Source organism: Sphingobacterium sp. UBA7625, assembly GCF_002484085.1.
Lineage (GTDB): Bacteria > Bacteroidota > Bacteroidia > Sphingobacteriales > Sphingobacteriaceae > Sphingobacterium > Sphingobacterium athyrii.
This window is the reverse complement of record NZ_DLJD01000023.1, coordinates 173,014-217,918: the sequence shown is the minus strand read 5'-3', so window position 1 is coordinate 217,918 and position 44,905 is coordinate 173,014. Positions and strand designations below refer to the sequence as shown.

Sequence of the window (44,905 nt, the reverse complement as noted above, 5' to 3'; positions counted from 1 at the left end):
ATTTAAATGCGTTGACCCTGCACGAAACATGCTCTTTTCTTCAACTTCAATATTTTCTTCTATGGCAAGTCTTTCACGGCCCCGGTTGACAAATTCATTGTTATGAGCCATCTCTTCAGTTTGTCTGTTATTTAAAGTTACTTAAAAACTTTGGTTGTCTCGAGATTCTTCATTATAAGGATTTGAAGAATTATAAAAAGACAAGTTTGTTGATACTTACCAGAGAGAAAGTTGAAATTGAGAAGGGAAACTTGAGAAGCAGTTTACCGCAAAAGTAGACCGTTTTATTACATTATTTTGCTTCTACGTCTGTTATTTCTATAAGACTGATGATCCGGTAGGAGACACTGGAAACTTTATAGATCTAACACAGGAAAGGGATAATGCCTTTTAAACCCGACTTATCCTTAATTTTTTATATTAAATAAACAAGTTCTGATGCTTTGCTATCAGAAAATTAGCCTTGTTTTTAATGATAATGTTAAATTTGCGAGCTGGAATTAAGTAAGCTATAGTGGCAATAATAAAATAAAAAGGACAAAAAAGGTGGTGCATGACTGACATATTAATAAATTACCTTTCCTCAACGAGAGCACTCTCAGAAGCGGAAATCAACTTTTCAATACAGTTCTTTAAACCAGCTCATTTAAAAAAGGGAGCGTTTTTTATTCGTGAAAATGAATTCTGCAATCATATTGGATTTATCGCTAGTGGTGCTGTCAAAGCCTACGCTATTGACCAGCAAGGAAAAGAAAATATAACTTGCTTCAAATTTGAAAAAGAATTTACCGGCTCTTTTCCGGAGTTTGTCACGCAGGAAAAATCCAGAAGAAGTATCCGTACTGTTGAAGATAGCTTAATCTATAAAATCAGTTATCCTGATTATCAATATCTACTTGCCCAGGTGACCGCCCTAAATGGAATTTTAAAATCAGTGATTGAACAGGAGTATAAACAAAAGGAACGTTATCTACTAAACTACAATAACAGGTCAGCTTTGGACAAATACCGTCAGGTCCTTTCTTGCGACCCTAAGCTCGTCCAACGTATAGCGGTGCAAGACCTGGCATCATACCTTGGTATCACGCAACGGTCGCTCACAAGAGCGAAAGGACAAATCTCAAAAATCAATGTATTATAGGACAAATGTCCTTTTGCTTTAAGGATCGGTGAGCTAGATTTGTACGCAAAAAACTATGTTACATCAAATAGCTACTGAAGTATTCCATATTCCGCTCATGCCAAGAAACAGTATCAACTGTTATATTATCGAAGGTGTATTGGTAGACTCAGGAATAAGGAGTTCATATTCGACTATAAAGAAAGTGCTTCAGGAAATAAACGTTTATCAACATGTACTCACACATGCACATGCAGACCACCAAGGGTGCAGCGATCAGATATGTGCTGAATTTGAGATACCTTTACTCTGCCATCCCAACGAAGTTTTCAGAACTGAGACGGGGATGGTAACCATGGACTATCCAACGCAGCACCATTGGATAGCAAAACTTCAACAAAGATACTGGGTAGGCCAGGGACATAAAGTTGGACGGACAATCGTTGAAAACGATAAAATTGGAGACTTTCGGGTAATAGAAACTCCCGGACATTCCGCAGGTCATATCTCTTTATTCCGTGAGCGCGATGGTGTACTGATAATTGGAGATACGGCGGTAAATATGAACCTCATCACAACAGCAGTCGGCTTACGGCTTCCACCAAATATGTTCACAACGGATCAGCAGCTTAATATCAAATCGCTCCAGAAGTTAGCACAGCTGACCCCCGCTATGATTTGCTTCGGGCATGGACCGGTTCTGCGAAATAAGGATCGGAAGTTTGAGCAATTTGTGGCTCAATGTAGTTATCATCACTAAAGCGCCTTATTTTTCTTTAGATAAGATCCGTTCGACAGCGGGCTAGTGTTCGTTACTAAGGCTTTATGTCAGCAGGAATTTTTNNAAAAATTCCTGCTGACATAAAGATTTTAGAAATGTCAACTTAATCCGACGCCGACTTTACATGAAAAACCATTAAGGTTCAGTTAGCTGGTGATGCCTTTATGGAGTTCGCACTCGTTGCTGTAATCCATTCTGTTCAATAAGTAGAATCGTTTTTCGACATATTAATATCGTTGAAATTCTAATTTGGTACTCATTTTAAAAAATCTTCTTCTACCAGCGCGTTATTTAAAAATACACCTGTATTATTGCCTGTTGATACAGCATATGATACAGCACGTAGCGGATTAGTGTTGTCTCCACAAGCGAATATGTTATCCACTGTTGTTTTCTGAAATGCATCTACTTTGATAAGTCCCTGTTCTGTCAATTCACAGCCCAATAATTCGGGGATTTTACAATGTTGTTCAAATGGAGGTCTAGCATAGATGACATCTAATTTAAAAATTGAATTGTCTGAAAAAGTTATTTCTTCAACTACGCCATCTGTATGTTTCAACGAGGCTATCTTCTTCTCAACTATTGAAATATTGTGTCTTTTGATTTCATCGGTCTGCTCTTGTGTCAGCTCCGATTTTCCATTGGTAAATATCGTTAAATCCTTTGTCCAGTTATTAATAAGTCGGGACAAGTGAAATGCACCATATCCATTTGCCAAAATCCCTGTTTTTTGATTTTTTACTTCATATCCATGACAATAAGGACAATGAAGTACTGTGATTCCCCAGCATTCAGAAAATCCCTTAATGTTTAGCATTTTATCTTTTAAACCTGTTGCAAAAACAAGTTTTCTAGCTGAAAATATTTTACCTGATTGAGTTGATAGCTCAAAGCCCTTATCAGTTTTCGTTGCACTAACAGCAAGGTCAGTCAAGAATTTTACAGTGTCGTATTTTAACACTTGATCTTTTGCCTTTTCCCCAATAACGCTTGGTTTTTCTCCGTCTTGCGTCAGAAAGTTATGTGAATGAGGTGTTTGTCGGTTACAGGGCAAACCGCTATCAATAATTAAAACATTTCTTAATGCTCGTCCCAGAGCCATCGCTGCCGAAAGTCCTGCATAGCTACCGCCAATTATGATTACGTCAAAATCTTTGTTATCTGTCATTTCATTAAAATTTAAAAATGATGTTAATGGAAGAGGTAAAGCTAAAATGGATAAAGCAAGTCCTCCTTGTTTAATTAATTCTCGTCTTGATATTTTTTTCTGTTTATCCTTTATTTCCAACGGTCTGCTTAGGCCGTTGGTTTCAGGGGTCCCATCGCTTATCTGATCTTCGCAAAGATTAGCTATGATCTCCCTATTATTTTCTGGTCTGTCCGTCTCCATACTTGTAATATTTATTGGTTGCTAAATGTTCAAAACCAATTTATCTATTGTATATTTGTATTAAACAGTGTTCAAATATAATAAAAATCTATTTGTTTTAACAAAATAGATAGATTAAATTTTTAAATAACTCAGGCTGTAATACACAACTTTAAACTAAATAAACAGCTGAATTACTTCAATATATGGCATTTTACAGCAGATATCATATTGAAGTGTAAAAAAAATTGGATAATTGAACAGTGTTTAATAGATTTGCATCATAAAATTAATTTCAACATTTAAGAAATGAAAAAAGCATTAATAACTGGAGCAAGCGGAGGCATAGGTTTGGAAATTGCCAGACGTCTTTCCCAACAGCATTACCAATTGACCCAAGTGGCAAGAAATGAACAGAAATTGAAATCTGTTCAGGAGCAACTTGGGAGGGAAGCACATCAGATTCTTGTAGCAGACCTTACCATAAAAGAGGATATTGAGAAAGTCAGTAGCACCTTACTGAAAATAGTTATGATCTTCTTGTTAATAATGCAGGAAATGGTTCTTATGGAAGGTTTACAGAGATACCTATTGGAGAACAGTTAAATACCATGACATTGAATATGGAGGCATTGGTATCCTTGTCTTATGCATTTTTAAGCAAAGCAGTATCAGGAAATGCGCTGATCAATATTGGGTCACTACTGGCTCATTCATCTTTTCCTGGTGGAGCCGTGTATGCGGGAACAAAAAGCTTTGTTGCCAACTTTTCGGAGTCACTCTGGTATGAATATAAAAATAAAGGTATCTTTGTATCAGGCTTTAATCCCGGTGCTGCCGATTCTGATTTCCATTCGAACTCGGGCAGTGATACAAGTGCATTTCCAAGTTTTGTCGTATCGAGTGTTTCTGAAGTTGCCGACGAATTTATGAAGGCATTGGCAGCAAGAAGAAAGCCAAGAGTAATACAAGGATTTAAAAACAGAATGATGCTATTTGGGTTTAAGTTTCTCAGCAGGAAATCAACCATTAATATAATGGGTAAAATTAGTCCGGGGCTTAAGGCTTAAATTTTAAAGCCAAATAAAAATTAAAATGAGTATAGCAGAAAGAAAACAGGAAGAAAAACAGGAAATGCACCAGCGTATCTTAAATGCGGCACGCAAAATATTTCTTGAAAAAGGATATGNNTATTTTCATTTTAAGGATAAAACCGAAATTTTTCAGGAGCTTCAAAAAGAAGGATTCACGTTGCTTCTAAACCAATTGAAAGTGCTGAACAGCGTAGCAGATCCATTTGAACGACTTAAGGCATCGGGACGTGTGTTTATTCAATTTGCGCAGGAAAATAAGGATTACTACAACCTCATGTTCATGGTTGAGGAGACCGTAAAAAATCCTACCGAAACCAGGTTCACAATTGCACAGGAAGCCATAAATCATATGTGTTCTATGATCCGCGATTGCCAACAACAAGGTAAATTCATAGAGATGGATACAGACTATTTTACATTTATGGTGCTTTCCGCAATGCATGGAATTTGTGCCTTGTTTTGCAAGGACCGTACAACAAGTTTTATAAACAAAACAAATGAAGAGCTGATGGAAAACGGCTACGCATGTTTTGTTGCTTTGCTCGAAAAGAGCTAGGCACTTTTTTTTATTATTTTATTGAACAGTGTTTAAATTTATTACAGTGATTAAATTATATCAAAAACCTAAATTATTATGGTCGATTTTGTTGACCATGGTATTGATCACTGCCCATCAGAGCTGGGCACAGGATAGGCTTGACCTATACATAAAAGAGGGTCTGGAATCAAACCAGAGTATAAAACAGCAAAATTTTATGCTGGAGAAAAATGTTTATGCGCTCTCGGAGGCGAAAAGTATGTTTCTACCAAATATTGCCTTTTCAACAACCTATACCAAAGCCGATGGCGGACGGACAATCGATATTCCTGTGGGCGATATGATGAACGGTGTGTACAGTACACTAAATCAGTTAACAGGAAGCAATTCGTTTCCGCAATTGCAAAACCAGCAGGTATTGATAAACCCCGATAATTTCTATGATGCAAAATTTCGCATCACCCAACCAATTCTGAATGCCGAGCTCAATTATAACAAAAAGATTAAGACAAAGCAGATCGGCCTCCAAAAAGCGGAAGTGCTACTTTATAAAAGAGAATTGGTAAAAGAAATTAAAGTAGCCTATTATAATTATCTGAAAGCGACCAATGCCGTAAAGATCTACCAATCTTATCTAGCATTGGTGCGTGAAGGGGAGAGAGTGAACAGGAAGCTATTGGATAATGGTAAGATTAACCGGACAGCCTTGGTCCGAAGCCAAAATGAGGTTTCCAAAATCGAGGCTTCGATCGTGACTGCTATAAAGACGCAAGAATCGGCCAGGTATTATTTTAATTTCCTTCTTAATCGCCCACAGACGGAAAGTATTTTAATAGATGAAATAACCGCCTTGCCGGATCAGACCGCTCTAATAGGCGAAGATATCGGTAATCGCGAGGAGCTTTCCAAACTTAAAATCGCCAAGGGTATCAATGAAGACCTGACGGGACTTGCAAAATCATACTTCGTTCCAAAGGTGGGAGCCAGTTTGGACCTGGGTTCGCAGGCATTTGACTGGAAATTCAATAATAAGAGCCGCTATTACCTTCTGGGCGTTTCTTTAGAGTGGAACCTTTTCGGATTTGGGAGAAACAGCAGCCGCATCAAGCAGGCCCTTGCCGAGCAGCAGGCAATTTCATCCCAGACCGACTATGTGCAACAACAGCTTCTTACAGAGCTTAAAGTGCGTCAGGCCAGTATGGAAAGTGCTGTTGCTGAATTTCGGGCAGCCCAGAGCCAGTTAAAGACAAGCCAGACCTATTACAATGATATATCAAAACTATATAAGGAAGGAATGGCAATTTATATTGAAGTGCTTGACGCCCAGAATCAATGGGTAGATGCCCAGCTGCGGGCCAACATCGCGCTATTCGATACATGGATAGCATTTACTGCCATTGAACGCGCCAACGCTAGTTTTAACATACAATAATTTTAAAAATGAAAAGGATACAATTTACAGTAATTGCGGCAGCCCTATTGCTGTCATCGTGCAAAGAGCACCCCAAAAATACAAATCCGCTTGGCGAACCAGATATCATTGCCGTAAAGGTATCCCCTGTGTCGTCCTTCCGTGTTCCTACCTCGGTACAGGTAACCGGGTTGGTCAGTACAGAAGACCAGGCAAACTATTCTTTTAAAATAGGCGGTGTCATCAGCCGTATATTGGTCAATGAAGGAGACTTTTTCCGCAAAGGACAATTATTGGCAACGTTGAATACGACCGAAATTTCAGCTGGGCTTTCCCAGTCAAACCTAGGTGTGGACAAAGCCCAACGCGACTATGACCGTGCAATGAACCTTTACAAAGACAGTGTCTTTACGTTGGAACAGCTGCAAAATACAAGAACTGCACTTGATGTTGCCAGAAAAGGAAAAGAAGCCGTGGCGTTCAACGAGCGCTATGCAAAGATCTATGCCACCTCGGACGGCTTTGTCTCAAAGAAGGTCGCAAATGAAGGAGAAGTGATTGGGGGCGGGATGCCGGTGCTACTTACTAATACCATACAGCAGAATGCCAGCTATCTTCTGAAAGCAGGCGTAACAGGCCGTGAATGGTCAAGTATAAAAGCAGGACAGGCTGCGAAAGTTACATTGGATGGTTTCCCTGATCAGCTATTCGAGGCGACGGTATACAGAAAGCTGCAATCGGCAGACCGGGAAATAGGCTCTTTCCAGATAGAACTAAAATTGAAACTCCATAACGTTGCTCCTCCCGTAGGCATGTTTGGGAAGGCCGATATTGAGATAGATCAGGTGGAGAATGCAATCGTGATCCCCTATAATGCATTGGTTGAAGCGGACGGAAAAAAAGGATATGTATTCACTACTGTCGGCGCAGACAAGGTAAAAAAGATTCCTGTAAACATCATGAAGTTTGAAACGGATAAAGTGTATTTAAGTGACAAAATGGACGGGATAAATCAGATTGTCATTTCCAACAGCGCCTACCTGAACGAGCAATCCGTAGTCAAAATTATCAAGTAACCCCACATCATAATGAAAATAACAAATTTTGCTGTTAAGAACTATCAGTTCACCCTGATCATGTTCGTTCTTTTCGCCGTAGTGGGGTTGCTCACGCTGTTCACTATGCCGAGATCGGAGGATCCGACAACGCATCCGCCGCAATATGTAATCACCGTCATTTACCCGGGAACCAGTCCAAAAGACATGGAAGAACAGGTGGTAAAACCGATTGAAAATAAAATATACGGGCTTGAAAATATAGAAAAGATACTTACTTCTGTTGAAGACGGTGTTGCCGTAATACAACCTAAATTCAAATATGGCGTCGATGTCGACAATAAATACCAGGAGATATCTACCGAAATAAATGCGTTAAAGAACAGTGAACTCCCAAAAGACATCTATCTGATCAAAACGGAAAAGATAGCATCCTCCGATGTAAAGATCATCCAAGTGGCTTTGGTTTCCAATGCTGCATCAGCTAAAGAACTTAGGGACAAAGCCGATCTGCTGAAAACAGCACTGGAAAAGATTACCGACCTTAAGGAAGTTAAGTATACCGGAGTTCCTGAGCAGGAGATACGCATAGACATGCAGCTGGATAAGCTAGCCCAGCTAAGGATACCTTTAAATCTTGTTGTCGGGAGCTTGCAAAGCGAAGCTGCCGATATCCCAGGGGGAAGCGTTAACCTTGACACCAAAGTCTTCAACGTGAAGACCAGCGGTAAGTTCAAGAACGTCGAAGACGTCGCCAATACAGTTATATATAATGCCAACGGGAAGATTATTTATTTAAAAGATGTCGCCGAAGTCAGCTATAAGGATGGTACCATCAACCATATTACCCGCCTTAACGGTCACCGCTGTGTGCTCGTGACAGCCGCCATGAAAGACAATGTCAATATTAGCAAGGTCAAGGAAGAGTATATGCCAGTGTTGGAAGCATTCCAGAAAGGACTTCCGGAAAATATAAAAATGATCAAAAACTTTGACCAGGCGGACATGGTTGCCCAACGTTTGGGACATCTGGGATTTGATTTTGCGCTGGCGATCGTGCTGGTCGTTATCACGTTGTTGCCACTGGGATTCAGGGCGTCATTGATTGTTATGATCTCCATTCCTTTATCACTCGCCTTGGGTTTGATAGCGATGAACATGCTAGGCTATTCACTCAACCAATTAAGCATTGTTGGCCTAGTGGTAGCATTGGGGTTGCTGGTAGACGACAGTATTGTTGTCGTCGAAAACATAGAAAGATGGTTAAGAGAGGGGTATTCCATTAAGGATGCCGTCTTAAAAGGGACAAGGCAGATAGGTAATGCAGTTGTAGGATGTACGGCTACTTTGGTCATAGCGTTCCTGCCGCTTGCTTTTTTACCTGATGCGGCAGGCGAATTTCTCCGAAGCTTGCCGATGGCGGTAATGACAAGCGTATTGGCATCCATGCTGGTTGCGCTTACCTTGGTTCCATTTCTTGGCAGCCGTATATTAAAACCACATGCACATAGCGGCGGTAATTACTTCCTGCAGAAGCTACAGCAGTTTTTGAGCTATTCATATCGCAGTATCATGCCAATCGCACTCAAATGGCCAAAAGTAACCGTAGGGATCTCAATCGCGCTGAGTGTTTTTGCGTTCGCACTCTTTCCATTGGCAGGCTTCAAGCTTTTTCCAACATCAGAAAAGCCAATGTTCCTGATCAATATCAAGCTGCCATTGCAGGCAAACATCCCTGAAAGCGACCGCGTCACCAAACTCGTGGAGCAGGAACTGCAGAACCATAAGGAAATCGTGTATTATACCTCCAATGTCGGCAAAGGTAATCCGCAGATTTACTACAATGTACACCAGCAGGACATTAAGCCCGATTTTGGACAAATATTTGTTCAATTGGGCGACGATACCGGCCCAAAAGTCAAACAGGAACTGATTAAGACTCTTAGAAAAAAATTCATTGATTTTCCCCATGCAAGAATTGAGGTAAAGGATTTTGAACAGGGCACACCGATTGAGGCGAACATTGTGGTCAGAGTTTTCGGGGATAATCAGGACACTTTGCGATCCCTATCTTTTAAGGTAGAGGAAATTTTAAGGAAGCACCCCGGTACCTTCTTTGTGAACAACGAGCTAAATTCGTACAAATCAGATGTCAAGGTTTCGATAGACAAGGAAAAAGCGCGCACCCTTGGTGTATTGACCAGTGATGTAGACATGGTTATACGCATGGCAGTAGCCGGCGTAAATGTTGGTGACTACATCGACGACCGCGGCGATTCAAGGAATGTGATCATTACCCTACCACGAGAAAAGTTTTCAGATCTCAATGTACTCAAAGGACTTTATGTCAACAATATCCAGGGAACACCGATACAGGTTGACCAGATTGCTACAATAGGTTTTGAAACATCTCCGACGGCAATCAACCATTTTAACAAATCGAGGTTTGCCAAAGTGACATCATTGACTAAAGACCACGTGTATGCCAATGATATTTTAAAAGACATCGTTCCACAGCTTGATAGATTAAAGCTTCCGCCGGGGTACTATTATAAATTGTCGGGTGAGGCCGAGTCGGAAGGCGATGCCCTGGGAGGCAACTTTCTTTCGGTCATATTATTAAGTGGCTTCCTTTTTATAGGCGTGCTCCTTTTACAGTTTAAGAATTTCAAGGGGATTATTATTGTATTATCCATTATCCCGTTGGGTATATTGGGCGGTGCTATAGCGTTGCTTTTAACCGGCAATCCGATGTCCTTGGTTTCTATCATCGGTTTTATCGGGTTGTCGGGAATACAGGTCAAGAATTCGCTGCTCCTCGTAGATTTTACAAACCAGCTTAGGGTTGAGGGCCACTCCTTGGATGAAGCTATCCATATAGCGGGCGAGACACGGTTTTTACCTGTTGTGCTTACATCTATTACCGCTATCTGCGGATTGATACCTATTGCATTAAATCCCAATCCGCTTATTGCCCCCTTGGCGATTGTACTTATTGGCGGGCTTATAAGTTCAACAATCCTATCAAGGATTGTAACACCCGTAATGTACAGGCTAATCCCACCACAGATAGAAATTGAGGAAGATACAGAAGATAACGAAAAGTAATGAATACACTTTTCAAAGGCAATGCAGGAGGCCAGTCTCTTATTTAGTTTATGTGGGGCTGGCCAAATGTTTCTATCGTACACTTTGTTTTTATTTATACTAGTAATTCTTTGTCGTCAAAAAAATAAGCTGGTTATTATTACTCTATGAAAGTGCAGAAAAATAAAGGCTGTTTCCTCTGCTTTGGTGAAAAAGTATTCAGGGAGATATATTTGCGCTTCGAGTAATCGGAAAATATATGAGATTTATTTTCAAGATGATTTTCCCGAGTCTGTTGTAAATCTGAAAATCCAGATTTGGAGATATCATCATTTACGAATTCCCAACTAGCGGCATTAGTTGATTTTGTAAAGAAGAATTATCTCATCATCGAAAACTGTCTGAAAAGTTTTAAGTGGGGGGCAGTATCTGTGTTCATTTGGTAGACAATAAGTATTTAGAATTGTATTATATTAAACCAGCAATTTTTATCACTTTTAAAAATATAATGAGAAAAGTAGTATTTAAAGACATAGACGGAAAAACAAAGAAAATGATGCTTTGTCAGGCAAAAGGCGGAGTTTATCTTTTTGGATATTACAGCTTAGAGGACGGTTCTGCAGATTGGGATCATTTCTTTTCCACTATGGAAGACGCGAGTGAATGTTGCATTGAAGAGTATGCTATTAATGAAGAGGATTGGATAATAATTGCAGACCAACCTAAAAATTGTCAACAAGACTTTATTATTCCAACAAGGATAAAAGGAAGAAAAGTCGGAAAGCCTGTGTTTGGACATCTACAACGATTTGTTGAAGGACAGTGGATTGACTATGAAATATCAGAGAAATGTATAAGTTTTGATGGACTAACAGATAAAGAGAGATTATCTATTAGTGGACTAGTATTTGAGTATGAGAAGGCTTTAATTGACGATAAAGCAAAAGCGATAAAAATTTTGAAAGCATCGAACTTTGACAAAACTTCGATTGACACAATTATTGGATAAATAAACATAACGCTATCCAGCACCTATGGAATTAAATGAGATAAAAAATATACAAGATTTCCAGCGATTTCTGTTTCAACAAAAGAATGAAAAGTTTGTTCAGTCTGATGATCCCAATTATTCAAGAACAATTTGCGGAACAGATTTCAGATCTGAAATTCTGTATGTTCTACCATCGACTGAAACATTGGAAAATATCAGGTTCTATGACAGTCTGAAGTTTATCACCATCAATAACTATAAGATTGATAGTAAAAATCTTGATGCATTAAAAAAGTATAAGGATAATTTAATTAATGTTAGCCATTTACATATTTGGAACATCAAACAAAATGATCTGGATTTAATTTCATTGTTTCCAAATTTGACACATTTATTAATTTCACATGTCAAAAAAGCTGACTTTTCATTTAACCGCTTAGACGAGCTAACGAATTTGAACACGCTTTGTCTTTTAAGTCTAAACAAAGTAGCAGACTTCAATTTCTTGCCAAACGCTACAAAATCTAGAATTAAAAACCTTTCGTTAACTTATACATCAAATCTTAAAAGTTTGAATGGGATTGATAAGTTCGAAAACCTTGAACACTTATCGCTCTTTGCATCAACAACAGAAAGTAACAAAAAAGTAAGCCTTGACGATTTATCAGGAATTGAAAACCTAGCAAAACTTAAAACATTTGAAATTGCTTATTTTCGGTTTGACAATAGGGAAATGGCCAATAGACTTTCGTTTTTAAAAGAATTAAAGGAGTTTGCAATTGATAATATCAAATATAAAAATAACTAACAAATACGTTTGAATGAAATTATTAGACTTTTTCAAAATATTTAAACGAAAGACAAATTTTTTGCCAAATTCTGCCCTTGATTGATCGGTTTACTGTTATTAAAATACATCCAAAAGAGTGTAATTTACAAATGAAATTTATCCAATTTCGTTAGTTTTATAAGGATGAACATATTTGTGAAAATTGAATTTGGAAATGGGCAAATGATCCGTTCACAAAGGATAAAATACCAGATAAAATGGACAATTCGATGTCTTTTGAAAATAGTAGAGGGAAAATGGAAAACCTTTTTGCAGGATGATTTAGTTCCAATTCTATCCGACAATCAAATTTCAGATTATACTTGCTTCTGCTTTGGATATTATACACGTTATTATTTTTTTGTGAGATAAAATTTCTACTAAAACAACCGTAGATAAGAATTGTATTCAGAAAGTGATAAAATAAAATTTACGCAAACGTTTGTTTTGGGGACTTGACTTTTAATGCGAAAAAAATCCAGTATGTTTGATTGGGAACAGCAATGTTATAGCTAATTAAGCCAGCAATTAAATTATGAAGTCAAAATTGTTGATCAAAGATATTTCAGATTTTGAATTGTTGGTGAATACCCATACCAACAAGCTCACACAGACTGCTTTCCTAAAAATTGGAAATCTGCAGGATGCGGAAGATCTCGTACAGGATCTGTTTATCAATCTCTGGATCAAAAGAGAGTCCATTGTTGTTCATGGCCCAGTCTACAATTACCTCTATGTATCCCTGCGGAATAAAATTATGAATTATTTTGCGAAGGCCAAGCTTCGTCAAGATGTGAAAAATAGGCTTGCGGTAAACCTTGAAGTCGTAGATCTCTCCTTGGTCAATCTTTTGATCGAAAAAGATCTAAACACCTTGTTTTCGGAAATTTTGAACGAGTTACCGGATCACATGCAAAAGATTTTTAAACTACGCAATGAAGATTTTACCCTCAAGGAGATTGCTGTCGCTTTAGGATTGGCTGAGCAGACAGTAAAAGGATACAGTGCAGACATGCATCGTCGTATTAAAGCTATGTTAATAGAGCGTCATCCCGAATTCGCCCGTTCACTGACAGTAATGCTCTCTTTTTTGCTGATCAAATAATTTTTTTAAATTCCTTACATACTTTTGATTGTCACCAGCTGTCTTACTTGAAAGAACACATCTAGAAAGAATTACCAGTGGATCAAAACCAGTTAAAAAAACTAATCAAGAAGTACCAGGAAGGTACGGCGAGTGCTGCAGAGAAATTTGTTGTGGAATATTGGTATGAATCCTTGGGGCAGCAAAAAACCAAAGATTCAGATATAGATTTTATTCCAGACCGCAAAGATCTCAAGCAGCGCATTGTTTGGGCTTCTTCTGTATACGCAGATAAGCGATCTACTAACCGACGACGTTTTATATATGCCGCTGTTGCGAGCGTCGTGTTGTTTATGTTTTCAACCGTTCTATATCATCAATATTTTTCAGAATCGCAGATTGACAGTCTGATCAAGCCAATCAAAATAGTATATCTAGATAGAGGAACCATATCCACTGGTACTGCTGAACGGAAAACGGTCGTTCTGAACGATGGTACGAAAGTGATCCTGAATGCCAATTCAAGTTTAACTGTAGGTGACTATGACCAGCTGCGGGATGTGAATCTCTATGGTGAGGCTTTCTTTGATGTCAAAAAAGATCCATCCAGGCCATTCACTGTGCACGGCGGTGGACTACATATCAGGGTGCTGGGTACCAGTTTTAATGTCAAAGCTTATCCTGATATCCACAATACATCCGTATCCGTGCGCACGGGTAAGGTTCAAGTTGACAACAACGAGAAAAATCTACGCACACTGATGCCAGATGAGAATATAGTCTATGATCGCAAGTCTAGTGGTTATAAATTGACTAATGCTGAGTATGCTTTAGAATCATCCTGGTTATCCGACCATGTTAAGCTAGATCAGGCCAGCTTCGAAGAATTGAACCAAAATTTTAAGAATTTCTATGGATTCTCACTTCGTACGGCCGATGAGAAATTATTGAAGGATCGTTATAATATAAATTTCCGTCAATCCAAAACAATGACCACCGCGTTGGAAGAGATTCAGTTATTGACCGGAAAAAAAATCAGTATTAAAAATAAGCAGGAGGGTAAAGAGATCATTTTATACTAAAAATAAAAAGGGCTCACATAGTGTAAGACCCTTTACAGAAAAATTATGGAATCTATCTGACCCGATTCCATAATCGGTTTCATGGATGTAAAACCTTTAATCAACACAAAATTAACAAATGATTAACAAAAAACTAATAAGAAAAGAAAAAAGAAGCAACAAATACCTTTCTTTAAGTCTTGGTGGAGCGCTGCTGTTATTATCCGGCACTTTTTCCTGGAACAGGACATATGCACAGGAGAATGCCAGGATCTATAACCAGAACTACCAAAAAACAACGCTGCGTGATGTTATCCTTGATCTACAAAAGAGATCTGGCTCAGATATTTCGTTTACAGAGAGCTTGGGTCTAAAAAATATAAGTATCGGCAAATTCGAGACTAAAAATGAGTCCTTGGAGCAGGTCTTACGGAGATTGCTGACACCTTACGGTATTCAGGTGAAAAAAACGGATAGCGGTTTTGTTTTAGTCCGGCAGACACAGCAAGAGGGAAGATCCATTTCTGGCAAAATCGTAGACCCATCTGGTATGCCCGTTTCGGGGGCTACCTTAAATTTAAAACGTGCCAGTACAAAATCCAAAAGTGATGATAAGGGGGAATTTTCGCTGCAATCAATTTTCCCTTCGGACACCTTATCCGTGCATTTTATGGGGTTCAAGGCGGTGGATACCTTGGTGACGAATGAAAAGGCGGAGGATCTCCTGATCCGTTTGGAAACTGGCATGGCACGTGAACTCGATGAGGTGGTGGTGGTCGGGTATGGTGTTCAAAAGAAAGTTAACCTGACGGGATCTGTTGCCGTTGTTGATGGAAAACGTTTACAGGATAGACCGGTAAACAACGTATCCCAATCGCTTTACGGAACGGTAAGTGGCCTGACGATCGCATATGGCAACAATGGTTTTGAACCCGGCGCTGCACCGTCGGTACAGATCAGGGGCCAAGGTAAACCCTATGTCCTGATCGACGGCACCGCCGGAGATATTAATACGATTGATCCGAATACTGTTGAAAGTGTTTCTATCTTAAAAGATGCAGCTGCTTCGGCAATCTATGGTGCCCGCGCACCTTATGGGGTCTTACTAATTACGACCAAATCAGGAAAGGCTAATCAGAAACCACAAGTCGATTTTTCAATGAATGGCGGGCCTACAACCATTATCAATAAACCAAAGATGGTTGATTCCTACACATTTGCCCGTGCCATGAATCAGATGCATGACAACCAAGGGGTTGCCAGATTGTTCTCAGAATCGACGATCGACAGGATCATCGCGTATATCGATGATCCTACATTACCGGAAACTGTGCCTGATGCCAACAATCCGAGGAAGTGGTCCACCTATCAATTCTCAAACGGCAATAATGACTGGATAGATATCCATTATGGCAATGGACGCCGGATGCAGGAAAATTTATCTGTCAAAGGAGGATCTAAAGACATGGCCTACTCTTTGTCGCTGGGACATGCGTCCGAAAAAGGGGTGTTGAGAATTGTGGACGATAAGTACAAACGCTACAATTTTCAAGCTAAACTCGATGCCAATATTACAGATTGGTGGAAGATCAGTTCGAATACAAGGCTCACAAATGCAGTACGTGATAGACCTATATATAACGGTGAGGGTGAATATGGCATGATTATCCATCAGATTTTCAGAACACATCCCGAGGTTTTTCTTAAATCGCCAAATGGATATTACTCGCAACTTTCACGTGTTCCGCAGATGCAAGCCGGTTATCAGAAGTTGACAAATAATACGCTGGTACAACGCTTGGCGACCGAAATCAGTCCGCTCCAAAACTGGAAAATCAATGCCGACTATTCGATAGATTATCAGATTTTTGACTATGCCGGTGTTAATCAGGTGGCTTATGAGGATGAAGTAGATGGTACCCTTGTGCCAATAGCACTTACCGTCCCTCCGTATATCGAAAAGAAAAAATCCAATACCACCTACAAAGCGCTTAATATTTATACAAGCTATAATTTACACTTCGGAACGGATCACCATTTTACGGTACTGGCCGGTTTTCAGAATGAAATCAGTAAGCTGGATTCGATGAATGGGTTAAGAAGGGAAATCATCGTTCCTGATATCCCTTCTTTTACAACAGCAACAGGCGAGATGCAAGTGGGTGATGGTCTGACGCATTGGTCTACCTTAGGCTATTTTGCACGATTAAATTATAATTATGCAGACAAATATTTGGTCGAGGCAAATGTCCGTTATGATGGTACATCCAAATTTGCCCGTGGCAGACGCTGGGGAGCATTTCCTTCCGTATCCGCAGGATGGTTGGTTTCTAAAGAATTGTTTTGGCAGCCTCTACTGGATTATATACCATTTATGAAACTTAGGGCATCATGGGGGAAGCTGGGTAATCAGAATGTTGCCGCCTATCAGGACCTTGCATTATTGGGCGTCAAAAGTAATTTAGGTTGGCTTATTGATGGCATGCGGCCCGCTTACACAACAGCACCAAACCTGGTAAACCGCTATCTTACCTGGGAGTCATCACGTTCCATGAACACAGCCATTGAAATGGGATTTTTTCAAAACCGCTTGCATGCTGAATTTGAATATTATCAAAGGCTGACTTATGATCGTCTCGGACCGGCACAGGCATTGCCAGCAGTGTTGGGTGCTACTATTCCGAGGGAAAATAATTCGGAGCTCAAGACCAAAGGCTGGGATTTTAGTTTGCGCTGGAATGGAAAAATAGGCTCGGATTTTAATTATTCCGTAGCGGCCAATGTTTTTGATTACAAAAATATAATTACAAAGTATACAAACCCAACGGGTATCCTGACAACGGATTATGTCGGCAAAGATCCTGGTGAAATATGGGGTTATGAAACTGCGGGATTAATCAAAACCAAGGAACGTGCCGACGAGATCAATGCATCAGGCTATCAAAAATTTATCAACGGCCAGACCTGGCAGACGGGGGACGTTGAATACCGGGATCTCAATGGGGATGGGGTAATAAATAACGGCAAAAACACCATAAATGACCATGGAGACCTTAAAATCATTGGTAATTCGACACGCCGTTACCAGTTTGGACTTAATTTAACCGCCAACTATAAAAATGTTGATATCGCGGTGTTTATCCAAGGTACCGGAAAGCGTGATCTATGGTTGGATGGCAATGTATTCTGGGGTTTTAGGGCCTGGAATCAATCCTCCCTGTTCCCTCACCACATGGATTACTATCGGGATGTCGAAGGGGACCGCTATTCGGGGCTTGGTATAAACACTGAAGCTTATTTTCCGCGGCCTTACAGTAATACCACCCAAGATAGCAAGAATAAGCAAATGCAGACACGCTACCTGCAGAATGGTGCTTATGCACGGCTTAAAAATCTACAGATAGGCTATACCATTCCTGCATTGATGCTCCAGAAAATCGGATTAAAACGCGCCCGTATTTATTTCTCCGGTGAGAATATCTACACCTTATCCAAACTTCCTAGTGCATTTGATCCTGAAACAGCAATATTGGGAGATTTTGGGAATGGCAAAGGCATGTTTTCGCAGGCAATTTGGGCATTCGGGATGAATATTTCGCTTTAACAGCATTTGATTTGAATATAAAGGTAGCTACTTAGGTAGCAAAGGAAAATATATCTAGCAATTAATAACCAATGAAAAAAAACATAATCTTATTATATACGACAGTCATTTTACTGTTGGTCGGTTCCTGCTCCGAGGATTTTTTGGATAGGCCGCCATTGACACAGATTGAAAACGAAAGCTATTGGAAAACAGCCAAAGATCTAGAGAATTATACGATTCAATTCTATACGGTATTCCCTGCTTTTAATACGGTAGGTAGTTTCCTTGGTGTGATCGGTTGGGATGGTTCCCGTGGATCCGACGTGCAGATTTCCAGTTCACCGAGCACAGTCTGGAATGGTACCGAATCGCCGGTTGCATCGGGCGGAAACTGGAGCTGGAGTAATATCCGTAGTGTCAATATCTTTTTTAAGAACTATAGCAAATGCAAAGATCCTTTTGAAAAATATAAGCAGTTTTTGGGGGAAGCACATTTCTTTAAGGCCTGGTTTTATTTTGAAAAAGTCAGGCTCTACGGTGATGTTCCCTGGTATACGGATCCATTGGAGATGGACTCTGAAGAATTATTCAAAGCACGTGATTCACGTACGACTGTAGTGGACTCAATTTTGGCACACCTGGATAAAGCGATTGAATATCTGGAACCTGTGGCTACATTAAAAGGTAAAAACAATCGGCTTTCTAAACAGGCTGCCCTGCTCTTCAAATCCAGGGTCGCGCTATTTGAGGGCAGCTGGCAGAAATACCACAAAGGTACAGCATTTGGTACAGCGGGCGCTGATCCCAGTAAGTACTTCCGACAAACTGCTACCGCTGCCGAAACGTTGATGGATGCAAAATATGGCATGTCCCTGTATAGCAATAATGATCCCGAAAACGATTACTGCAAACTATTTTCTCTGAAAGATCAGCTTGCCAATAAAGAGGTGATTCTCTGGAAAGCCTATTCCGTCAACCGTGATCTGTCACACTCTTTTCAGATCTATGTATCTGACCGTACTGCGGGGATATCCATGACTTTTGAACAGATACAGCATTACCTGGGCCGGGATGGTCAGCCATATGATTATTTCTCCCTTGGTAAGACGGTGAAAGGCAATGCTTTTTTAGAAAAAATACGGTCCGATTGTGATCCACGGCTGTCCCAGACGATCTGGACACCAGGAGCCTTGATGTGGGACAATACCTTTGGGAAAGCCACCTTTAAAAAGCCGTTTCTGGATAAATCCGGTGAGGCCTTGAATAATACCGGTTTTCAGATTCGAAAAGGGAATGATCCAAAATCGGCTCTCGCGGGTGGTGGTGTTTCCTGGAGCTCAAGTGATGAAACAGGTGCCATTATCTTCCGTTATGCCGAAGCGCTATTGAATTATGCCGAAGCAAAGGCCGAACTTGGCGAAACAGTCGACCATGCCAAATCAATCAATCTGCTCCGCAAGAGATCAGGTATGCCTGAATTTGCTGTCGTAAGTGATCCCACTAGCAGTCGGTATGCGGATTATGGCTATAGTCTATCAGACCAGTTAAAAGAAATCCGTCGCGAGCGTACCGTCGAACTGGGGGCCGAGGGATTTCGCTATGACGATATCCGGAGATGGGCCGCGCATAAACTGTTGAAAGGGAAACGTCCCAAAGGTTATCCATTTGCGGCCTCTGACTGGACCGGTACCAAAATCAACTATAAGGTTGATGCCGACGGTCTATTGGACCCCTTTGTAACGCAGTTGCCGAATGGCTATGGATTTAAGGGAAACCGCGATTACCTCGAATGCATACCATTGAATGAAATCACCTTGAATAATAACCTAAAACAAAATCCAGGATGGGAGTAAACTTATTTTTATCATTGCTATTTACACTGTTTTATAGCATAGGCGAGGGACAATCCCTTGTCAGGATCGGTCTGATTGCAGATCCACAGTACGCGGACAAAGATACCCACGGCAGCCGTTTTTACCGAAACTCACTTGGTAAATTAGATTCTGCCGTGCTGGCTATCAATCGGGAAGGTGTAGATTTTACAGTTACACTCGGCGATTTGGTCGATGTCGGACCGAAAGATCTGCAACCTGTACTCCAGCGACTTGAGAAGCTCAAAAGACCGGTCTACAATATTTTGGGAAACCACGATTATGTAAATGTTGAAAATGGAGCCGATTTATATAAGGCTTATAAAATGCCGCACCCATATTATATCGTAGAGAAGGGGCAATGGCTGCTTATTATGCTCAATACCAATGAGCTGGCGGAGTATGCTACTCCAGCGGGGTCGGATCAGCGCCTTGCCTGGCAGACGCTCAACGATGGATTGAAGGCTGCAAAAAGAAAGAATGATCAGCCCTGGAACGGCGGGATAAGCGTAACGCAGCTCAGCTGGATGGAAAAGCAACTTCAAAAGGCGAAGTCATCCAACAAAAAGGTGATCGTTTTCACACATCATCCCTTGTATCCCGAGAATGGCCTTGAAGCACTGAATAACCGGGAGATATTGGCCCTTATCGAAAAATATCCGGTTGTAAAGGCGGTGATCTCAGGCCATCATCATCCCGGTAATTTTGCAACCTATAAAGGTATTCCGATGATTACACTGGAGGGTATGATCGAAACCGCCGACCAGAATGCTTTTGGTGTTTTGGAGCTCAATGATCATCAGCTGGATCTTCATGGAGAAGGACGGATGACAGCCCGGAAAATTGACTTTTAACGATAAACTTACTATTTAAACAATAAAAATTATGAGAAAAGAAATATCCATGTTTGGCAAAGCAGTCTGTATGTTTGCCTGTATGACTTATCTATCTGTGGGTTGTCAGAAAGATATTACGCAAATTCAGGAAAATGCGCCAAAAAAAACAGGTAAAGTCAATACGACATTGGCTGGACCCACTTTTGTAAGTGCACATCGGGCAAACGATCTGATTAAGGTTGATGAGATTATCAACGAGGGAATCAATAGCCTAGAGGTAGATATCTATGTTGCCAATAAAGACGGTCAACCAACCTGCCTGATTGGACATGAAGCTGGAACAGCGACCGGACAGACTTTAGAGCAATATTTTGCTAATTTAAACCAGAAGCTTCCAGGTTATACTTCGCTTTGGCTGGATTGTAAAGATTTGAACAGTAGTGCAAATGAACAATTGTTTTTAAAGACGCTTAAAAAAATGGATAGTTTGTATTCCATTAAAAATAAAGTATTGATAGAAAGCATGTATCCACAGCATTTGACGGGCTTCAAACAGCTTGGCTGGACGGTCAGTTATTATTGTAACTGGTCGGATTTGAGCGGCAAGACAGCTGCACAGCAACAGGTTGTCATGGACGCGATTTACAGCAAGCTGAATACCTATGGTGTGGATGGAATTAGTTACGATGCTTCTGTCGATAATGCGATGAAATCTTACTTCCCGACTAAAACTGTTGGCGGTGAACGTGTAAAGATGTACGCCTGGGCATTATCACGCTATTATGGTGAAACTGATCTGGCAAGTAAACTGGCAACCTATTCGCATCTCGATATTTTATTGATTACCTTTTATTCGCCACAGGGTATGCTGATCAACGGAGCCAATTACAAGATCGCGTCTGCTTTGACAAAAGAACCGAGCAAACTTGTTGATGTTAATGGTAATCCACCAATCAATGGTGAAGATGTGACGCTATGGACGTATAACTATCCGACATCATCCAATCAGGTATGGAAGTTAAGAAATGTTGGCAGCGGATATTATGCCTTGAAAAGCGTCGCAGATACGACTAAAGCACTGGAAGTGCGGGGTGGGGGATCGGCGAATAGCACACCTGTACAGGTAGCTACTTTTGCTAATACCTCGGCACAACGCTGGAAGATCACCTATGTGGGAAGCGGTAATTATAATCTAGAGCCAGCATCTGCACCAGGGAAGAACTTGGATGTCAATGGATCAAGCACAACAGATGATACGCAGATACAGATCTATTCTGCGCATACAGGCAATGCGCAGAAATTCAGATTGGTTAAACAATAAGAAACTGCTATCATGATACAAATTGAAATGGTAAAAATCAAATATTTATATATTTATATCACGGTTTTAAGTTTTGCAGATTTTCTGCTCCAGAGTTGGGAACATGAAAATATATTGCCAGCTTTAAGGGACCGGCTATTTCGACCTACATAAAAGGTGCTTACTACCCTAATATAGATCTTAGTAATTTGCTCATAAATTAAAGAAATTGGTAGTTAGTTGGGTGTTCAATTGGCGCAATGTAGAGATTATTTCACGACGTTGCGCTTTTTTGTTGGAACGCTTGAGGATAAGGTAAAGATTTTTCAATAGTAATCAGTACAGATGAGGTGTGTCATTTTCGCTAGTTCGAAAATAAATTTAGACCCATTATGGAAGCTACTAGTGGTATAAGAAAGAAGACTCTCCAAAAACCGATAAATTTCAAATTAATTATTACCTTAGTATGTTATGATTTTCTCTCTGGACATATATAGTGTCGTGGTGCGCCACAGCGTAAAATAACTGCAAACAAATAGAACTCCCGTTATAATGCTTAACTGCTTACGTGAGGAGGTACTTTGGTATAAACAGATCATTATGGATACAAAAGAGCGGAAATAACATGAAAGTAAAAGGTTTTTATACAGATACCAAAGAAAGCATTGAGAGGCATTTTAGTTTCCTCAAAGCTTTCGGTTTTTCAGCATTTGAAGAAAAACAATTGGCCTATGAATATCATTTTGAAACGAAAAACGATGTTGCTTTAATTGATATTTGGTTTGAAGCTAATTCTTCTACGCCAATTTGGATGACTGTAAATGGCTATTATGTGGATCACCTAGAACTTGAAAACTCAAAATTAAAGGCTTATAAAGTTGCACTAACAGAAAATTATAACAAACCATTTGAGCAATATCTGGAAACCAATCAAGCTATTTTCTTAAACCAAATTGCCGAGCAATACGCCATGAATGGGAAAGAAATCAACGATAGCTATTTAAACGAACTCAGTGAAATCATCAAAAGGCACATTACGGTATTAAGCGGAAATCTTGAAGTTTTAAAAGCGAATACCGAAATTGTACAAAAAGCATTTGAGGCAGAAAAAGCGACAGAACGAATAAAAAAAGGAATCTACACGCTTGAATATCAGTTTTTCAATACTAATGATTATGATGCTTACGAAGAATTTGATGATCTCAAGCAGCTTGAAATGTATTTGTCGGATCGGAAGGAAATTGAGAAATACAGAATTCTGGATTGTAATATGAACGAAATTAGCTTAAAGTAATGAACAACAATCTTCACCTTCTAAAAAATATTACTTAAGCTATTTCTGAAAATGATAGATAAAAGAGGTTAGAAGTTTTGAAAATTCTTGACAGGTATACATGCTACCTTGCAATATTCCGCAACAGCACAATATCTAAGTCAGTCAATAGTTGACAAATTTTACCGGCACTGTCCCTTCGTTTTTCTAAAAAAAAGAAGATTTTTATAGATACTACGATGTTCTTGAGCGACCATATCTTCCTTATGTTTATTTCGTTTGTCAGTTTGTATTTAGTAGATTGTATACATTGCGGGATTATGATTGAAACGGTCCTACGAACCGTTAGAAATGGAAAGAGATAAAAAGATAAACATTCCAAAATCCAAAAATTTTACCTTCAAAAAAAGAATTGCCAATCTTTTTCAATTCGGCAGTTGTTCTAAAACAAATAATTAAACGGCTTAATTTTTGTATTCTTTTTTACCAAAATATTAATCCTTTTTAAACATTAGATCATGGCAGATAGCAAATTCAAAAAAGTCAAATCCGACAGAAACTAAGTCAGCGGATCAGAAAATTTCGAAATCCACGATGCTTCACATTTACATTATGACTTTTGCCTCGAAATGGATAGTGTTATAAAAAGCCAGGCTTTGCCGAAAGGTCTTTTCCATGGACTCAAAAGTTAAAAGACTAACGGTGATGGTGGAAGATACTTTATATGATAAATCTAGTTTGCATCGAAATGAATCTCTGGAACAGTCCGGTCAAGAAGCCCGAACATCCTACATTTTGCATAATAGGCAATTGATAGATTTTCGAAATAATATTTTAAAAACGAGCAAGATGCTCCAATAACAACAAATAATTTTAGCGCATTTTACTAATGGATTTTACTGTAGAAATTAAGGATATGATCGCGATGGTTGTCTCAATATTATGTGGTGGGGCAATCGGTTTTGAGCGTGAATACAAAAATAAGTCTGCTGGTTTTCGTACAATAATTTTAATTTCACTCGGGTCGACCATTTTTACGATAGTCTCTCAGCATGGCGCACAGACAGACGACCGAATTTCGGCAAATATCATAACAGGGATTGGTTTTATTGGTGCGGGTGTCATTTTTAAAGATAAAATTTCAGTACATGGTTTGACAACTGCTGCGGTAATCTGGACTTCGGCGGCAATTGGAATGACAGCTGGGATAGGTTACCATGCCTTAGCACTTTGTCTGACACTTATTACACTTGGAGTTTTGTTAGTGGTTACCAGGGTAGAGCGAATAATTGCGCAGTTACAAAAGGAGCAGTTCTTGAGTGTAACTTTTCGTGATCCCAACTTCCATCAAATTGAAAATCTTGAAAGTGTTTTACAGGCAAAGGGGCTTATTTTAGAACGTATAGAAATTGCGAAAGACGACGATCATTTGATAGTAATATTTAAAGTATCTGGTAAAAAAGAGCTACTGGTAAAGATGAGTGAAACACTTGCCACGCGACCGGAAATCATCAGTTTTTCTTAAATGCTCTTAGTCTGGGTATACTGAAGCGTATTGACCCTTCAAAATTGAATTAGATTTAGGTTGATGGCTGGAAAACCAAAACGAATGAGTCAGATAATACAATTAATCAGATTGTACCAATGACGTTAACAGAATAAAAACCAGCGCGATTCCATACCGAAGAACTTCTTAAACAGGAAGATCCTCTGTTGGAAAAATCGTTCCATGCAGGGATTCCTGCTTACAAAGCAGACAAGTTTGAGTTCCTAAAAAGTCGTCTTGACTCTTAGGTGTAAACGCAAAAAGCTGAGGTTTATACTTCAGCTTAAACTAATTAGTACATCGCAGCTAAGTAGTTATTTTCAGGTACTTAATTTGGCCGTTAGACAACTTGAAATGATATTTTAAAGCAACGGGACTACCGGGAAATGTACCTGAAATCTCCGCTGATAAGATGTTTTCGCTTTCATTAAAATCTAATGGCGTCATAGTTGTCCTGTATTCTTTGTTGGCTATATTAATCCAGTTTTCAATTTCAATTTTTCCATTGTGTGTTTTTCCCTCATCAAATACTTTTGCATCTTCAGTAAAACAATTTGCGTAAGCCACACTGTCAAATTCGTTTTGCGCCTTCACTAGTTCGCGGATAACGATTGGTAAATTCATGTTTTCCATTATTTAGATGATTATTAAATGGTCGGTACTGTTCCACCGTCAATTACATATTCTGTTCCTGTGAGATAACTTGCTCTCGGGGAAACAAGGAAGCCAACAAGTTCAGCTACTTCTGCAGGTTCAGCAGGTCTACCGAAAGGAATTCCTCCCAATGCATCCATTACACCCTGTTGCGCTTCTTCTACGGTACTATTGGAGTTTCTTGCAATATCGCCCAACCAGGCCTCTGATGCAGTGGTATTTATCCAGCCGGGCGAAACCGTCAGTACACGAATGCCTTTAGGAGTAACTTCGTTTGATAAGCTTTTGCTATAGTTTCTCAATCCTGCTTTTGCCGCTGCGTAAGGTAACGTTGAATCATACAAAGGTAGTTTGCCCTGAATAGAAGCAATGTGGATGATCACTCCGTTTTCGCGTTCTATCATTTGCGGTAAAAAGCCCCTGTCCAGACGAATTGGAGCCAAAAGGTTAGCCTGTAGTGTAGATTCCCAATCCTCATCGCTGAGCACAGCGAACCCGCCTACAGGCGTAGAAGATCCACCAAGGTTGTTTATCAGGATATCTAGTCTGCCATAGCTCGAAAGCACTTCGCTCACCACTTTTTTTGCTCCCTCTGCTGTACTCAGATCGGAGGCAATGAAATGCAGATTGCTGTTTTCTAGTTCGGGTGCATTTCTGGCGGTAATGACAACTATTGCACCAGCCTGTAGCAGCCTTTCCGCAATAGCTCTTCCAGTACCTTTTGTACCTCCTGTTACCAAGGCAATCTTGTCTGATAACTCATTGTTGAAATTAAATTGTTCCATTTTTATGAATTGTTTATAGGACAAAATTGGGGTATAAAAACAGCCTGTACAAGTACGGAGTTACGATTCATATAGGGATAAATTTATCCCCTATTGTACAAATCGGAACATAACTTTAATTTTGAAATATGTATGAGAGAAAAATAACTCCGAATCTGAACTGCGGTCTTGACTTGATAGGTGAAGTGCTTTACGGCAAATGGAAAATACGACTGCTCTGGTTTATTGAACAAGGTCACAAAAGACCCAGTGAATTGCAGCGTAAAATACCGGATGCCTCTCGACGGGTACTGAACATCCAACTGAAAGAACTGGAGGATCATGAGCTTGTCATGAAGAAAATATATCCAGTCGTGCCACCAAAAGTAGAATATTCGCTCACAGATTTTGGGAAGAGTTTGATTCCGATAATTTCCGCATTGGGACACTGGGGTGATCAACACGAAGATAGACTGAGGAGAGTAATCTTAAAAAGAATTCCAAGATAAGTGGAAGGAAATATCGCCACAGCCATTTCACGAATGTACCCATTATGATGATGCGTCATTAGACTTAGTTCCTCAAAACCCGTCCATAACGATATAAAATTTAATCAAAAATTGGTGGCGGTCAGATAGCCCGACGATCGCAATGTTTCCAAGATGTGGTTTGCCTCAATTTTCTAAACAACTCTTTCTTTATGTGAATCCGTGTGGGAGTATTAAGGTTGAGATAAGAAGCAGCGGCTCTCTGGACCGGAAATTATTGCTGCCATGAGTTGCATATCAAAATACGAAGATCTAAAATTCTTTTTTGTATTTTGTTATTGCATAACCGTCAAATCTTATTAGTTCTAATTCTTCTTTTCCTTTTGGCACATTGTAATAAAAATTATAAAATTGAATAACCTTACCTCTAGGTGAATTCTTGGTTGTAAATTTCGAAGTTATCGCAGATTGTTTGATAATTTCCAAATTCTTTTTCACAAGAGTTGCCATTTTCCCGTTTCCATAAATTTTGACTTCACAACTATCTTTTGGTAACAATGAGAAAGTATTTGATAAAAGCGCTTTTCTTTCGTCCAACATCCATTCTTTTTTCATTCCTCGTAATTGTGCTACTTCAAATTCAGCATTTTGGATAATTTTCAAAACATTTTTACTGTTTTTATCGTTTAAATCCTCCTTAAGTTTAGCAAGAGCATTATAAAGTTTATCAAATAGTTCTTGTGAATTATTCAATTGAACCGAATTATTTAAGGAAGATAGTTCGACAGGAATTTTAGCATTAAAATTTATTATTTTCAGAAAGTAGCCATTCTGAATGTTTTCTGGCGTAATATCTTCATCAGATAACTCAAAATTTACTAAAATATTTTCTTCAGGAAAATCGGACTCGTTCGAAATAATAGATATTCCTTTAGTTGACTGCATAGACCGGAGCATGCTGACCCCTTGATTCCGGACTTGTTTAGGTATACCATGATGTTTTAAGCGCTGCTATCGCATGGCATTCCGTCAGATACTGACCCCTCTGTTGTTCAGAACGGCTATATATTCCGGGACATATTGACCCCTCTGATATTATTGGGACTTCATTATTCCGGAAGATATTGACCCCTTTCCGGGGTGCTGATTTTGGTTTTACTTTTGGGAAAATGATATTACCCAATGGCCGGAAAAACCAGACCCATGAGTCAGATAAAACAGATGATCAGGCTGCACCAGCAGGGCTATGCCATCAAAGCAATAGCCCGCAGCCTTAGTATAAGCAAGAATACCGTAAAGTCCTACCTCTACAAGATAGGTGAGGCAAAGTTGAACATGAGCGACCTTCTGGCTGTGGAAGATCCCGTGCTGGAAGGTCTGTTGCATTCAGGTAATCCGGCCTATCGCGACCCCAGGTTCGAGGATCTCAAAGAGCGTTTGCCACATCTGGAGAAAGAACTTAAAAGAGTTGGCGTAACGCGTAAACTGCTTTGGGAAGAATACAAAGTATCTTATGCCCAGGGGTATGGTTACTCCCAGTTCTGTTATCACTTTTCACAGCTTAGTGTTTCTGCCCGTTCGGGAACCATGGTAATGCAACATGAACCTGCAGACAAGCTTTATATCGACTTCTCCGGCAAGAAGTTGCATTATATTGATATCGAGACAGGTGAGCTTATTAATTGCGAGGTATTTGTCGCCTGTCTTCCTTATTCCAATTACTGTTATGCAAAAGCTGTTCGCAGCCAAACAATCCCTGATTTTATTGGAGCGCTGAATGATTGCCTGTGGTTCCTGGGCGGAGTTCCCAAGGCACTGGTGCCGGATAATCTAAAGTCGGCCGTAACCAAGAGTGACCGCTATGAACCTGATATCAACAGAAGTATGGAAGATCTGGCCAATCACTACGATACCGTTGTGGTTCCTGCCCGGGCCGGAAAGCCAAGAGACAAAAGTGCTGTTGAGAACCATGTCAAAATCATCTATACACAGGTGTTCGCCCGATTGCGCAACCGTAGGTTCTTTGACCTGGAATCGCTCAATGAAGCCATTACCTGCTGCGTAGACAAGCTCAACCAGACACGGATGCAGAACCGCAGTTACTGCCGTCAGGAACGCTTTATCAGCAGTGAAAAGCATCTATTGGGCAAACTTCCCGTGGATCGCTTTGAGCTGAAGCACTATGCTGAGCTTAAGGTCGCTGACAACGGTCATATCTACCTGGGCCGCGACCGTCATTCTTATAGTGTGCCCCATATCCACCGCAGAAAGAAAGCGCAGATCGTATACACCGATCGTATGGTCTACATCTTCGTACAGGGCAATCAGGTAGCTGTACATCAGCGCAGCAAGCGTCCAAACTCCTACACAACCAATCCAGAGCATCTAGAATCCAGCCATCGTGAATACATGGATATCAGTCCTGAAAAATATCGGAAGAAAGCTTCCGGGATATCCCATTCGTTCGAGCAGCTTATCCTAGCGATATTCAATCAAAAGGGACGTTATCCGGAACAGCTCTACCGCACCTGTGATGGACTGTTCCGCCTGCAGCGCACTTACCCCATAGCCATGTTCGATAAGGCCTGCAACATTGCTGTAGAAAACAGAATGTTCAGCTCCAGATCGATTGGAAATATGCTGGCCAGCGGTATGGCCGGATGGAATGAACCTCAAGAAAATGAAATGCCGATGCCCGGGCATAGCAATATCAGAGGTGCAGGCTATTATAGTTAAAAAGACCAGTAAATGATAAAATAGATATAAAAATGAACATTGAAAAACACCTAAGAATGCTTCGTCTGAATGGTATGGAGCAGCATTGGAAAGCGATGAAAGAGACACGTCAGCACGGCACATTGAGCTTTGAACAAGGCTTTGAAATGCTTTTACAGTCTGAAGTCGATGATCGTGACAGTAAACGCTATGACAGGCTGAAAAAGAATGCAGCATTCCGCTATCAGGCATCTATTGAAGAAATCAATATGGATGCTGCCCGAGGTATTGACCACTCGCTTATTACCGATCTTGCAACTGGAGGTTATATAGAAAAAGCCGAACCCATTATCATTACAGGGGCCGCTGGCTGTGGTAAATCTTTTATGGCCTCTGCTTTCGGATTGAAGGCTTGTGCACAGGGAAAAAGAGTGGCTTATTACAATCTGCAGAAGCTACTGCAACGTTCAAAAATGGCAAGATTGGAAGGTAGCCTACAAAAACTTATGGACAGACTGGCCAAAACGGATCTTCTTATCTTGGATGACTTCGGTATTGTAAGACTAGAACAACAGCAACGCCTGGATCTAATGGAGATCTTTGAGGATAGACACGGCAGAAAAGCGACCATCATAGCCAGTCAGCTACCCGTGGCAAGTTGGTATGATATAATCGGTGAGGATACCATTGCAGATGCAATACTAGATAGAATTGTCCATGTATCACACAGGATTGAACTTAAAGGAGAAAGTCTAAGAAAAAAAAGGTAATATTGTCAGGTCATTGGTAATGACAACCCTTGAACCAAAATCAGGGGGGCAGTATCCCCGGAATGGGGTCAACATCCCCGGAATATGCATCTTCACAATCGCCTTACGCTCCATAGGCTTGTATCTCAGATCTAAAATTATCTTCTCCCACTGAAACAAGCTAATGAGAAATTCATTAGTAACACTTTGTTGTCCTCTCTACCGAAGTAAAATTTCCAACCAAAATCGGTACGTGGATCTACGTCCCTATCAAGGTGTTTTTTTGATCTTTTCCATAATTTTTAACAATTGTCTATGAGAGAATTACATAGCAATAAACCTAGAAACTAAAATATCAGCAAAATAAATATCGGGGACAATCAATAATTGGGTTTCATGTGTAAAACTACTAACTATAAAGATTTAATCAATTTTCGACAATTTTATTCATAATATTCGATTTTTCTTTTTATTAAAAGTCCACCTTCAAATTCGTCTATAGGATTTCTTTCAATTATTTGTTTTTGTTCAATCCAATTCCCGTAATCATCGTATACATATGAATAGTGTGATATTTCAATTGTGGGACTTTTTTCGGATTTGGTTTTTTCTTCTTCTAAATCACCGTGTGAATTGTATTTATAACTTGTTGTTTCTTTAAAATAAGAGGATTCCAACGCTATGGGCTTATTTAAATTATCATACTTTATATTAACTATCCCTAATATATTGCCATCGAAATTTTCAGTCTTTTCTTGAATCATATTTTTATTGGAATCAAATATTTTAGTAAGAATAGAAGCTAACAAAAACTCCCTTTTTGTTCCGTCATATTCATAACGTTTTTCTGTTTCGCCATTTCCATTATAAAAATAATCAGTATACGCACTCAATTGGTTCAGATCTAACCGATTGTCTTTATACTGGTTTTCAATTTTCCTGGTCAATTGCATTTGTTCATTATAAGAGAACAAAATCTCCTCATATTTATCACCTGTAACGGAACCAATTCGTTCTATTTTGTAGAGTTTTCCTTTTTCATAGACATATGTTTCATTCAAATTTCGGTTAGTTTTACCCTTAGTTTTATCAAATTCTTCGATATATATTTTCGAAATGGTACCATCTACATTGTATTCTTTATACTCATCCAGACCTTTCTTGTCTAATCTGTTAATAGGTCGTCCATCTATTCCATGGTAGGTTATTTCTTCTGTTTTTATCTGAGGCTTAGTGTTCGGAGTGTTTTGTCCAAAAGCAAAAGTGCACAGTAAGAACATTATTGTAAAGACCGTTATTTTTTTTCTCATATAGTATTTTTTATGACCCCAATATGTAGACTCACTGAAGCTACACCAGCGTTCAATTAACCATTTTTACAATAGCACCGCTCACTTCTTGTACGGCCTATAATTTGACTCACCCTATGTGTATAAATATACGGCCGGTCTTTTTGGTATGAAAGACCGTTTTATAATTCGTTAAACTGTATTTATTATCCGCTATCATTTTCCAGTTATCTGTGAATAAAGGTTGCCAAAGCTTTACTATCCAATCTCGCGACCGTGGATAGTCCTTCGTAACCAGAACTGTTTGACCTCTAAAAGCTTCATGGGTGTGACTTTTACAAAAGTGATATTTTCAGTCTTTTTGAAGTTTGCCCGTATCAAAACTTCCAGTGATTTTAAAACGGATAGATTTGGGATTTCATTTTGTTGGTTATCCATCCAACAACTACTATTCCACTTTTTTTAGAGCTCGTTAAAAGCTGAATTGATATATTGTTTTAATAGATGCTGGTGCAGATATAAGATGAATATATTATGGGAATCCATTTTTTGCCATTATCTAATGATACACTTTATACAGAAATTCGCTCTCTATGAATATTATAAAGGTCAAATGCAGGATGTTTCCAAAACTTTTCTAACCCCAATTTGGAGATAACATCAATTTCAGCTGCATAAATCGGGTAAATACCTTTAATATAAATATTATACCCAGCACCAATATCAATATTTTCATAGTTACTTTTGTCTCTGAAAATGGAGGGAGCAAATACTAAAAAACCGTCCATTTCGGAATCGTTAGCAATCTTTTCCCCAAAATCAATAGGATTTCCATAAGAAAAAGGGCATTTCTCGCAAACTCCCGGAGGTATTCGTTCTATTCCATGGTAAAGTTATTGTAACACTACCACAAGCTCACAATAGCTAAGATGAGTTTTGATAATTACTTCTATATTTAATAGAGATTGTTATTTTAATTCATATTTTCACCTGATCAAAAACAATTGAAATCCAACGCTTCGAAATGGGATGATCTCATTTTTATTATATAACTATTATGTACAGGGCCATTAATGGCCTGATTGACTATGGTTTTGACTACATGAAGTTGCACTCGAAAGAAACACATTCACCGGAATCCAATGCAACTATAACTGTTTTTACCTTACAAAAAGGATTTCAACATATCATTAGACCAAGCAAAGCAGCATTGAATTCTATTGTAAAAACTGCTGTAGTTGAATTAGCAAAAAAATCAGAGTGATTTAATAAGCACGGTGCTTACAAAGAAGGAAATTATGACCAAAGCGGGATTGGACGAAAAACATTGGAAGGTCTCGATGAATGGTTAACCGGCGGATTGATGGGCTTCTCAACAAAGAAATCTGGGCTTTTTAACAAAGCTCCTAAAGAAGCATCGAAGTAATTTTGTGTTAGTAAATAACGATGCTCTTGAGCTAAGTTTAAAAAATAATAAAATGAAAATAATCAATCAGCATTATGTCAATGGACAATTTCGTCTCTCGACAGGTACAGAAAAGATGGATATAATAAATCCGTCGGATGGAAGCCTTATCGGCAAAGTTGTATTAGGCAATGAGCAAGATATGAATGCGGCAATAATTGCCGCCTCAGCAGCTTTACCATCCTTTTCACAAACAAGCAGGGAGCAGCGTATGGATTATCTGCAGCAATTACACGATGCGCTGATGGAGCGTCTAGACGACCTTCAGGAAGCGACTACAATAGAATACGGTGCAACAGTACAAAGGTCACGGTGGTCAAATCAGTATGCAGCAGAAACCTTCCTTTATTTTAAACACATCCTTAAAGATTTTTCCTTCGATCGCCGTATCGGTCAGTCCACAATTGCTATGGTGCCGATCGGCGTAACTGGAATCATGACTGCTTGGAATGCCAATTCCGGATCCATAAGTGTGAAGCTGGCGGCTGCGATCTCAGCTGGTTGCACAGTAGTGATCAAGCCCAGTGAAATGAGTGCGATACAATCCCAAGTGCTAGCTGAGTGCTTCGAGCGTGCAGCCCTTCCTGCCGGCGTAATTAATATGGTGCATGGTCGCGGAGATATTTTGGGTACAGTATTGTCTACCCATCCAGCTGTGTCCAAAATTCTGTTTACCGGTTCTACTGTCGTAGGTAAGATAATTGCACGTAATGCAGCGGACACAATGAAGCGCGTCACGCTGGAACTTAGCGGTAAATCACCCAATATCATTCTCGATGATGCTGATCTCAATACTGCGATACCCATGGCTGTAAATGCGGCCTTTATGAATAGTGGTCAGGCCTGTATTGCAGGCACCCGACTGCTAGTGCCGGAAGCTGTACTGCCAGAGGTGAAAGACATCTTGCTTAAAACGATGACCACACAAACTGTTGGTGATCCATCGGATGAACGTACGGTCATAGGTCCTATGGCCAGTCAGAAACAATTTGACCGTGTACAACATTACATCGGGCTAGGCATGAAAGAGGGTGCCGAACTTTTAGCAGGTGGACTGGGCAAGCCGGACGGATTACAGGAGGGATTTTATGTCAAACCCACTATATTTACAGGTGTAAGTAATGAGATGACTATTGCTCAAGAAGAAATTTTCGGACCGGTATTATCTGTTATTACCTACAAAACAGAAGAAGATGCCATTGCCATTGCCAACGATACCATATACGGACTGCAGGCCTATGTAAGTAGTTCAGACATGGAGCGGGCGCAGAAAGTTGCTGCACAGATCAATGCAGGCAGGGTTGCGATCAATACGATCTATCATGACGCGCTGGCACCCTTCGGCGGATTTAAACAATCCGGCTTAGGAAGAGAGGGCGGCATATATGGCCTCGAAGAACAATTAGAGCCAAAAGTAATTATAAGCTAATCACTATGGAATGCAAAAATGATATCTCCGAAAAAGCAAAAGATGCCGCTACAGGACCTAGAATAGTGTTGAATACCTATTCTGGCAATACGATCGAAGGAGAAGCTTTTTTAGCAGATCATGTCTTCAGTTATATCCTCCAGGGTAAACAGGATCTCTGGCTTGCCGATCAGAAGTATGCTTATCGGGAAGGAGACTTCCGGTTCTTCCGACGCAACCAGCTGACCAAATATGTAAAAAGTACCAGTGACGGAAGTTTCAGGTCCATAGCGGTGCATATTGATCAGTATACCTTAAAGGAAATGAGCGAACAGTACGGATTGAAAGCCGATGGCGTATTTAATCCGAATGCAACACTGCTGATACAGTCTAGTGCGCTGCTGAAAGGTTATATAGATTCCTTGGCTCCCTATCTGCAGCAGCAAACAGATGAACGCATTGTTACACTAAAGATCAGAGAACTTGTTTTGCTGCTTATTCAACATAATCCTGCATTTAAAAATATATTGTTTGATTTTAATGAGCCGGGTAAGATAGACATTGAAGCTTTTATGAACAGCCATTACAGGTATAATGTATCTATAGACCGCTTTGCTTTTCTTACCGGCCGCAGCCTTTCGGGTTTTAAACGCGATTTTGAGAAGCAGTTTCATACCAGCCCAGGCAGATGGCTATTGCAGAAGCGCCTGGATGCCGCGCGTTTCATGATCGAACAACGAAAAGAAAAACCATCCGATGTGTACTTGGATCTGGGGTTCGAGGATCTCTCCCATTTTTCCTTTGCTTACAAAAAGGCATTTGGATATGCACCAAATAAAAAACATTCCTAGCATAAAATCAATTAAAATGGACATACAAATAAAGGCAAATGTGTCTTGGTATCTGGATCTATTTCAGGATTAGGCAAAGTCATGGCTAATTGGAGGTTTAAAATAGAAACCTCATTTTGCTTTTATTTTATCTCTATGCTTTAGACCAAATTTAATTAAAACATTGACCACTTCCTCCGTTTCTATAGCATATGCGGTAAGCGCATAAGAGACGGGCACCGGCTTGGTGTCATTAACGGTTCTGCTAATCAGCAAATTGTCTTCTAATTCCTGAAGTTCTTTGGATAGAACTTTTGGGGATATTCCCTGAGCCATTTCTTGCAGATCTTTAAACCGCATTGTGCCGTGTTTCTGCAAATTGTGCAGGATACAAAATTTCCATTTACCACTGAGCAATTCAATGCCATCTTTTAATGCTAATATGGCTTCTTTATCAATATCACGTTTTTTACCGCTCATAGGATAGTTACTTTCCTAAAGGTAATGAATAGTAAATATATATTGAATATCCAATAGTTTTGTTGAACAGAAATTTTAAAAAAATCATTATGAAAGTAACAATAATCGCAAACATTTCGGCTAATGGAAGAATTTTGGTATCCGATAATCCGCATCATAAGTTGCCACCGGAAGCAATGGAATTTTATATACAATCTGTAAGACGGTTGGAAATGTAGTGATAGGATTGAAAACATTTGAAAATTTTCTAAATTTTCCAGATCAAGTAAAAGAACATTTTAATGGAATAGAAATCATCATATTGGCCGATAAATCTTATACGGCTGATGGCTACAAGACTGTATTCCACTGACACGGTTTGCGTTACAGTCTCTAGAATACTAGCAATGTCAAAGACTTTATTAAATCACATAAGTGACTAAAAGCAGATATATTGAAATGAGCTGGAAGTATTAGTGAGCTTTTTCAGTTTCATATTTTTCTTCTTTTCTCCAGAATGGTCACAAAATTCTATCGTATATATAGATAAATACAGTATTTTAAGAATATACGACGGCTAGAAGTTTTTAAACTTCCAGCAATCGCATCCAAAAAATAAAGCTCAAATTATAAAACCATTCCGCCGTCCATAAGGATTTCCGTTCCGGTCATGAAGCTTGCCACATTGTTATCTGACAAGTAAATAACAGCTTTGGCAACATCTTCCACAGTTCCCATTTTTTGTAAAGGGATTCCGCTGATTAACCATTCATCAAGACTTTCCAATGTTTTTTCGTCCAATCCCGCTTTGGTCATAATTTCCGTCTTTGTAGGCCCCGGACTTACCAAATTTACCCTGATTTTTCTTGGAGCTAATTCTGCAGCAGCGGTTTTTGCAATGGAATTCAATGCAGCTTTGCTTGCTTGGTAAATAGAGCTGTTTGGTTTAAAGGTTGTTGCAACGTTGGATGAAAGGAACACCACCGAACCACCGTCGTTCAAGAGGGGAATAAATTTGCTTAAAGTAAAATATGCTCCTCTGAAATTAATACTCATTACATTGTCAAAATTTTCGGCGCTCATATTTTCGATCGAACCTAAAGTTCCGGTGATTCCTGCATTAATAAACAAGATGTCAACTTTTCCAAATTGCTTTTCAACTTCAGTTTTGAAATTGTCAATGTCATCCAATTTCCCCTGATCCGCCACAAAAGAAATGGCACCTAACTCTTGCGCAGCCTTTTCAATGGCTTCTTTTCGCCTGCCGGTGATAATTACTTTTGCTCCTTCTGCGATTAACTCTTTGGCGGTTGCATATCCTATTCCGCTGTTTCCACCTGTTACGATGGCTAATTTGTTATTCAACTTATTCATTTCTTTGATTTTTTTACAAAGTTATATGGAAATGATATACTTTTGTTATCAGTATAACCAAGTATATCAGTATCATCAATTATATCATTTAATTTTACAATCATGGAAAGAGATCAGACAGAAGAACTTAGAGCTTTGCAGGACACCCTTTATTTCATTGGAGGTAAGTGGAGAATCCCTGTCATTAATTCGCTTTGCAACGGCAACCGACGTTTTCGCGAAATTGAAAGAAGTATCCCCGGAATTACCACTAGAATGCTTTCAAAAGAACTGAAAGATATGGAATTAAATAAGTTGGTTAAACGAACTGTTTATCCCGAAACTCCTGTTTTGATTGAATATGAACCCACTGAATATTGCAGGACTTTCGGGAATATTATTTCGGAAATGATTAACTGGGGTAGAGAGCATCGAAGAATGATTGTGGAGGATAAGATTTAGTATCATTTTATTTGTGTTACAATTGTGCAGCAGGAAAAAGCTGAATCATGAGCCTACTTTTGGTTAACTGAGCCGCAGTGCTTTTTATTTTTCAAATTTAGAATTTTTCCAAGCATATATTAAGGGTAATGGAGTACTCAGACCATTATGGAGATAATTGGTTTATTAAAAAACGGTGACCGCATTGTTATTGATATTGACAAACATATTCAACCTGTACTTCTATCGACACCATTTTTAATGGCAGTATTGTTACAGAATTAATGAATAGTCAGTTTGTTTTGTTCCATGAAGATGTATAAATTCGTAACTTATGGATCAAAAAAGAAAAAATAGCATGAATTTCATCGTAAGGAACTTACTTACTTTGGGGGCGGTTATTCTATTGTTTCTGTCATCCTGTCCCATCAAAATGGGGATTAAGACGCTTATGGGCCTTCCTCAAAAAGTTGAACAGGTTGCGGGTGCAAAAGGTTCTTTTATCGGAGCAAATCATGAAAGCTGCTCAAGCTCGATCATGACCGATGCTATAACCTTGGAAAAATCCGGTCTACACAGCGATAATATGCTTCCTGTAGCCATTCTAACTGCCTTTATCTTATTCATCTTTTGCACCTTTGGATCAAGAGATGAAATTTGTCCTCGGTACCGGAGGATTAAAATTATTGCCCCCCTTCCTATCTTTCTGCGCGACCGCAAACTGATCATTTAAAATTCGTAACAAATCTTAAGTACCTATTGGATTTTCCAATGGGCTGATTGCGTTTATTATTTTTTTCAGATTGATCGATTCATTCGGTCAAAATCCAACAATTATATTAGCATGATTAATTATCATCTGGTTGCGCTATTTACCGTTGCAGCCATTGGTCTTGCATTTTCCAGTTATGGACAGCCGAGACCCCAAACTTTGGGCAGCCTTTGGCCAAAGGTAGAAAGCACTTATTCAGGGCTTAAAGTAAAAAGCTCTGCTATCGAAGCCGCAGTGTACAATGCGCAAGCTGTAAAAACAAACCGTCTTCCACAAATAAAAGCACAGGCGCAAAATACTTTCGGAACATTTGAAGGTGCCGCAGGTGCCTTTTTTCCACAACCTGGATTTTTCAATGTTTCAGGAAATACTACTGGAACGTCTGGTTCTGCCGTTGCTGCCAATTCATTTGGCTCAGCGACAGTTGAATGGGAAATTTTTTCTTTTGGAAAACTGAAGAAAGAATATGAAGCTGCAAAAACAGTTACCGAAAGACGTATCAATGAGCAGGAAGCATACATTTTGACACTAAAAAAAACACTCGCTGAACGTTATGTTATCTTATTGTATGATCAGGCAAAACTCAACTGGAACAGTAAAAATGTTAGGCGGCTCAATGAAATTCGACAATTGACAACGGGTCTTTCCAAAGCTGGTATCCGCCCGGCAGTTGACAGCTTATTGGCACTTTCATCGTATAACCAGTCCCTTGGTGATAACGAACGTTTTGTAGGGCTCAAAAATGCATCATTGATCAAGCTGACGGAGTTAAGTGGCGATGCAGATCTTGATTATTCCTTATCTCTTTCGCACTTTAACCGACCAAGAAATTTGGGCAGAAACACGACCAACGCAATTGCTGATAGTCATCCACTCTTAGCAGGTCTAAAAAATGAGGCGGCTTACTATTCCTATAATAGCGAAATACAGAAAAAGGCTTCGTTCCCTTCCATACGTATACTAGGTGGGTATGCTGTCCGAGGTAGCGGAATCAATCCGTCTGGACAAGTATCTGCCCGCTGGAAAGATGGATTTTCTAATACCACCGGAAATTATCTCATCGGTATCGGTGCGGTATGGAATGTTACCAATCTCAAAACCAATAGCCTTAAAAGCCATGCCTATCTGCAAGATGCTCAAAGCACTCTTTATCAGCACCAACAGTATGAGTTGTCCATGCAGTCTGACCTTAGCGCAGTTTATACGAAGATTTCACAGCAATACAAACAGCTTGAAAAGACTTCCACAGCCATGGAACAAGCGGAGGATGCTTATGAAATGTATCTTGCCAGATATAGGAGCGGTTTAATCGCATTGAGTGAATTACTTCAGATCAGGCAGTTACTTGAAAGCGCCGAAAACAATCATATTGAAGCTGCTAAACAGTATTGGCTGTTGATCGCCTATGAATCTGCATTGACAACAGATTTTGAATATCTATTCAATAATTTATAATCCTTTAAAAGAATGAATATCATCAGATTTGCGTTGAGAAAGCCGATTTCGGTCATGGTGGCCGTGCTTGCTATTGTTTTCTTCTCGTATAGTACCATAAAAAAAATAAATGTGGATATATTTCCGCAGGTTGAACTTCCGGCAATGTACATCGCCATGCCCTATGGAGGCTTATCGCCGTCCTATATGGACGGGTTTATGGCCAACGAATTTCAAAAGGTATTGTTGTTTGTCAGTGGTGTCAAAAATATAGATTTTAAGAGCATTCAAGGGTTAACCATGATGAAACTGACTTTCTATCCGGGTACCAACATGTCTCAGGCAGCTGGGGAAGTTTCGGTCTCCGTTTCCAGAGCAATGGGTTTTCTCCCCCCCGGAGCAGTACCGCCAATTGTGGTCAGGTTTGACGGTAGTTCCCTACCCGTGGGACAATTGGTCTTTGAGAGTGATCAAAGATCAATTAACGAAATCCAGACCCTTGTCCTCACCAAAATCAGACCAGTGTTTGTGGAAATACCTGGCATCACTGCGCCAGCGCCGTTCGGCGGAAACGCAAGGTCGATTGTCGTGAATGTCAATCCTGAGCTTATGCAGGCAAATGGTTTGAGTCCAGAGGACATTACAGCGGCAATCACAAAGAACAGCCTGCCCTCGCCTGCCGGAAATATTCGTATCGGCGATGAAAATCTCATGGCTCCGATAAATTCAATCGCCAGGGGGCCGGAAGAATTTCTAAATACCCCAATCCGTTCTACAGATAGCAGAACACTATATATTCGGGACATTGCGACAGTAGAGGATGCTGCTGATCAAACAACAGGCTATGCGCTGGTCAATGGAAAAAGGTCAGTTTACCTTCCTATTATCAAAAAGGCGGATGCTTCTACACTTGAAGCTGTTAAAAACCTGAAAGAATCATTACCTAAACTTAAAAACCTGCTTCCTGAAGATGTCAAGATCAACTATGAATTTGACCAGTCAAAATACATTAAGCGGTCACTTTCCAACCTGATCCATGAGGGTATATTGGGGGCAGTGTTTACAGGACTGATGATCCTTCTATTTTTAGGTGATACTCGTGGAGCAATCATTGTTGTGCTGACTATACCAATTGCCATTCTCGCCGCCGTAATGGTACTGTATCTTTTTGGACAGACCATTAACATCATGACACTTAGCGGGCTAGCTCTATCCATCGGAATCTTAGTTGATGAAGCAACAGTAACCATAGAGAATATTCATCAACACATGGAAATGGGAAAGCACAAACCGCGCGCAATCTTGGATGCCTTATTAGAAATATCAATTCCCAAGCTTCTTATCTTACTGTGTATCCTTGCCGTACTGACACCTGCATTTATCATGACAGGTATACCCAAAGACATGTTTATGCCATTATCAATGGCGGTAGCTTTTGCCATGATTGCTTCATTTATTGCTTCGCAGACCTTAGTGCCTATTTTAGCCAATTGGATGATGAAGACTAAACACAATGTAGAGGCCGTTACACCGAAAAAAAGAGCCTTCTTTGAAAAATTCAGGGTCAATTATTCCTACAGAATGCGCAAATGGGCTCCACGCTCCCTTTTCCTATTTTCAATGTATATGCTCCTTTGTGGGGCTGTTATTGTTATCCTTCTACAAGTGGTGGGAACGGACGTGATGCCTGTTTCCAACAGTGGAGATTTCCAGATCCGAATCCAGGCGCCGCAAGGCAGCCGTTTAGAAAAGACTGAAAAAATCGTCAAACAGATAACGGCAGAAATAGGTAAAGAAATACCAGAAAACGGTATTACCATATCCTCTGCGTTTGTAGGCCCCCAACCTGCCGGTTCTCCCATCAACCCGATTTTTCTGTTTACCAATTCTTCACATGAAGCTGTTTTACAGATTTCCATAGATCAGAAACTATACGGAGGATCAATCGAACTGTTGAAGGAAAAAATCAGGAAGAGAATCCAAACAAAACATCCAGAGGTAGCTTTTAACTTTGAACCTATGGAGCTGACTGAGAAAATCATGGGACAGGGAGCCATGACACCAATAGAGGTAAAAGTAGGCGCTCCACAGCTTAAAGGTGCTTTTCAATTTGCTTCAAAGATTGAAGATAATCTCAAGCAGATCCCCTATCTACGTGATGTACGTATTACCGAACCAACAGCTTACCCAACTTTGGAAATCGAAGTAAATCGTGACCTTGCAGGACAGTTTGGTTTAACTATACAGGACATTACACGAAGTCTTGTTGTGGCGACTTCCTCAACTCGCTTTACGGACAAAAATCTTTGGGTAGATCCCAATTCTGGTCTCGTCTTCCAGATTCAAGTGCAAATTCCTGAAGCAGTCGTATCGTCAGAAGAATTTTTAAGATCCTTACCGTTAAAAAAAGGAAATACAAGACCGATCCTTGAAGATGTTGCAACCTTAAAAAGAGTTACAGTGCCTGCACAGGTCAATCGTAAAGGCCCAAACCGCTATGTTACCGTTGTAGCTAATTTGTACGGTAAAGATCTAGGAACTGCATCCAAAGCCGTCAGCAAAGCCATTACAGATGCTGGAACTCCACCACGTGGGATTAGTATATGGACTGAAGGAACACTGCAGCTACTGAGTGAAACACGGGGAAGTCTTCTAATTGGACTGGCAGTAGCCATCGTAGTTATTTTTTTGATGCTTTCAGCTTACTATCAATCGTTCAAAGTGCCGCTTATTATCTTATCAGTATTGCCTGCTGTAATCGCCGGAAGTCTTATCGTTCTTTATATGACCAATAGTACATTGAACCTGCAGTCGTATATGGGGGTAATTATGTCCATTGGCGTATCGGTATCCAATGCCGTTTTACTTGTAAATCAGGCTGAATTTTACCGTAAAGGGCTCCTCCTCAAGCCGGCAAATGCCGCGAGGCTCGCAGCTTCCTCAAGATTGAGACCTGTCCTGATGACTGCTGCCGCCATGCTTGCAGGAATGCTACCAATGGCTATTGGTCTTGGAGATGGTGCAGAGCAGGTTGCACCCCTCGGGAGAGCCGTTATCGGAGGGCTGATAGCCTCTACGGCAACCATTTTGCTACTTATTCCGCATTTTTTCTCCTCACTTCTTTCGCGTACAAAAATACACAGTCCATCACTCGATCCCGATGATGAGGAAAGTCAATACTATAGTCCTATAAACTCCCCTAATTAAAATGAAAAATAAAAAAGTAAATAACTCGCTTACAATAAAACTATCACTATCGTTAGTAACAATCGTACTCTTTTCCTACTGCGGGCAAGGGGAACAAACTCCAGCTAATACTAAAAATAGCATACAATATGATCAGGCTTTACCGAAAACTGTTGCGATAAAAATTGATAATCCTGAATATCAGATCTCTGTTCCTGCAGAACTGCGTCCTTATGAACAAGTAGCGCTCTATGCCAAAGTCACCGGTTTTGTGCAAAGATTGTTCGTAGACCGAGGTTCATTTGTAAAGAAAGGACAGCTACTCGCGGTATTAGAAGCGCCGGAAATGGATCAACGCTTAAATGCTGATCGTTCTTCGGAACAGAGGTTATACAGTGACTATCTTTTTGCCAAGCAATCTTTTGATCGGCTCAAGGAAGCTTCCCGTACTGAAGGAGCGGTTGCCGACATTGAGCTTGAGAGAAGCAAAAACGCAATGGAAAGCTCATTAGCCGCTTATAATGCATCGAAAGCTGGCACTGCTGGCACATCACAATTACGGCAGTACCTAAATATCAGAGCTCCTTTTGATGGTGTCATTACGGACAGAAACGTTTCTGTTGGTGCATTGGTAGGCACCACTACCAATGTTCCACTATTCATGATCGCACAGGGTAACCGTCTTAGGCTAACACTCTCACTCCCTGAAAAACATGCGGCATCCATACATCAGGATATGCCTGCGACTTTTACTGTAAGCTCTAGACCCGGAGAAACATTTAGCACAAAACTTTCCCGATCTGCATCATTATTGGATCAACGGGATCGTTCGCTTAAAATAGAGTTTGATGTACCCAATAGTCAAAATAGATTACAGGGCGGCGACTATGCACAGGTAAAACTTCGCTTGAAAAGGACAAACCCTACCTTTTGGGTACCAGAGAAAAGTGTCATCAATTCACAATCTGGAACATTCCTGTTCATACTAAATCAGGGTAAAATAAAGAAAGTCGCTGTCAAAGAAGGAATTCGTGTAAATAGCTTAACAGAAGTATTCGGTCAGCTGAAACAAGAAGATATGGTTTTACTCAATCCTTCGGAAGAAACCAAAGAAGGCAAAGTAAATACAGCTAACAACATTTAATTTTTATAGAAATGCTAAAAAATAAAATGAATAAAAAAATGAAAGTACATCAAAAAGATACTTTAACGATGATTGTCGTTGCGACCTGTTTATTTGCATTGACAGCCTGCGGAAATTCAAAAGGTACAAAAAATGGAGATACGAATATTTCGGAAAAAGAAATGATCACATCCACAAATGAAAACACAGATCCTATATCTTTTAAAAACAAAGATGGAGAGTCTATCTCGACGATGGATCTGAAAGGAAAAGTCGTCTTCATTAATTTCTGGGCAACCTGGTGTCCTCCTTGTATCAAAGAATTGCCATCGATCAATGATTTAAAGAAACAGTACGAAAGAAATAAAAATATTGTTTTCCTCATGGTCGATGTAGATGCTGACCTGGAAAAATCAGTCTCTTTCATGAAAGACAATAAATATGACCTGACTGTTTATATGCCAGAAACACCTATACCACCAACATTTTTAGGGAACTCCATTCCTACAACCGTAATTTTGGGTAAGGATGGAGAAATTAAGGAGCGGATAGAAGGAGGGCGAGATTACGCTGCTCCTGATATCAAAGTTTTGTTAGATGATTTAATCGACGAATAATCAGATTTATCACAAAATAGAGGAGCCAAATGGCTTCTCTATTTTGTATTTGGCCTACATTAGTCTCGCGCTATGCGAGTCTTCGAAAATTATCACAATTCTAGACATGACTTGATCTGTACTTACATTTTAATCAATTCAACTCGGCGATTTTTTGCTTTGTTCTTTTCGGTATTATTGTCAGCCAAAGGTTTTTCAGCTGTGAAACCCTGAGATTTCAAACGATCTTTAGCAATATTTTTTGCCAATAAACTTTTTAATACTGCTTCGGCTCTCTGTTGTGAAAGCTGCATGTTGTGTGCTGTAGGTCCTTCATTGTCAAT

The 44,905-nt window shown here is 39.8% G+C and carries 39 protein-coding genes (1 of these 39 cut by a window edge); 30 read left to right on the top strand and 9 right to left on the bottom strand.

The features are described 5' to 3' along the window. Positions 1-553 precede the first annotated feature (553 nt). Positions 554-1,141, top strand: coding sequence for a Crp/Fnr family transcriptional regulator (locus tag B4G94_RS09215; protein WP_286858465.1), 588 nt, complete (start codon positions 554-556; stop codon positions 1,139-1,141). Between the two features lie 55 nt (positions 1,142-1,196). After that, positions 1,197-1,880: an MBL fold metallo-hydrolase gene (locus B4G94_RS09210; RefSeq protein ID WP_286858464.1), complete on the top strand. Its 684-nt coding sequence runs from the start codon at positions 1,197-1,199 to the stop codon at positions 1,878-1,880. A gap of 277 nt (positions 1,881-2,157) precedes the next feature. Here the strand turns inward: B4G94_RS09210 and B4G94_RS09205 are convergent, their stop codons facing one another. Beyond that, positions 2,158-3,294 (bottom strand): NAD(P)/FAD-dependent oxidoreductase, encoded by a 1,137-nt coding sequence (locus B4G94_RS09205; protein ID WP_286858463.1) that lies wholly within the window; start codon positions 3,292-3,294, stop codon positions 2,158-2,160. A gap of 288 nt (positions 3,295-3,582) precedes the next feature. Between B4G94_RS09205 and B4G94_RS09200 the strand changes: the two genes are divergently transcribed. The 16 genes from B4G94_RS09200 to B4G94_RS09125 all read left to right on the top strand — a co-directional run bounded on the left by B4G94_RS09200 (position 3,583) and on the right by B4G94_RS09125 (position 24,814). Then, positions 3,583-3,879 (top strand): SDR family NAD(P)-dependent oxidoreductase, encoded by a 297-nt coding sequence (locus B4G94_RS09200; protein ID WP_286858461.1) that lies wholly within the window; start codon positions 3,583-3,585, stop codon positions 3,877-3,879. After that, positions 3,858-4,343: an SDR family NAD(P)-dependent oxidoreductase gene (locus B4G94_RS09195; protein ID WP_313533449.1), complete on the top strand. Its 486-nt coding sequence runs from the start codon at positions 3,858-3,860 to the stop codon at positions 4,341-4,343. Before B4G94_RS09200 ends, B4G94_RS09195 begins: the two co-directional genes overlap by 22 nt. A gap of 25 nt (positions 4,344-4,368) precedes the next feature. Continuing rightward, positions 4,369-4,923, top strand: a complete 555-nt coding sequence (locus B4G94_RS09190; protein ID WP_286858459.1) for a TetR/AcrR family transcriptional regulator — start codon at positions 4,369-4,371, stop codon at positions 4,921-4,923. A 46-nt stretch (positions 4,924-4,969) separates the two neighbouring features. Continuing rightward, entirely contained in the window at positions 4,970-6,337 is a 1,368-nt protein-coding gene (locus B4G94_RS09185; protein ID WP_286858457.1) for a TolC family protein, read from the top strand. 8 nt (positions 6,338-6,345) lie between these two features. Beyond that, positions 6,346-7,392, top strand: coding sequence for an efflux RND transporter periplasmic adaptor subunit (locus B4G94_RS09180; RefSeq protein ID WP_286858455.1), 1,047 nt, complete (start codon positions 6,346-6,348; stop codon positions 7,390-7,392). 12 nt (positions 7,393-7,404) lie between these two features. Further along, complete coding sequence (locus tag B4G94_RS09175) at positions 7,405-10,479, top strand: efflux RND transporter permease subunit (RefSeq protein ID WP_286858453.1); 3,075 nt, start codon at positions 7,405-7,407, stop codon at positions 10,477-10,479. Positions 10,480-10,966: 487 nt separating this feature from the next. Beyond that, positions 10,967-11,467, top strand: coding sequence for a hypothetical protein (locus B4G94_RS09170; RefSeq protein WP_286858451.1), 501 nt, complete (start codon positions 10,967-10,969; stop codon positions 11,465-11,467). A gap of 25 nt (positions 11,468-11,492) precedes the next feature. Next, entirely contained in the window at positions 11,493-12,257 is a 765-nt protein-coding gene (locus tag B4G94_RS09165; protein WP_286858449.1) for a hypothetical protein, read from the top strand. Between the two features lie 556 nt (positions 12,258-12,813). Beyond that, positions 12,814-13,383, top strand: a complete 570-nt coding sequence (locus B4G94_RS09160) for an RNA polymerase sigma factor (RefSeq protein ID WP_286858447.1) — start codon at positions 12,814-12,816, stop codon at positions 13,381-13,383. Positions 13,384-13,460: 77 nt separating this feature from the next. Beyond that, positions 13,461-14,444, top strand: coding sequence for a FecR family protein (locus B4G94_RS09155; RefSeq protein WP_286858445.1), 984 nt, complete (start codon positions 13,461-13,463; stop codon positions 14,442-14,444). A gap of 118 nt (positions 14,445-14,562) precedes the next feature. Next, a complete protein-coding gene (locus tag B4G94_RS09150; protein WP_286858443.1) occupies positions 14,563-18,027 on the top strand; it encodes a SusC/RagA family TonB-linked outer membrane protein in 3,465 nt (1,154 codons plus the stop codon). Positions 18,028-18,098: 71 nt separating this feature from the next. Beyond that, positions 18,099-19,862, top strand: a complete 1,764-nt coding sequence (locus tag B4G94_RS09145; protein WP_286858441.1) for a RagB/SusD family nutrient uptake outer membrane protein — start codon at positions 18,099-18,101, stop codon at positions 19,860-19,862. Continuing rightward, positions 19,853-20,734, top strand: coding sequence for a metallophosphoesterase (locus B4G94_RS09140; protein ID WP_286858439.1), 882 nt, complete (start codon positions 19,853-19,855; stop codon positions 20,732-20,734). Before B4G94_RS09145 ends, B4G94_RS09140 begins: the two co-directional genes overlap by 10 nt. Positions 20,735-20,765: 31 nt before the next feature. Continuing rightward, positions 20,766-22,037 carry an RICIN domain-containing protein gene (locus B4G94_RS09135; protein WP_286858437.1) on the top strand — a complete coding sequence of 424 codons (1,272 nt, stop codon included), beginning with the start codon at positions 20,766-20,768 and terminating at the stop codon, positions 22,035-22,037. Positions 22,038-22,641: 604 nt separating this feature from the next. Further along, positions 22,642-23,310 (top strand): hypothetical protein, encoded by a 669-nt coding sequence (locus B4G94_RS09130; RefSeq protein WP_286858435.1) that lies wholly within the window; start codon positions 22,642-22,644, stop codon positions 23,308-23,310. 868 nt (positions 23,311-24,178) lie between these two features. After that, on the top strand, positions 24,179-24,814 hold the full coding sequence (locus tag B4G94_RS09125) for an MgtC/SapB family protein (RefSeq protein ID WP_286858433.1): 636 nt from the start codon (positions 24,179-24,181) through the stop codon (positions 24,812-24,814). 327 nt (positions 24,815-25,141) lie between these two features. Here B4G94_RS09125 and B4G94_RS09120 read toward each other — a convergent pair whose 3' ends face one another. Continuing rightward, positions 25,142-25,459 (bottom strand): nuclear transport factor 2 family protein, encoded by a 318-nt coding sequence (locus B4G94_RS09120; RefSeq protein ID WP_286858431.1) that lies wholly within the window; start codon positions 25,457-25,459, stop codon positions 25,142-25,144. Between the two features lie 23 nt (positions 25,460-25,482). Further along, positions 25,483-26,274 carry an SDR family oxidoreductase gene (locus tag B4G94_RS09115; protein ID WP_286858429.1) on the bottom strand — a complete coding sequence of 264 codons (792 nt, stop codon included), beginning with the start codon at positions 26,272-26,274 and terminating at the stop codon, positions 25,483-25,485. Between the two features lie 128 nt (positions 26,275-26,402). Here B4G94_RS09115 and B4G94_RS09110 point away from each other — a divergent pair, with 128 nt between their 5' ends. Then, a complete protein-coding gene (locus B4G94_RS09110) occupies positions 26,403-26,762 on the top strand; it encodes a winged helix-turn-helix transcriptional regulator (RefSeq protein ID WP_286858428.1) in 360 nt (119 codons plus the stop codon). 291 nt (positions 26,763-27,053) lie between these two features. Here B4G94_RS09110 and B4G94_RS09105 read toward each other — a convergent pair whose 3' ends face one another. After that, entirely contained in the window at positions 27,054-27,686 is a 633-nt protein-coding gene (locus B4G94_RS09105) for a hypothetical protein (protein ID WP_286858427.1), read from the bottom strand. A 258-nt stretch (positions 27,687-27,944) separates the two neighbouring features. Between B4G94_RS09105 and istA the strand changes: the two genes are divergently transcribed. Then, positions 27,945-29,477 (top strand): IS21 family transposase, encoded by a 1,533-nt coding sequence (gene istA / locus B4G94_RS09100; RefSeq protein ID WP_286858426.1) that lies wholly within the window; start codon positions 27,945-27,947, stop codon positions 29,475-29,477. A 32-nt stretch (positions 29,478-29,509) separates the two neighbouring features. After that, positions 29,510-30,226 (top strand): IS21-like element helper ATPase IstB, encoded by a 717-nt coding sequence (gene istB / locus B4G94_RS09095; protein ID WP_286858425.1) that lies wholly within the window; start codon positions 29,510-29,512, stop codon positions 30,224-30,226. A gap of 422 nt (positions 30,227-30,648) precedes the next feature. Here istB and B4G94_RS09090 read toward each other — a convergent pair whose 3' ends face one another. Beyond that, on the bottom strand, positions 30,649-31,515 hold the full coding sequence (locus B4G94_RS09090; RefSeq protein ID WP_286858423.1) for a hypothetical protein: 867 nt from the start codon (positions 31,513-31,515) through the stop codon (positions 30,649-30,651). Between the two features lie 551 nt (positions 31,516-32,066). Then, on the bottom strand, positions 32,067-32,282 hold the full coding sequence (locus B4G94_RS09085) for a hypothetical protein (RefSeq protein ID WP_286858422.1): 216 nt from the start codon (positions 32,280-32,282) through the stop codon (positions 32,067-32,069). 690 nt (positions 32,283-32,972) lie between these two features. Here B4G94_RS09085 and B4G94_RS09080 point away from each other — a divergent pair. Together B4G94_RS09080 and B4G94_RS09075 are read left to right on the top strand one after the other, a co-directional pair. After that, positions 32,973-34,388 carry an aldehyde dehydrogenase family protein gene (locus tag B4G94_RS09080; RefSeq protein ID WP_286858420.1) on the top strand — a complete coding sequence of 472 codons (1,416 nt, stop codon included), beginning with the start codon at positions 32,973-32,975 and terminating at the stop codon, positions 34,386-34,388. A gap of 5 nt (positions 34,389-34,393) precedes the next feature. Next, the gene (locus tag B4G94_RS09075) at positions 34,394-35,218 is read left to right on the top strand and encodes an AraC family transcriptional regulator (protein ID WP_286858419.1); all 825 of its coding nucleotides are present in this window, start codon (positions 34,394-34,396) and stop codon (positions 35,216-35,218) included. 111 nt (positions 35,219-35,329) lie between these two features. On the opposite strand, the gene B4G94_RS09070 is transcribed toward B4G94_RS09075, so the two are convergent. After that, complete coding sequence (locus B4G94_RS09070) at positions 35,330-35,677, bottom strand: winged helix-turn-helix transcriptional regulator (protein WP_286858418.1); 348 nt, start codon at positions 35,675-35,677, stop codon at positions 35,330-35,332. Between the two features lie 89 nt (positions 35,678-35,766). Between B4G94_RS09070 and B4G94_RS09065 the strand changes: the two genes are divergently transcribed. Beyond that, the gene (locus B4G94_RS09065; protein ID WP_286858417.1) at positions 35,767-35,895 is read left to right on the top strand and encodes a hypothetical protein; all 129 of its coding nucleotides are present in this window, start codon (positions 35,767-35,769) and stop codon (positions 35,893-35,895) included. 388 nt (positions 35,896-36,283) lie between these two features. On the opposite strand, the gene B4G94_RS09060 is transcribed toward B4G94_RS09065, so the two are convergent. Further along, the gene (locus B4G94_RS09060; protein WP_108633909.1) at positions 36,284-37,030 is read right to left on the bottom strand and encodes an SDR family oxidoreductase; all 747 of its coding nucleotides are present in this window, start codon (positions 37,028-37,030) and stop codon (positions 36,284-36,286) included. A 102-nt stretch (positions 37,031-37,132) separates the two neighbouring features. On the opposite strand from B4G94_RS09060, the gene B4G94_RS09055 reads away from it, so the two are divergent. The 6 genes from B4G94_RS09055 to B4G94_RS09030 all read left to right on the top strand — a co-directional run bounded on the left by B4G94_RS09055 (position 37,133) and on the right by B4G94_RS09030 (position 44,582). Then, on the top strand, positions 37,133-37,471 hold the full coding sequence (locus B4G94_RS09055; RefSeq protein WP_108633908.1) for a winged helix-turn-helix transcriptional regulator: 339 nt from the start codon (positions 37,133-37,135) through the stop codon (positions 37,469-37,471). 313 nt (positions 37,472-37,784) lie between these two features. After that, positions 37,785-38,183 carry a hypothetical protein gene (locus B4G94_RS09050; RefSeq protein WP_165307084.1) on the top strand — a complete coding sequence of 133 codons (399 nt, stop codon included), beginning with the start codon at positions 37,785-37,787 and terminating at the stop codon, positions 38,181-38,183. Between the two features lie 111 nt (positions 38,184-38,294). Next, entirely contained in the window at positions 38,295-39,677 is a 1,383-nt protein-coding gene (locus tag B4G94_RS09045) for a TolC family protein (RefSeq protein WP_286858415.1), read from the top strand. Positions 39,678-39,689: 12 nt separating this feature from the next. Then, positions 39,690-42,863 (top strand): efflux RND transporter permease subunit, encoded by a 3,174-nt coding sequence (locus B4G94_RS09040; protein WP_286858414.1) that lies wholly within the window; start codon positions 39,690-39,692, stop codon positions 42,861-42,863. A 1-nt stretch (position 42,864) separates the two neighbouring features. Then, on the top strand, positions 42,865-43,986 hold the full coding sequence (locus B4G94_RS09035) for an efflux RND transporter periplasmic adaptor subunit (RefSeq protein WP_286858412.1): 1,122 nt from the start codon (positions 42,865-42,867) through the stop codon (positions 43,984-43,986). A gap of 38 nt (positions 43,987-44,024) precedes the next feature. Further along, positions 44,025-44,582 (top strand): TlpA family protein disulfide reductase, encoded by a 558-nt coding sequence (locus tag B4G94_RS09030; protein WP_286858410.1) that lies wholly within the window; start codon positions 44,025-44,027, stop codon positions 44,580-44,582. Between the two features lie 122 nt (positions 44,583-44,704). Here B4G94_RS09030 and B4G94_RS09025 read toward each other — a convergent pair whose 3' ends face one another. Continuing rightward, on the bottom strand, positions 44,705-44,905 hold the 3' portion of the coding sequence (locus tag B4G94_RS09025; RefSeq protein ID WP_286858407.1) for an OmpA family protein. Its footprint extends 99 nt past the window's final position; the window shows 201 of its 300 coding nt (coding positions 100-300); its start codon lies off the right edge, out of view — the gene reads right to left on this strand; the stop codon is at positions 44,705-44,707.

Bases quoted from the DNA above. Each gene is read 5' to 3' on its own strand.
- B4G94_RS09215 (WP_286858465.1), top strand. From the start codon at position 554: ATGACTGACATATTAATAAATTACCTTTCCTCAACGAGAGCACTCTCA.
- B4G94_RS09210 (WP_286858464.1), top strand. From the start codon at position 1,197: ATGTTACATCAAATAGCTACTGAAGTATTCCATATTCCGCTCATGCCA.
- B4G94_RS09205 (WP_286858463.1), bottom strand. From the start codon at position 3,294: ATGGAGACGGACAGACCAGAAAATAATAGGGAGATCATAGCTAATCTT.
- B4G94_RS09200 (WP_286858461.1), top strand. From the start codon at position 3,583: ATGAAAAAAGCATTAATAACTGGAGCAAGCGGAGGCATAGGTTTGGAA.
- B4G94_RS09180 (WP_286858455.1), top strand. From the start codon at position 6,346: ATGAAAAGGATACAATTTACAGTAATTGCGGCAGCCCTATTGCTGTCA.
- B4G94_RS09175 (WP_286858453.1), top strand. From the start codon at position 7,405: ATGAAAATAACAAATTTTGCTGTTAAGAACTATCAGTTCACCCTGATC.
- B4G94_RS09170 (WP_286858451.1), top strand. From the start codon at position 10,967: ATGAGAAAAGTAGTATTTAAAGACATAGACGGAAAAACAAAGAAAATG.
- B4G94_RS09165 (WP_286858449.1), top strand. From the start codon at position 11,493: ATGGAATTAAATGAGATAAAAAATATACAAGATTTCCAGCGATTTCTG.
- B4G94_RS09160 (WP_286858447.1), top strand. From the start codon at position 12,814: ATGAAGTCAAAATTGTTGATCAAAGATATTTCAGATTTTGAATTGTTG.
- B4G94_RS09150 (WP_286858443.1), top strand. From the start codon at position 14,563: ATGATTAACAAAAAACTAATAAGAAAAGAAAAAAGAAGCAACAAATAC.
- B4G94_RS09145 (WP_286858441.1), top strand. From the start codon at position 18,099: ATGAAAAAAAACATAATCTTATTATATACGACAGTCATTTTACTGTTG.
- B4G94_RS09140 (WP_286858439.1), top strand. From the start codon at position 19,853: ATGGGAGTAAACTTATTTTTATCATTGCTATTTACACTGTTTTATAGC.
- B4G94_RS09135 (WP_286858437.1), top strand. From the start codon at position 20,766: ATGAGAAAAGAAATATCCATGTTTGGCAAAGCAGTCTGTATGTTTGCC.
- B4G94_RS09130 (WP_286858435.1), top strand. From the start codon at position 22,642: ATGAAAGTAAAAGGTTTTTATACAGATACCAAAGAAAGCATTGAGAGG.
- B4G94_RS09125 (WP_286858433.1), top strand. From the start codon at position 24,179: ATGGATTTTACTGTAGAAATTAAGGATATGATCGCGATGGTTGTCTCA.
- B4G94_RS09120 (WP_286858431.1), bottom strand. From the start codon at position 25,459: ATGAATTTACCAATCGTTATCCGCGAACTAGTGAAGGCGCAAAACGAA.
- B4G94_RS09115 (WP_286858429.1), bottom strand. From the start codon at position 26,274: ATGGAACAATTTAATTTCAACAATGAGTTATCAGACAAGATTGCCTTG.
- B4G94_RS09110 (WP_286858428.1), top strand. From the start codon at position 26,403: ATGTATGAGAGAAAAATAACTCCGAATCTGAACTGCGGTCTTGACTTG.
- B4G94_RS09105 (WP_286858427.1), bottom strand. From the start codon at position 27,686: ATGCAGTCAACTAAAGGAATATCTATTATTTCGAACGAGTCCGATTTT.
- istA (WP_286858426.1), top strand. From the start codon at position 27,945: ATGAGTCAGATAAAACAGATGATCAGGCTGCACCAGCAGGGCTATGCC.
- istB (WP_286858425.1), top strand. From the start codon at position 29,510: ATGAACATTGAAAAACACCTAAGAATGCTTCGTCTGAATGGTATGGAG.
- B4G94_RS09090 (WP_286858423.1), bottom strand. From the start codon at position 31,515: ATGAGAAAAAAAATAACGGTCTTTACAATAATGTTCTTACTGTGCACT.
- B4G94_RS09085 (WP_286858422.1), bottom strand. From the start codon at position 32,282: ATGGACGGTTTTTTAGTATTTGCTCCCTCCATTTTCAGAGACAAAAGT.
- B4G94_RS09080 (WP_286858420.1), top strand. From the start codon at position 32,973: ATGAAAATAATCAATCAGCATTATGTCAATGGACAATTTCGTCTCTCG.
- B4G94_RS09075 (WP_286858419.1), top strand. From the start codon at position 34,394: ATGGAATGCAAAAATGATATCTCCGAAAAAGCAAAAGATGCCGCTACA.
- B4G94_RS09070 (WP_286858418.1), bottom strand. From the start codon at position 35,677: ATGAGCGGTAAAAAACGTGATATTGATAAAGAAGCCATATTAGCATTA.
- B4G94_RS09065 (WP_286858417.1), top strand. From the start codon at position 35,767: ATGAAAGTAACAATAATCGCAAACATTTCGGCTAATGGAAGAATTTTG.
- B4G94_RS09060 (WP_108633909.1), bottom strand. From the start codon at position 37,030: ATGAATAAGTTGAATAACAAATTAGCCATCGTAACAGGTGGAAACAGC.
- B4G94_RS09055 (WP_108633908.1), top strand. From the start codon at position 37,133: ATGGAAAGAGATCAGACAGAAGAACTTAGAGCTTTGCAGGACACCCTT.
- B4G94_RS09050 (WP_165307084.1), top strand. From the start codon at position 37,785: ATGGATCAAAAAAGAAAAAATAGCATGAATTTCATCGTAAGGAACTTA.
- B4G94_RS09045 (WP_286858415.1), top strand. From the start codon at position 38,295: ATGATTAATTATCATCTGGTTGCGCTATTTACCGTTGCAGCCATTGGT.
- B4G94_RS09040 (WP_286858414.1), top strand. From the start codon at position 39,690: ATGAATATCATCAGATTTGCGTTGAGAAAGCCGATTTCGGTCATGGTG.
- B4G94_RS09035 (WP_286858412.1), top strand. From the start codon at position 42,865: ATGAAAAATAAAAAAGTAAATAACTCGCTTACAATAAAACTATCACTA.
- B4G94_RS09030 (WP_286858410.1), top strand. From the start codon at position 44,025: ATGAAAGTACATCAAAAAGATACTTTAACGATGATTGTCGTTGCGACC.